Genomic DNA, 57,671 nt, shown 5'->3' with positions numbered 1-57,671 from the left:
TAAGCTGGCACAGCCGCAGCAATTCCTAGCGCAAGATCGTGATATCGTGGAGGAGGCTTTCCCCGGGGATATCATTGGTCTGTTCGACCCAGGTATTTTCCGGATTGGCGATTCCCTGAGTGAAGGGGAAGAGGTCATCTTCGATGAGCTGCCAACCTTCTCGCCGGAGCTGTTCAGCAAGGTTTCCATTAAGAATGCGCTGAAGCAAAAGCAGTTCCTCAAAGGGATTGATCAGTTAACCGAAGAAGGGATGATCCAAGTCTTCACGACGATTGGCTTCGAGGACATGATTCTTGGTGTCGTTGGTCAACTCCAATTTGAAGTACTGGAACATCGGATGAAATCCGAGTATGGGGTAGATATTCTTCTGCAGCGTCAGAATTATCAGTTCGCACGTTGGATCGTTGATGATAAAATTGACCCAGCGAAGTTCCGTATCAACTCACAACTCGTTAAAGATAAGAAAGGGAACTACGTTGGCTTATTCGAGAGTGAATATGCGCTTCGTTCTTCCATTGACAAAAACCCAAGTGCACAGTTCTTAACGAGTGCTCCATAAAAGATAGATAACGAAGAGGCGTTCCTGATCAAGGTCAGGGATAGCCTCTTCTTTGCATGCTGAGTCGCCAATGAATCGTTGCCTTCATACACTAGGATGGGGTAAATATTCGAAACTGGAGGCATCAGATGAAGAAGCGTACAACGAAACCGCTGAACTTAAAGAAGCACATCAGGAAACCGTTAAGCTTGAATAAGGCAAGGTACGTGAGCAGTAAAATTGGGAAAACAAGAGCCATTGAGGCGAAGGACGACCTTCGTAAATATATACCGCTCACCAAAAGACTTACAGCCGCGACCTTAAAGAATATGTTAGAAAAATATAGAATGGTCTATGTGAAACCCAACGTTGGGATGTTTGGAAATGGTGTGATACGTGTCGAGCAAGCTGGAGATGAAGCAGTGAAGCCCTATTCGTTCCAAGAGGGGGTCCGACTCCAACGATTCAAGACATACAAGGATCTATATAAGTCGCTCTCGAAAGTGACCAGCAAACGGCCTTATTTAGTTCAGAAGGGGATACATTTATTGACCTATAAAGGGAACCGATTCGATCTGCGTGTCATGGTACAGCAGACGCCCGGGCACAAATGGGAGACAACCGGCATCATCGGCCGTGTGGCACATCCAAGGAAGATTGTTACGAATTTTCATAATGGGGGCACATTGAAATCTGTTGACACATTGCTGAAGTCATACTTACCTCCAAGCAAGCGAAAAGGGTATGTTGGGCAGCTTCAGACCATGGGTGTTCAGGTGGCTAAGGCGATCAACGCCCGCTATAAAGGGGTTAAAGAGATTGGGGTCGATGTAGCCCTAGATAAAGACCTGAATCCTTGGATTCTAGAGGTGAATACGAGTCCTGATCCGTATATTTTCCGAAGATTAAGCGATAAGCGCATATTTGCAAAAATAAAAAAATACGCGAAAGCCTACGGCCGGTTATGAAATCATAACCGGTCTGTTGTCTTCGCGATGAAAGGTTAATTCAATTTCAGCTGCGGAAATGGGTGGGCTGAGCAAGTAGCCTTGGATTGTGGTACAGGTGGTTTCTTTGAGAATATCGAGCTGCCCGACTTCCTCGACCCCTTCGGCCACAACTTGAATATTAAGGGCATGTCCGAGATGAATGATGGCATTCGTGATGGCCCAATCGTTGGAATTGCTTTGGATATTTTTTACAAAAGAACGGTCAATTTTGAGGCAATGGATCGGGAATTCCTTCAGGTAATTCAAGGATGAATAGCCAATTCCAAAGTCATCAATGGAGATGGAGATACCTTTGGCACATAGCTTATCTAGAACGGCGATTGTTTTCTCCATGTTTTGCATTATCGAACTTTCGGTAATTTCGAATTCGAGGTACGCAGGATTAATGCCCGTTTGCTCAATAATGTGAATCGCTTTATCAGCGAACGCCTCATCCTGAAATTGGCAGGGTGAAATATTAACGGCGACCTGATAATCGAGTTTATTTTCGGCTAACCAGCGTGCTTTCTGGAGACAAGCTTCACGCAGCACCCATTCGCCAAGCGGCAGAATAAGACCGGATTCCTCCGCGAGAGGAATAAAATCGGCAGGAGCAATCATGCCATATGTTGGATGGTTCCAGCGAACTAAGGCTTCTAAGCAAATAATTTGCCCTGTTGATAATTCGAGCCGCGGTTGATAGTACAGGAGAAGTTGATTCTCCATGATCGCTTTCCGAAGATCGGTTTCCATTTGAATTTGACTAGCGAAGAGATGTCTGGTTGGTGTTGGTGTGGGTTGATAGGTGATGAGTTTGTTTTTGCCAGTTTGTTTGGCGACAAGAAGTGCTTGCTCAGCCTGACTTAAGGCTTGTGAGATGGTCTCCGTGGTCAGGGAAAGAGCGCTTAAGCCAAAGCTTGCGCTTAGAAAACATTCTTGACCCTGCCATGAAAAAGGAACGGCAAATACTTGTTGAACACGATGTAGTGTGGCTCCAAGCTCATCTTGTGTGTGTGCACGAAGAAGAAGGGTATATTCATTATCGCCTGAACGGGCAACGAAATCGAGGTCCTCGAGCAGTTGTAATCGGCGACCTATTTCTTGTAATAGAAAATCTCCGCATGCATAGCCCAGTGAGAAATTCACTTGGCGAAAACGATCCACATCGAAGACAAGAAGTGGACGTAGTGGAGATGAGGAAGCATGGAATGATTTGCGAATCACATGCTCTAAGCGTTTTAGCAGCTGCTCACGAGTGTGAACACGAGTGACTTGTGATCTGCTTTTGAAAGCATCGATCGTTGTTAAAGCTGCGAAGTGAAAATGGCGCCAGATTGCTTTCAGTTGCTATCACTCATTTCCATCTCAAAGTTGTCACATTACCTTTTATCATAAATCGCGGAGCGGATTTAAACAAGATTAACAGTTTGCTTTTATGACAAAAAATGGTCATTATTTTCGCGTATATTGATGAAAACTTAATGAAAATGTCGAAAAATGACGAACGATACATTGGGGGAGTTTTTCTGTAATTTGTGTTGACAAAAATGACGTTTGGATGAGAAAATGTACGCGTGTACATTAGTGTCGGAAATGAAGAGAAAGGAGCTAAGTAACATGGTAACGAGAAAAGAGGTTGCTGAGTTAGCCCATGTTTCTGAGGCGACCGTATCTCGTGTGTTTAATGGGTTGGGCCCGATGAAAGCTGCTACCAAGGAACGTGTACTTGAAGCTGCCAAAGTGCTTGGTTATCATCCTAATGCGATTGCACAAAGCTTCGCACGGAGGCGCAGCGGCAACTTGGGTGTGATCCTTCCGTACATGCCGAAGGTGCATTTGTTTTCCGCATTTTATTTCGCAGAGATCTTGAGCGGGATTGGTGAGCAAGTCCGAGAACAAGGCTATGATATGCTGCTGTCCTTGCTGACACCTGACGATGAGTTGGATTATGGCCGGCTATATCGTTCGCAAAAGGTTGATGCCTGTGTCATCTTGGGAGCGCGAGATACCGAATCCCAGCGAAACTCACTGATACAATTACAGGAGCAAGGTCATTCATTTTGTTTGGTCAATCAACGATTTGAGGGGCTTTCCTTCTTAGAAGTTGATGCAGATCATGTGGAGGGCAGCTATCAGGCGGTGCGGCATTTACTGGCCGAAGGGTATCAAAAAATCGCTTTCCTTAATGGATCACCCCAGTATTCCAACTCGTTGGATCGGCTTCATGGCTATGAGAAAGCGATGTTAGAAGCGGGTCTTACGATAGAACCTGAGCTTATGTTTGAGGGGAATTATAGCCGGACGAGCGGCTACGAGGCAGCGGCCAAGCTGTGGGAGATGCGTGATCGGGTTGAGGCGATATTCGCCGCAAATGATCGGATGGCCATCGGTCTGATGCAAGGTCTTCGTGAGCGAGGCTGGGTAGCTGGACGAGATTTCGCAGTTATCGGCTGCGATAATTCGGATGCAGCGAAGCTCAGTGATCCACCGCTTAGCTCCATAGGGGTTCCCTTCTTTGAGATGGGGAAGCAGGCGGCACGCGCTGTGCTTGCTCGTGTTGGGCATGGAGCAGTCGAGCACGAGCTGCAAGTGAAACTGCCTACAGAGCTGATTGTTAGGCAATCTTCGAGGATTGGCAAGGGTGGAGTGTAGAGCGTAAGGCGTAAGGCGTAAAGAGTAAAGCGTAAAGCGTAAAGCGTAAAGCGTAAACTTAACACACTTTGGGGAGGCGTGTATCTGTGAAAAAAACATTTAATATCGGAATGATTGGCTATAAGTTTATGGGTAAAGCGCATAGCCATGCTTATAAAGATTTACCTATGTTTTTCCCGCAGACGGCGATTCCGAAGATGAAGCTCATCTGCGGTCGGGACGAAGACGGCGTGCGTCAGGCAGCCGAACAATTCGGCTGGGACGGGTATGTCACCGATTGGCGCGAGCTGGTCACGCACCCTGATATCGACGTGGTCGATATCAATGCGCCCAGTGATGCGCACAAGGAAATTGCATTGGCGGCGGCGAAGGCCGGCAAGCATTTGTTCTGCGAGAAGCCGCTGGCGCTGACCCTTGCGGATGCAAGGGAGATGCTGGAAGCGGCGGAAGAAGCGGGCGTGAAGCACATGGTTGGCTTCAACTATCGTTTTGCGCCAGCGGTACAGCTGGCGAAGAAGCTCGTGGAGAGCGGCCGTCTCGGCCAAATCTACCACTTCCGTGCTTGGTTCCTGCAGGATTGGATCGTTGATCCGACATTCCCGTTGGTGTGGCGCTTGCAGAAGGAGATCGCAGGTTCAGGCTCGCACGGCGATCTGGGCGCGCATCTGATCGATCTCGCGCACTTCCTTGTGGGTGACATGACCGAGGTCATCGGGATGAGTGAAACGTTTATCAAAGAACGGCCACTGCCGACATCGATGACAGGTCTTAGTGCCAAAGGCAGCAAAGATGCGCCGCATGGTCCTGTTACGGTGGATGATGCGACCTTATTCATGGCGCGCTTCGCGAATGGCGCATTGGGCAGCTTCGAGGCCACGCGTTTTGCACCAGGGCATCGGTGTACGAACTCTTTTGAAATTAACGGCAGTAAGGGCAGTGTGAAATTCGATTTCGAGCGATTAAATGAATTGCAGGTTTATTTTACAAGTGATGATGAGGATGTTCAGGGCTTTAGACGCGTTCTAGCGACAGATGCCTCACACGCCTATATGGATGCTTGGTGGCCGGCAGGACATACGATTGGCTATGAGCATACCTTTGTGCATGAAGTTGTCGAGTTGATGACAGCGCTGTCAGAGGATCGTCAGCCAGTTCCGAATTTCGTTGATGGCGTCAAGTGCCAAGAGGTGTTGGAAGCCGTGGATCAATCTATCGCGCAGCGTCGTTGGGTGAGTATTAGCGAAGTATAGAAGGGCTATGGAGAGAGGGAGAGGTTAACATGAGTCAAAAGCAAGCTTTGATCGTATGGGGTGGCTGGGATGGTCATCAACCCGAGGAGGTTGCGGGGATTTTTGCAGGCCTATTACGGGAAGAAGGCTATGGCGTTGAGGTATCGGATACGCTCGATAGTTTCCGTGATGAGGAACGTTTGGCGCATATCGATCTGGTTGTTCCTGTGTGGACGATGGGGAAAATAGAGAAAGAGCAGCTAACCCCTCTGCTTAATGCAGTCAAAGATGGCGGAACAGGGATTGCTGGGTGTCATGGCGGAATGGGCGATTCGTTTCGAAATGAGGTTGAGTATCAGTACATGGTAGGCGGCCAATGGGTGGCGCATCCGGGGAATGACGGAGTTACATATACGGTGCGGTTGAAAGATCGCGAGCAGCCATTGACTCAAGGCATGGAGGATTTCGTCGTCGTTTCTGAAAAATATTACATGCATGTGGACCCTGCGATTCAGGTACATGCGGTGACTGACTTCGGCGATGTAGAAATGCCGGTTGTTTGGACCAAAACATACGGAGCAGGCAAAGTGTATTATAATTCACTCGGCCATCAAGCCAATATTGTTCGCATGCCAGAAACATTAGAATTGATGCGACGCGGATTGCTTTGGGCAACACGCTAACTATAGGGGGAAATCAGGCGATGAGTAAGATGAAGGTTGGCATCATTGGATGCGGAAATATAAGCGCTGCTTATATGAAAAATATTCCGACTTTTGACCACTTGGAATTGGTCGCGTGTGCTGATATTGATGTGAGTAGGGCACAGGCGCGTGCTGAGGAGTTTGGGATTCCTCATGCGTATACGGTGGAACAATTGCTCGGTGATCCTCAAGTAGATATCGTGATTAATTTGACGATCCCCGCTGTGCATGCGGCGGTGTGCATTCAGATTCTGGAAGCAGGCAAACACGCTTATGTGGAGAAGCCGCTGGCGGTAACACGGGAAGAAGGTTTGCAAATTCTTGAGGTGGCTAAGCGCAAAGGGCTGCTCATCGGAAGTGCGCCGGATACGTTCCTTGGCGGCGGTATTCAAACCTGCTTGAAGCTGATTGAGGATGGCTGGATCGGTACTCCGATTGCGGCTACTGCATTCATGATGAGTAAAGGGCATGAGAACTGGCATCCAGATCCAGAGTTTTACTATGCCAAAGGCGGCGGACCGATGTTCGATATGGGGCCGTACTATTTAACAGCATTGGTGGCATTACTGGGCCCAATTCGCCGCGTAACGGGTTCAACAGCGGTTAGCTTCCCAGAGCGTACGATTTCCAGCGAGAAGAAACGCGGACAAAAGATTACGGTCGATACGCCAACGCATATTGCGGGCGTGTTGGATTTCCACAGCGGGGCGATTGCTACGCTCGTTACGAGTTTCGATATTATGGGCGGCACGCAGTTGCCGAACATTGAAATCTACGGCAGCCATGGCTCGCTGCGTGTGCCTGACCCGAATACATTCGGCGGTCCGGTGTTGATTCGCAAAGGCGGTTCCGATTGGGAACCGATCCCGTTATCCCACGGCTACAAAGACAATTGCCGCGGTCTAGGTGTTGCCGCGATGGCGCAGGCGCTAATCACGGGCGAGAGCTCGGCGCATCGTGCGAATGGCGAGCTAGCGTATCACGTGCTGGAAGCGATGCACGGCTTCCATGATGCGTCGGACAGCGGACAGCATTATGTGATGCGGAGCAGCTGTGAGAAGCCGGCCGCGATGATTCCACATACGGTACTATAGGTGAAAATCCTCCTCGCAATAGGTTGCGAGGGGGATTTTTTTGATTTTTTCGGTGGTGCGAATGCGAACGAGTGACATGCTTCTAGTTGATGCTAATCGTGCGTCAATGCGGTAACGAATAACGATAACGAATAACGAATATCGAATGCTCCCGCCCGCAAAATCGCAAATTTATATAATAGGGTAAACGTGTGGGCTTATTCGACTGAAATGATGGAAGAATGATTGCATAAGCAAGGCTCGAGTGCTTAAATGTTGTGAACTAGCCGGAGTGCGAGGTTATGTAAGGTAATAAGCACTTGCTGTGGTCTTAATTAGTGATGTAACAGGAACACTATTGTCATAAGCAAGCTCAGATTGCTTATTGTACTGGCTTTGATTAAACCGCTATGTTGTTATAGAAGCAATGGGGAAAAATCTAGCCAAGGAATGCCTGAGCAGACCTCAGCTAGCTTGTTGGGAATTATTTTTTAACATGCGAATGGTCCAAGGCCTGATCTTAATCCGTCGATGTTACTCGAGCTGAGCTTTCAGTGTTGCGACGAGGGTATCCTGCGTACTGGCTTCACTATGCTGCCAAATGATTTCAAAAAGCACACCGAGTCCAGGCAGAACCTTCTCTTCTCCACCAATGGAATCTTCAATAATTTCCTTCAGTTCCTCATTTGTTTTGTTATTTACTCGCTGGAGGATGGCCTGTCTTAGGGTGATATTCATTCGTGGACCTCGCTTCCATTTTCATTATCGCTATTAATATGTGCAGATGAAGCAGGGTTCATCCTTCCCACTGTTCCCCAACTTGCCCCTTGTACAGGAGTTAGAATACCCTAATAAGTGTGGTATAATGGGAGTTATTCTTGGAATTTGGAGGAACGTGAGCGGTGAGAAAACAATTCGCGATCATCGGGATGGGCAGATTCGGCTCTGCCATTGCCAAAACGCTATCACAATTAGGGTTCGAGGTTCTAGCCATTGATCAGAATGAAGACACGATACAAGAAGTTTCCACCTATGTAACGCATGCCGTACAGGCTGATTCTACCGATGAAGAAGCTATGCGAGCGTTGGGTATTCGGAATTTTGATGTTGTGGTTGTGGCCATTGGGGAAGATATTCAAGCGAGCATTCTGACTACATTAATTCTTAAGGAATTGGGCATAGCTACGACTGTGGTTAAAGCTGTGAATGATCTTCATGGGAAAGTACTTAAGAAAATTGGTGCTGACAAAGTTGTCTATCCCGAGCGTGATATGGGGCAGCGTGTGGCGCATCATTTGATTTCATCCAACATTATTGATTACATAGAACTTTCGGCTGATTACAGCATTGTAGAAATGAAAGCGTCCAAGCAGATGATTGGCAAAAGCCTGCGTCAACTCGATGTGCGCGCCAAATACGACTGTAATGTGATCGCGATTAAACAGAATGAGAAGATGATTATTCCACCTAGCGCGGAAGAGGCGTTGAAACAGGAAGATATTTTAGTTATTGTGGGTAAAAATTCGAGTCTTCAGACTTTAGAAGTAACTTTTGCGGAGTAGGTACATTCATGACGAGTTCATATATCGAAATTATGTCGGTTCAAAATACGAGAGTGAAAGACTGGGCTCAGCTCCTCGAGCGGCGCGGCCGCGACAAGCAAGGCAAATATATCATTGAAGGTTATCATTTGATTGAAGAGGCTTTGAAGGCCGAGGCGCAGGTGGAAGTCATCCTTTTTCTTGCGGAAAAAGGGTTGCCAACCGAGCTGTCTGCACTTGCAGATGAGACGGTCGAGTGGGTAGGCGTTAGCCAGGCTGTACTTGCCAAATGCTCTGACGCCCAGACCCCGCAGGGGGTTGTGGCCGTAGTGGCGCGGCCGCAGCTGGGCATGGACGAGCTGATCGCAGGCGAGCATGACCTGGTCGTGGTGCTGGACGGCGTCCAGGACCCGGGCAACCTCGGCACGATCATCCGCAGTGCGGATGCCGTCGGGGCTAAAGCGGTTGTGCTCGGCCGCGGCACGGTCGATCTGTACAATCCCAAGACGATCCGCTCGACGATGGGATCGATGTATCATCTGCCGATTGTGGAGGCAGATTTATTGGAGCTGTTGCCGCGCGCGCGTGAGCGCGGCGTCAGGCTCGTGACCACGAGCCTGCAGGCGCAGGGCTCGTGTTATGACACGGACCTACGGCAGCCGACGTGGTTGATCCTCGGCAACGAGGCCAAGGGCGTGTCGCCGGAGGTGGCCGCGCAGTCGGACGTGCAGGTCATTATTCCGATGCGCGGCAAGGCGGAATCGCTGAATGTGGCGATGGCGGCTACGGTTTTGCTTTTTGAAGCGGCTAGGCAGCGGATGCTGTAAGTGGGTCAAATTCCGTTATCAACATCTGTGAGTTGTAATTCACTTTGTCACCGTTTGTAATATTGTTTGTCATCGATTTGGAACGTAGATTTGTCACAACTAAGACTGTCCCGATGTGGCTCAAAGCCTGGATACATCGGGATTTTTTATATTTTTTTAAGTTGGATTTTTACTTATCATTTTAAAAACGCTGAAAAATAACTTTGGAAAATAACCTCGAAATTCTCTGTAATGACTCTTGTCACAATTCGTAACCATTTGGAGGGATTTCATTGAAATTCATCGGAGAAAATGTAAAAAGACTAAGGAAGATACATGATCTAAATCAAATTGAATTTGCTAAGTTAATTGGAGTATCACAGGGGAGTTTGAGTGATATAGAATCAGGGAAATGTAATCCTTCGGTAGAAACTGTGGTTTCTATATATTCTACATTTGAGTGTTCACTTGAGTGGTTATTAAACACTGAGAGTCAAAGAAAATCAGAAAATACAATATCGAATTCGGAACTCAGTAACTTAGAACAAGAGTTAATTAATGCTTTTAGAGAGTTGGACACCAATAATCAAATAGAAGCTTTTGAAATAGTGAAAATTAAAAATAAGCGTCGTAACCAAAATTAATTATTATTTCATGATTCAATGGACAGATAAAGAGCAGGTTCGTTGGAGAGGGTATGGGAGATCATAAGAGATCCTGTTCCGCTAAATCTATGCTTTTTAACATAGAGCAACTTTAAGGACCTCATAGCAGCGATCGCTTCTCGGTATTCTTCCCAGAAGCGGTCGCTTAGTTTTTTTCTGGTATATATTGTAGTTTTAGATCACCCACACCAAAGTCGAAAAAATGCTATTCAATAAGTCCGTTTACTGATAGAGTCCATCGCTTCATTTCTTTATGATGGATGTATAGATGGATCGAAAGGATGATCGACATGGCGGAAATTGAAATCCACACACCGGTGAGGACCAAAGCAGTGAAGAAGAGGGGGAATTTTCTTAAATACTTACCCTTAACAATTATGATTATACCTGGCATGTTATATTTCATTATTAATAACTATATACCCATGTTCGGGCTGGTTATTGCTTTTAAGAAAGTGAATTTGACAAAGGGGATATGGGGTAGCGATTGGACAGGGTTTAGTAATTTTAAGTATTTATTCGCAACTTCAGATGCCTTTACCATCACTAAAAATACGATTTTGTACAATGGAGGATGGATGATACTCAATACAGCAGCAGGCATATTTCTTGCCATACTGCTAAATGAAGTCAGACAAAAGCTCATGATTCGCTTTTACCAGAGCATCCTCTTATTGCCAATGTTGATTTCGTTCGTCATTGTCGCTTACTTGGGCTACGCTGCACTAAACATGCAAACGGGTTTCATTAATCATTCGGTGTTGCCGATGCTTGGCATGGACAAAATCATGTTTTATTTTGAAGAAAAATATTGGCCTTTCATATTAACCGCAGTGCAGTTTTGGAAAATGCTCGGTTTTTCTATCGTCATTTATTTTGCAGCCATTCTGGGGATTGATGAAGAATATTATGAGGCGGCAAGGCTTGATGGCGCTTCGAAATGGCAGCAAATCTTGAAAGTTACGCTTCCCCACGTGGTGCCGATGATCATTATGATGACGCTGATTAATTTAGGGAGAATCTTCTACTCTGACTTCGGGTTGTTCTATCAAGTTCCGATGAACTCCGGCGCGATATACGATACAACGAATGTTATCGATACGTATGTGTTTAGGGGATTACTTGGACTTGGAGATATGGGGATGTCAGCAGCAGCAGGTTTCTATCAATCCATTGTTGGATTCGTTCTAGTTATTACTGCAAATTTTGTTATAAGAAAAGTAAGCAAAGACAACGCAATGTTTTAGGGGGGCGACACTTTGAACAACGAGAATAAGGGTTTGCGTATTTCCGCTCATGTCATTTTTAGTATTTTAATCGTCTGTGTTCTTGCGCCGTTTGTGCTTCTGCTCTCATCATCATTTTCCGACGAAGGGGAAATCTTAAGAAGCGGATATTCGTTCTGGCCCAAGTCATTTAGTTTGGCTGCATACAACTATTTGTTTAGCGGAGGAAGTAATTTCTTACATGCCTATGGTATAACTGTGATTGTTACCATAATTGGTACAGTATCAGGCTTATTAATATCTGCAATGCTAGCCTATCCATTGTCCAGACAGGATTATCCTGCAAATAAGTTGCTGTCGTTCTTAATTTTCTTTACGATTATCTTTAACGGCGGACTCATCCCAACCTATCTTGTTTATACGCAATTATTAGATATAAAAAATACGATTTGGGCGTTGATTATCCCGTCCCTTCTAATGAATGGGTTCAATATCATGCTCATTCGAACCTTTTTTCGGACGTCGATACCACCTGCCATTATTGAATCGGCAAGTATTGACGGTGCAAGCGAGTTTCGTATTTTTTATTCCATCGTTTTGCGTCTTTCAGCACCGGTTCTGGCGACAGTCGGTATTCTGCAGGCAACCTCATATTGGAACGACTGGATGAACGGAAAAATCTATCTGACAAATACCAGCTTGTACGGTATTCAGAGTCTTCTCAATCGAATATTAGAAGACCAACAGTTTCTGGCCAGCAGTAATTTAGGTGCAAATGCAAGCTTACAAGCAATGCCCCTTGAAACGGTCAAGATGGCGGTTGCAGTAATTGGGGTTATTCCTTTAATGATCGCTTATCCATTCTTTCAAAAGTATTTCGTGAAAGGAATTGTGGCTGGTTCAGTTAAAGGGTAGACTGTTAAGAGAGTTCATACTTCCTTTTTGAAGCGCCTCGTCGTTGCCGTAGCAACGATGAGGTCTTTTCCATATTCTATGCAAACTTAATTTGGAACACGGGAGAATGACTAACTAAAGAAATCTAAAGGGTGGTTGACAACATTGCATCGGATAACGAGAAGGCTATCCTTCAATTCGCTTCAAGTGAAACTGTTTGTAGGGGTATTCATTCTCGTGTTGCCCTTAATTGTCGTGCTAATTCTCGGAAGTCAGTACGCAGTGGATGTAGTTCGCAAACAAGTTAGCGATTCGTATGGAAACTCGCTTGCCTTATATATGAATCAGGTCGACGCAGAATTAGATAATGTTGATATGTATCTGAATGGATTGGTCAGCAACAGTAAAGAACTTGTCGCCATCAACCAGGCAGCTAATATGGAAGATTACTCATGGGCGAAGATCTCGATATTTAATCGCTTCAGTGAGGATCTTGTTATCTATCCATCCATTGCTGGTTTCTTTGCATACACTCCTAACCAAAGTGACTTTCTTTCCGTACAATCTTCACAACCGAATTACAATGAAACAGAAGGCATTAATCAATATATTACTCAGATGATTAAATCGTCCCCAGACTTGAAGGGATTTAAATCGAATAATTGGGAAGCTCATGATATTAATGGTCAATACTATGTGATTCATATTCTAAAAGCGAAAAATGTTTATTTTGGTGCTTGGCAAAAGGTCGATGCACTGGCTGTACCGCTGAATTTCATTCGATCCGGATCTCAAGGAGGCTCTTTGTTCGCGACTTCTGACGGAGTGGCTATGACGAATAGCGACTTGGTGGAGGATTCCACTATCAGGCTGGATCCATCTCGGGGTGGCTATTATCTATCAGGACGGAAAACCAAGTTTTTGGTTGTCGGGGAACCTTCCCGCAAGGGGAATTTTAGCTTGTTCGCCCTCGTATCTGACGAACAAATTCTGGGGAATCTGCCTTATTTCCGGTGGTTCGCGTCCTTAGTGCCGCTTGCTAGTATACTCATCATACCGCTTGGCTTGTTCTTCCTCCGTAAATTAGTGTTGATTCCCATCAATCGGTTATTGGTGGCGATGAAAAGAATTCGTGAAGGGAATCTGGATATGCGAATTGACACCATATCTTCTGTATCGGATGAGTTTATGATTGTATTTCAGACGTTCAACAGCATGATGAGGCAGATTCAGGAGTTGACCGTGAATGTGTATGAGGAGAAACTAAGTAAACAGCAAGAGGAGCTACAAAGGCTTCAGTTACAGATTAATCCCCATTTTTTTCTGAATTCACTAAATATTATTTATCATCTGGCTAAACTGAAGGATTTCGCGCTCATCAAGGAGCTTTCCCAATGCCTTATCCATTATTTTCGCTATATGTTCCGCAGCAATATGACATTTGTACAGTTGAAGGATGAACTAAAGCATACGACCAATTATCTCCGGATTCAGGAACTTCGATTTCCCGGACAACTCCATTATGAGTGTAAAATACCCGAATATGTGAAAAGTGAAATGATACCACCATTATTCATTCAGACTTTTGCAGAAAACACGGTTAAGCATGCCGTAACGCTGGATCATCCAGTTTCATTGTTCATTCAAGCTGACATAGTGGAATATTTGAGCAAACCATATTTGAAGATTCAAATTGAGGACACCGGTAAAGGGTTTGATAAAACGGTGTTGACTGAACTGCAGGCCAACAAATCGCTTGCCAATGAGCAAGGCGAGCATATAGGAATTTGGAACGTACAACGACGGCTGAGTCTGTTGTTTGGCGACGCGGCCGTAATTGAATTTGCGAATCGTGATCCTCATGGAGCCGCGGTGATGATGTTGTTGCCGATGCAGCAAGTAGAAAAGGATTTGGAGCGAGTGGAGGAAGCCAATGTATAATCTGCTAATTGTTGATGATGAACTTCCTGTTGTACAAGGATTAATGGCCGACCTGGATACGGAGAAATTGAAAATTTCACACGTGTATACAGCCTACAATATTAGGCAAGCGAAGGAAGTTCTACAAAGTCTGTCGATTGATATTATGCTTTGTGATATCGAGATGCCGCAGGGATCAGGACTAGAGTTGTTGGAGTGGTCAAATGTTCACTACCCAGAATTACAAACCATATTTCTGACCAGCCATGCGGACTTTCGATATGCGAAGAAGGCGATCCAACTTGGGAGCCTCGAATATTTATTGAAGCCGGTTCCGGACGAAGAACTGGAGGATGCTATTGAGAAAGCTAAAGCAAAACTAAGCGATACGCATAAGACGAACAATCTAGAGCGGCTATGGAGTGCTAACCATCCCTCTATTATTGAGCATTTCTGGACCGAATTGATGCAGCAAAGAATAGCTTCCACTCCAGACGCTATTCGAAAGGCGGTGGAGGAGCGAAATGTCCCCTTTTCACCAAACATGCTGTTTTTACCCATTGTTATCAGTATACGGCGCTGGCACAAGATGTTATCCGTACGTGATGAGAAAATCATGGAATATGCCCTTAAAAATTCTGGGTTGGAACTTATATCATCCATGTACCTCTCAGGCCCAATCATTACCATGGATAGGGGATGCCTGCTTCTCATCCTAGCTTTCGAGCAGGAACCTGAGGAGAGTGTTATTAATGAGCAGCTTATTCATAACTGTCAGAAGTACGTTGATAGCTGTCATCAATTCTTCTTTTGTGATTTGTCATGTTATATCGGTAATCTAGTTAAAGTCGAGGAGATGGTGACGGTAGTGTCGCAGCTTCGAGACTTTGAAAGTAACAATGTCGTATACGATAACACCGTATTTTTGCTAACGGGATCGTCGGCCTTGCCGAAAATGGATGTTGCTATGCCTGATATGAGTGTGTGGGCAGTTTTGTTGAAAAATGGAAAGAATGAGCAGGTTCTTAGGGAAATTAGAAGCTATCTTGATGGACAGATCACCCGAACAGAGGTTAATGCTCAGCTGTTACTGCAATTTCATCAAAACTTTGTACAGACCGTCTATTTCGTGCTGCTTTCTAAGGGCATGCTTGCGCATGAGTTGTTCAGCGACTCCGAATCCATGGAATTGTCACATCATGCGACGAAATCTATGGCTGATTTAATGCGATGGGTGGAGCACACGGTTAATAAGTTGCAAAGCAGAGAATCGGCAGGGCAGCATTCAGATAATGTGATTGAAAATGTAAAGAAATTTATCGCGGCACATTTGGATCAAAGCGACTTGTCCAGGGAAGAAATTGCGAAGCATGCTTTCTTGAACCCGGATTATCTGGCGCGATTATTCAAGAAGGAGATAGGATTCTCTATTATGGAGTATTTGCTTCAAGAGCGAATCGAGATGGCAAAGAAGCTTCTTCTAAAGTCAGATCTATCCGTTGCAGATATAGCAAATTCCGTCGGGTATTCTCATTTCTCCCATTTCGCCAGGATGTTTAAGAAACTAACAGGCTTGAACCCAAATGAGTTCAGGCAGCAATCCTGAACAAGAAAGTCTAAAAAGTGTTAACACTTTAGTCGGGATACTGATAGAGGCTCGTTAAGGAATCAGATAATATCTAGTTAGCAACATCATATTCCATAAGGGTGGTCGATAAACATGCAGTCATTTCAGAAAAGCAAGAAATTGAACATTACCGTGGTAACAGCACTAGCGTTAATGCTCTCAGCATGTTCCAACAATAGCGGTAACAATGAGGTGAATTCGAATAGTGCAAGCCCGAGTACCAGTACTGCTTCTTCGACTGCTTCATCAGAACCGTATGAAATTGTGATGGCGATCCCAGGTACTGAGCAGAAGGATCTTGGTCTTGTCCTAGGCGAGGCAAACAAGGTGCTCAAGGAAAAAAAGATCAACGCTACATTGAAAATTCAAATCATCCCTTTTAGTAACTATTTACAACAGTTGAGTCTAAAGGCAAGTTCTGGAGAAAAATTGGATCTCATGGTTACACTCGGTACGTTTGGGTATACCACTCAGGCAGCAAATGGCTGGTTTGCGCCACTGGATGATCTCATAAAGCAATCCGGTCAGGACATCTTGAGTAAAGTGGGCCAAGATTATATGAATGCGACCAAAGTGAAAGGCGTAACTTATGCCATTCCGACTATCCACGATTTGGTGCAAGGACAAAGCTTTGCAATGCGCAAAGATTTGGTGGATAAGTACAAAATAGACGTCGCATCGATTAAAAAATCGAGTGACCTCGAAAAAGCGTTTGAAGTCATCAAAACTAACCAGCCAGCGATCTCGCCAGCTGTGCCGTTGGCAGCCGGCGTCAGTATAGCGGATGGCATGCAAGATTTCGATCCGCTTGGGGATAAAATCGGCGTGATGATGGATTACGATCAATTAAAAGTAACCAACTTATACGAATCAGCCAAATATAAGGAGTTATTGACGTTAATCCATAAGTGGTACAAGGCAGGTTATATCCTTCCTGATGCCGCGACCAACCAGATTGCTTTCTCGGATTTAATCAAATCGGGAAGAGCGTTCGGCAATTTCCGTGTCTCCACTCCTGGGGGGGCGGCCTCGGATAGTCGGAAAACAGGTACCGAAATGATCACGGTTCCGGTCGTGCAACCTGTTGCGACAACCGCTACAGCAACCTCTGTGATGTTATCAATCTCTCATAACTCACAAGACAAAGCAAAAGTAATGCAGTTTTTAAATTTGCTCTATACGGACAAGGCATTTATGAATTTGTTAAGCTGGGGAATTGAAGGGAAACATTACATCAAAAAATCCGAGAATGTGATTACATTCCCAGAAGGCGTTAATGCAACAAACAACGGTTATTATCCGAATTGGAACTATATGATGGGCAATGAGTTCTTAAGCTACACGTTCGAGGGAGATAACCCGGACTTGTGGACAGCGGTGGATCAATATAACAAGAGCGCGATCAAGTCAAAGGCGCTCGGCTTCACTTACGATTCAAGTCCTGTAAGCACGGAAATCACCGCAATAAATAATGTTATCAATCAGTATAAGATGGGACTGGAAACAGGGACGATTGATCCTGAAGGGAAATTGCCTGAATTCCAATCTCGTTTAAAAGCCGCGGGAATCGACAAAGTCATCGCAGAGAAGCAGAAACAACTGGATGAATGGGCAAAGGCAAATAACAAATAGTAACACAGCATTTTCACTATCACCGTTATGATACCTTTTTTCATGTAACTGGATTTTGGTATTGTGGACATCGCAAAGTATACGACAGCCCTTACCATGAATACATGGTGGGGGCTGTTTGATGTTTACAATTAGGCTCATTTTGTTACGCGGCTTGTATTTTGGCAAGTTAGGCTCCCCTAACCTCTCCTTCTTTTATGTTCACACATTTCCGGTTTCTGCTTCCTCGGCATGCCCCCTACGTTTAATAAAGAAGGACAATAGCAAACCTATGATTCCAAGTCAAACAATGACAAGGTACGCATCATTAATTCCCTGAAAGGATGACTCCCATAATGATATGCTCCTGCGTGCCCGAGACGCCAGAAGCGACCATGTCCTGAAGATGTGACTTGGTACTGGTTGTCATTACTGTGACGAGTAGAGCGGTACGGATCCCACCAGCCACCTGCTTGATAGGATTGGTGATGCCGTACCATGAGCGTTCAATCTTGCTGGTAGCTGGTTCAAACCTGCTGTCGTAATTGGCATTAAAAATATAGTCTACAGCATAAGGGTTGACGATCGGCTATATGTTGGTGAACGGGGAGTGTGGACTTCAATGAAAGGCATGAAATACATGACAGAGAAATCACAACGTTTGGATTTACGTATCATTCGCACACGCCAATTAATTGAGAATGCTTTCATCGATTTACTTCAGGAGATAGAACTCGAGAAAATTACCGTGTATAAACTCGCGGAACGCGCGACAATCAATCGTGTTACCTTTTATCTTCACTACCGGGATATTCCTGATATGATCGACAAGATGGCGGAAGAAATGTCCAAAAATATTAAGAACATCTTAAAAGCGGAAATTCCAGAATTCACTCATTCAAGAGGCTATAGACTGGTTAAGTTACTCGAACATCTTGCAGAAAATTCAAAGTTTTATACGGTGTTGCTTGCCTCAAATCAAATACCTGTATTTACCAAGCATTTTATAAATGTAATGCTTGAAGATATCACCGAAAAAATCGGGAATCAAAGTGCAAACCCGATCGATTCGGAGTTTGGGGTTCCAGCAGACATTCTTCTCTGGTATAGCGCATCTGCCTTCATTGGTGCAATTACCTCTTGGCTTCGCAGCGATATGAGCTACACACCGAAATTTCTTGCGAAGAAACTTCTGATATTGGCTCCGTTCGCCTCATACGACGAAGTAAAAACAGAGCCGAAATCATGATTTTGGCTCTCTGTGCTATCGTGAGGCATTTACATAGTAACTCCGAGAGTAATCAGGAATCTCAATCGGTAGGGAGGATTTCATATATGAGCCACAGATACCCCTGCATAATCGCTGGTTGAAATAACATGCATCTTCTGTATCTGGAATCTATCATAGTAACGACTGCTTCTCGGTAATCCCGAAAGTGGTCGTTTTGTTTTTCTGGGGCTACCAAGAAGCTGACAGGGATGAACCCAAACGAGTTCAGGCAGCAATCCTGAATAGGAAAGTCTAAATAGTGTTATTACTTTAGTCGGGATACTGATAGAGGCTCGATAATAAATCAGATAACATTAAGTTAGCAACATCATATTCCATAAGTGACCTCGATAAGGCGTTTGAAGTCATCAAAACGAACGAGCTGGCAATCTCGCCAGTCGTAGGAATTGACAAAGTTATCGCAGAGAAGTAGAAACAACAGGATGATTGGGCAAAGACAAATAGTAAACAGTAAGCAGAAAAGGGTGGAGAGTAATCATGAGAGAGAAAATTAATTTTAATGGAAACTGGTTATTTCACATGGGTGAGCTGGAACATCAAGTCCAAAAAGTTACTGAGAAAACAGGAACATGTGGTGGAGCAAGCAATTTGACGGAAGAAGAAGGGTTCGTTTATAAGTTACCACTTCATGTAGCAAAAGTAATTGGTACAGATAACGGAAATTCATGGTATAACATTGCAAAAAATCTTGAGGGGAAATGGGACAATATCGAGGTTCCACATGATTGGAAGATCAGACAGGATTATGAAGCACCTGGTCAAAAAACTGGATTTATATTTTCTAAGGACTCCTCCAAAGGCTATTTGCCGGATGGGGTAGGTTACTACAGAAAGAAATTTTCACTGCCAAAGGAAGCCTTGGAAAAAAGAATTATTATTGAATTTGAAGGCGTAATGCGAGACTCAATTGTATGGGTTAACGGTTGTTACATTGGTTCCCATTTATCAGGTTATACAGGGTTTGCTTATGATATCAGTGAATACCTGTTCTACGGGGATGAAGGTGAAAATGTGATTCTCGTAAAAACAGATTCAACCTATAAAGAAGGCTGGTGGGCTGAAGGGGCAGGCATATACAGGGATGTATGGATGTATCAACTGGACCCGGTACACGTAAAAAGGCATGGAACATTCGTCTACTGTAAGGACATAACGGAGAGCAAAGCCAATGTAATTATAGAGACGGAAATCGAAAACACACTTACTTCAGATTGCAGTGTAACTGTTAGACAAACTCTTATCTCAAAAGATAATAAGAAGTTACATCAACATGAAAAGGAGTTATCCTTAGTATTTCTAGGTGAAGGCAAAATATCATTTGATATGACTGTTGAAAATCCTATTCTATGGAATCTCGAAAACCCGTATTTATATCGGATGTTAACAGAGATCGTCAAGAACGATGTATTAGTAGACAATTACGAAACATTATTCGGTATTAGAGAGATCCAATATACAAGCCAGGGCTTAGTAGTCAACGGAAAATCGATTGAATTAAAAGGAGTATGTGAACACCAGGATTTTGCAGGTGTAGGTATTGCATTAACACCAGATATTATTGACTATAAATTAACGAGAATAAAAGAAATGGGAGCCAACGCCTATCGCTCCGCACACCATCCGGCAACAGATTACCTATTGCAAGCCTGTGACAGAATGGGAATTCTTGTATTGAATGAAAACCGAAGATTTGAAGTAACCCCACAAGGTTTAAGTGATCTGGAAGATCTAATAAAAGGAAGTCGGAATCATCCTTCTGTATTTATGTGGTCCTTGGAAAATGAAGAACTTATTACAATGCTCCCTCCAGGTAAAAGGATTCTAAAAGCTTTAGTTGTACAAGCGAAAAAATTGGATCCAACAAGGTTATTTACAATCGCAGGACAATTTGCAAAAGGTGATGAGGAGTACGAATCCATTCCCGAGGTAATAGGGATCAACTATGATGATGGTAATGCAAAAGCAAGATTGGAAAAATATCCCGATTCATTGGTTATGGCATCCGAGGACGCATCTTATGTATCTACAAGAGGTATCTATAAGGATAACCGAAAACTAGGGTTATGTGACAGTTATGATAGTGGTAAATATTATGCGAAGTTAGCTCAAAGTGAAGATTCTGAAATATCAACCGGATCTTTAGGCGGAGCTGTTTCCAATAGTAATCTCGTATATTGCTGGAATAATTATAAAAATGAAGTGCCAGCTTTAGGGGGAGTATTTATTTGGACTGCTTTTGACTACCGCGGAGAAACCTTCCCATGGCATTGGCCAACAATTAATTCTCAATATGGTGCTATGGACATGTGTGGGTTTGCTAAAGACGTTTATTATTACTGGCAGAGCGTATGGCAGGATACGCCAATGGTTCATGTGCTGCCCCATTGGAACTGGCAGGGTAAGGAAGGTCAAAATATCTTTGTGAATATTTACAGTAATTGCGAAGAAGTAGAGCTGTTTATCAACAATGAATCCCAAGGCAGACAAAAGCATACCAAGGGATTGATAACGAATTGGGATGCGATTTACACACCAGGAGAAATTAAAGTAATAGCCTATAAAGATGGTAAGGCAGTTGCAGAGGATAGAAGAGTTACAGCAGGAGAACCGCATGCAATAAGGTTAAGTAAAATCTACAACGGAAAGAACGAAGACTTATTCAAGGCTGAAGTCATTGATAAATCAGGTGTTGTTTGCCCGACGGCAGATAATCATATCCAGTTTTCAGTAGAGAATGGAGAAATTATTGGTGTGGGTAACGGAAACCCAGCCAGTCATGAATCAGATATTGCTGATCATAGGAAAGCATTTAATGGTCTGGCATTGGTAATTGTTCGTAAATCGAGCGGTCATATTACCATTTCGGCTGAATCCGAAGATTTAGAGAGCGATAAAATTTGTTATTAGTATACGAATTAGTAATAGGAGAAAATCTGGTCCGTCGGATTTCTCCTATTTTTCTATTCGCTTAGTTGAAAAAGGTAAAGTCGAAAAAGTGTTATCTCATTAGTCCGGATACTGATAGAGGCTCGATAATAAATCAGATAATATCAAGTTAACAACGTCACATTTCAAAAGGGTGAGCAATGAAATATAGATCCCGGAAGAGGAACTGCATCAATTAAATGAGGGGCTTAAAGCCATTCGGTCGATTCATTGATAGTGAAATCATCTAATTTCTTATTTTAAGTAAAATGGTCACTTTTCATATTTTTGATACTGACTACGATAACTAAAAAGGGAGGTAATGGTTTGGAAGATGAATTGACTGACTATACCAATCGCTTCAGCACAACATTTAAGATGGCTCACCGTAAGATTTCACAAAGTGTCTTCGGCGAACTCAATACAGAGTTAACAGCTCCCCAATTGTTCACGTTAGCGATGATTTCCATGGAACAGACACCGAAACAATCTCACCTTGCTGATAAACTGGGCGTTAAACCAAGTGCAATCACAGTTATGATTGATCGACTGGTTCAAAGTGGGCATGTTATCCGTAAACATCATGAGACGGATCGACGAATTGTTCTAGTCGAGAATACAGCTGAAGGAACCGCCGTCCTTGCTCATTACAACGATGTCCAGAAGAAAATTATTTTCCGGGGATTATCACAGCTTCCACCTGAAGAACTGCATATTTTCGTAAATGCGTTCGAGAAATTATTAATATTTATTTCATCTAAGGATCCATTCCTGTAATGAAGTAATTTCGTGGAATCGAGCTCGGCAAGGATTATGATGCAAAGGGGCTAGGGTGTAGGATACATTTTCCACCACTATCACTCAAAGTGTCAATGTTGTATTACTGAGAATAAGCGAGAAAACAAGAGGAAAATAAACTTTATTGTGGGAGTGAAAACAAATGGGGATTTTAGAAGGTAATGTAGCATTAATTACAGGTACTGGAGCAGGAATAGGTAAACAAACAGCTATTCGTTTTGCCGAAGAAGGCGCAAAAATTATTATGTGTGATTACAATGAAGAAAAATTACGTATAACAGAAGAACTCCTAAAAGAAAAAGGTGCAGAAGTTTTATCACTAGTCATTGATATTAACGATACTAAACAGCTGAAAATATTAGTTGAAGAAGGAGTAAAACGCTTCGGTACAATTGATACACTTCTAAACATTGCCGTTGGTGGTGGTACAAACGGTGGTCCTACGCAAGTACCATTTGCAGAAACACCGTTAGAATATTTTGAAAGCTTTAACCATGCCACAGTTGCTTACGCCCATTTGATGCAGTTGTGTTATCCATATTTAAAAGGAAAAGAATCATCGGTTATCAACTTCTCTTCTTTCATGCATTACGGCAGCCAACAAGGAAAGCCTTTATACCTTTCAGCTGGAGCAATTTCAAAAGCGGCCATCGCTGGATTAACTCGTGTTGTAGCAGATGAATGGGGATTAGATGGCATTCGTGTAAACATGATTTATCCATCTGCTGTAACTGATACATTAAAAGGAAATGGCTACGGCTTAGAAAAATTAATCGAAAATATGTCGCTTAATGCATTTAAACGCCCTGGCGATCCTTACAAAGATATTGCAGGTGTTTGTGTATTCCTTGCCAGTCCGGATAGCCGATTCCTTACAGGTCAATCGTTCTTCGCTTCAGGTGGCGCTTCTATGGGAAGAGCTTAATTGAATATAAATGACGAGAGGAATGTGTGAACATGACAAAAGAAACACAAACAAATATGCTTCCCTATCAAAATCCACAGCTAAGTATTGAGGAACGGGTAGAAGATTTAATGAATCGAATGTCTGTTGAAGAGAAGGTTAGACAGATTACTTGTGCCATGATTATGCCTAACATGGATAATGACAAACTGGATCTAAAAAATAGCATGGGTTCCATGACGATTTTTGGAAGTCAAGATCTGATCAAAGATCTTACTAATGCTCAAGAATATGTAATTGCCAACTCCCCTCATGGGATACCTGCGTTGATTCACGGTGAAGCACTCTCCGGTCCTGTTGCGATGCCGGGGGCAAATCTGTTTCCAGCACCGATTGGGCTGGGGGCATCCTTTGAACCTGAACTTGTTTCGAAGATGTCAGAGGGCACTAGGAAGCAGATGTATGCTTACGGTATCAGACACGCATTATCTCCAGTATCTGATCTCGCCCGTGATTTTCGTTGGGGCAGAGCGAACGAGGGATACGGTGGAGATCCAACGCTTACTTCGGTTATGACAGTCGCTTTTGTCAAGGGGCTTCAGGGCGAAGACATAAAAGAGGGGATTGCATGTACCGCTAAACATTTTCTTGGATACTCCCAGAGTGAGAGTGGAATGAACATGCATAAATCTATGGCTTCTGCTAGAGATTTAAGAGAGAATTTTGCAAAACCTTTTGAAGCAGCAATTCGTCTGGCAGATTTAAAATGTGTTATGAACTGCTATTCAGAGGTTGATGGGGAGCCAGTTTGCTCCAACGAGCGAATTTTAACGGATATGTTGCGTGATGAGTTGGACTTTAAAGGGGTTGTAGTTGCTGATTATAACTCCATAAGACACCTCGTAATGGATTTTAATACTGCTGAGAACTTGTTCGAGGCAGGCAAACGTTGCTTAGAGGCAGGGCTGGATGTTGAACTACCTACTAGAATGGGCTATAGCGATGAAATGATCGAGGCAGTCGAGAAGGGTGAGATGGATGTTGCGTTAGTGGACCGTGCATTGAGACGATTCTTGACATTGAAATTCGAGCTCGGGCTCTTTGAAGATCCATATCCACATCCGGAACTTGTCGCGGCTGCGATGGATAATACAGAGAATAATAAAAATTCCCTCGAAGCTGCAATTAAGTCAATGACATTGATGAAAAATGACGGGATTCTCCCTGTTCGTGATAAAAGTAAAAAGATTCTGCTTGTAGGTCCAACGGGTAACAATTTACGCTTAATGTATGGAAATTACACTTATATAGCAATGTTGGAAATGCTTGTGAGTTTTTCTACAATGGGCGCTACGCAACCTGGTGTTGAATTTGAAGAAGATGATGATAAGAAGTCCGCTTTCGACGACTTGGCCAATATGCTCTCTTCAATTAATTTCTCGGACAAATCTATTATCGACGACACAATCCGTAAATTGTATCCTGGTGCAACAACTATTTTGGATGGGCTACGTGAAGTATTCGACTCCGTCGAATTTGTAGAAGGCTGTGACTATAAAGGTGACGATGCTAGCCATATTGCTGAGGCAGTAGAAGCTGCTAAGAAGGCAGATATCGTGTTCATGGCCGTAGGCGCAAAGAATGGCCTTGGAGCAACGGCTTCTTCAGGTGAAGCCGTCGATTGTACAAGCCTCGATTTGATGGGGATGCAGGAAGAACTCATGCGTGAGGTGTTCAAAGCAAATCCTAATATGGTCATTTTACACACTGATGGTCGTCCTCTATGCAGCGAGTGGGCTTACAAAAATGTCCCTGCTATCATTGAGGGTTGGTTACCTTCTACTTATGGCGGAAAAGCTTTTGCAGAAGTCATTAGTGGTAGGGCGAATCCGGCGGGTCGTACACCAGTTGACGTACCTCGAAGTGTAGGCCATCTTCCTGTTTACCATTACCAAAATAATGGTTCTTCTGCAGTATATGACCGTGGTCTCCTTAAAACAGGTTATATTGACAGTGATAGCTCGACGTTAGCTCCTTTTGGCTATGGTTTGAGTTATACGACATTTGAATACGGCAATCTTAGCGTTGAAAAGGACAGCGACGGGAAGCTTAATTTGAGCGTTACAATCAAGAATGTTGGTGACTTGGATGGTGACGAGGTTGTACAGCTTTATGGAAAGGATCTTCTTGCAAGCCTAATTCGTCCACGACAAGAGCTGATTGGCTTCCGACGTGTAGCACTCAAAGCGGGAGAAAGTAAAAAAGTCTGCTTTACCTTCAAACCGGATCAAATGTCATTCCAGAATGTTAAAGGTAAATGGATTCTTGAAAAAGGTGACTTTAAGTTCTTCGTTGGTGGACATAGCGACGATGTTCGAGCAGAAGCCATTTATACACATGAAATAACGGAATATATTGATCACGCAACTAGAAGCTTTTTTGCAGAGACTTGTGAAGAGCTAGTGTAATTCAACTAACATTCGGATTTTGTGGCCTTTTTATAACTTATAACTGATAACAGATGCTGCTGATAATATTTATCATCGGCGTCTGTTTTTTCTTTTTATTCAGTTGAAATGAAAATCATGAACAGGAAAAGTCTAAAAAGTGTTATCGATTTAGTCGGGATACTGATAGAGGCTCTATAATAATTCAGATAAAATCAAGTTAACAACATGATAATACCAAAGGGTGGTCGAATCACATGCAGTTTTCTCAGGAAAGGTCTAGCATAATCCAAGTATCTTTGTCGATAATGGCCGTATTCAAACAAAATTAATAGAAATAGAGGTGGAATTATGCACGCGATTGAACAGAAAAAATATCTGACATTTGGCAACAAAATGGCATATGGCTCAGGTGACTTGGCGAATAACATCATCTTCGGGCTAATTACATCTTTCCTTATGATATATTTGACAGATGCAGTAGGCCTAAACGCAGGTATTATTGGCACATTAATGATGTTTAGCCGCTTTGCAGGCGGAGTTAGCGACGTAGTTGCCGGCACCATAATCGACCGCACCAAACACAAATGGGGCAAAGCACGCCCTTGGGTTTTTTGGACGATCATCCCTGTTGTTGTGTGCGAAGTCTTGATGTTTAGCACTCCAAGCATGAATACAACCTTGCAGTATATTTACTTTTTCATAATCTATACAATACTGAATGATGTCTTCTTTACACTTAACAATGTTGCTTACTCAACCTTATCTGTACTGATTACAGCAAATAAACAAGAACGTGTCCAACTAGGCGTTGTGCGTTTTGTCTTTGCACTTGTTGCAGTTTCAGCGATTTCTGGTGGAACAATGGCTTCCGTTAACGCATTTGGCGGCGGGGTAGTTGGCTGGCGAATGACTGCACTGATTTTTTCTGTAATCGCGGCAGTCTTCTATTATATATGTGCACTATCGATAAAAGAGTTGCCACCCTCAGAGTTGGGTATTCATGAAGATGTAGCTCCAGAGAAAACTGGTGTATTTCAGAATTTAGGTAAGCTGTTACGGAACAAGTATTATGTTATGCAGTTATTCATTAATATCCTGTTCAATGGATTGATGACAATGGTCGGTGCAGTGGGTGTTTATTATATGAAATATGTCATTGGGAATGCTGCAATGTTAGGAGTATTTAGCATTGTTCAAGTTGTACCTATGTTTTTAGGCTTAATTTTCACTCCAATGCTCGTGAAGCGGTGGGGTATATATAAAGTTAATTTGATTGGTTTTACTCTAGCGACCATCGCCTGCATCCCATTCATGATTTTTGGTATGAAGGGTATGACAACACCGATGCTAATATCTCATGGATTCGTATGGCTTTTTCGTGCGCCCATGCTGGGTACTACGTCGGCGCTTACTGCAGAAATTAGCGGATATACGTATCGCCAGACAGGAAAAAGGTTGGATGGTTCTATGTTCAGTTGCATGTCCATGGGAGCAAAGGTGGGTGCTGGTATTGCCACAGCTATGACTGGTTGGTTACTTGCACTATCAAAATATGATGGTAAGTTGGATGTACAGCCACAAAGTTCACATTCTATGATTACGTTTATGTATGTGGCCTTACCACTAATCATTAACGTTATCATGGTAGCGATCCTGATGCTTCAGAAAGTTGAAAAAGCGAATGAAACTTGGGATGCCCACCAAATCACAGCAAAATAAGTGATGAACGATAGTAGTGAACAATGGGGGGGATATTTGTGGTTTATAAAAAATACTTCACAATGAGCTTTGATGATGGGCTGGAGCAAGATAAAAAACTGATTTCTATCATAAACCAGTATGATTTAAAGTCTACGTTTAATCTTAATTCTGGGTTGTTTGGAGAAAAGCAAGCGGTATTACGAATGGGGGAAATTGGATTTGCGACTGTTAAAAACAGACGGAAATTTCCAGCCTCATTATTCAAAGGGGTCGATCATCATAGAATTCCTCGAGATGAGATCGTGCAAGTCTATGAGGGTCATGAAGTTGCAACACATGGGCAGAGGCATAAGTTGCTTATAACCCTATCTGAAGATAATTTAAAGCATGAAATAACAGAAGATATGAATGCATTAACCAAACTGTTAGGTTATGAAGTAACAGGACATGCCTATCCAGGCGGCGGATATAACAAAGCTGTTATTAAGTGTATGCGCGAATCGGGTATTGCGTATGCTCGTACTGCCAAAAGCACGCAATCATTCAGTCTTCCTCAAGATCCCTATAAATTTAATCCTACCTGTTGGAGTCATGATAAGCATATTTTTGAATTAATGGATGAATTTATCAACACGGAGCCCAAAGGCAATGATAGGGTATTTTGCATAGCTGGACATGCTTATGGATTTGACTATGGGACGGAGAGAGGTTCGTGGACGCATTTAGAAAAAATATGTGAAAAAATAGCTGGTCATGATGATATTGTTTACTGCACAAATCAAGAAATATTCAATAGACGTTGAGTAAATTATCATATGAAGAAAAATACAAGAAGCATGCCATTAGACGGCATGCTTCTTGTATTGCTTCGGCGTCACACCAGCATACTTTTTGAACACTTTCGTGAAGTGGCTCTGATCGTGGAAGTTAAGCAAGCTGGCGGCGCTGAACGGCGTAGCATCGGAGAAGGCCAACAGTTTCTTGGCTTCTTCGACTTTCTGCCTTTGAATATATTCAGAGATGGTTATGCCTGTTTCTTGCTTGAACAACTTCGTGAGGTGCGAGGGGTGGACACCTGCAGCTTCTGCAAGTTCGGCCAGTCTGATTGGTTCATAGATTCGATTGAAAATATAGTTCTGACAGACGGCGACTGGCTTAGAACGGCGGGAAAGTCCCTGACGGCTGACACGGTCAGCGAAATCAAATAACACTTCTTGGGCGACTTTGAACACCTCTTCCGCATCATTTAGATCCTCGATATGCTGAATCCAGAGGTCACTGACGGTGAGAGCCGCCTCGGGGTACATACCGCCTTCAATCGCGGCCATCGTGGCGTACGTGACGGTGCAAATAGCTAAATTTTTTTCGCTGCGGATCCGGCTTCTACGGGACAAGACTCCGACAGTCTCCTTTTGAATAAAAGGAAGATACCGGGCGAGCTCCTCTTTACGTCCTTCTTTCACGCATTGCAGCAACATCTTGTCCGTGTCCCAATGATTGTGAGTGTTTAGGTTTAACCGCTTATCCAATAAATCACGTACAACCTCGTCATTTAGCGCGGGAGGCTGACGAAACGAAACGTTTCGGTCAATGACTTCTGTAAGATCGAGCGGGAGGCGGAAGATTAAATAGTATAGCAATGTTCCTGCGAGCAGCATAGATTTTGTGTAGCGCACTGGCAATTGCCGGTAGTAGTCCAGCAACGGTTCAAGGTGAACCCCCGATATGGCGTAGTCGTAAAGAAAGCCTTCGAGCATCTCGGTAGTCACCATTGAGCTTGTGGCCGGGCCGATCACGATGGCCCTTGATTGCCCGGACGTTTCGTCAAAGCGAAGCCAAATATATTGATCAAAAGCATTCCATGTTGCGTAACAAGGGATTTCGAACGGCGACTCGTCTGAGAAAATACCTTCCCTTACCAGGTCGCTGTTTGGATCTAGGGGATGTCGCGGTATGTCATGTCCTGAATTAAATAATATTTCGACTGTTCGATCCGAATTCAACAGATGAACGGGGAGCTGCAGGTTGTCGTGTAACAGCTTGCCAATTAATTGCAATTCTTCATCTTCAATCGTTCTTTTCATTGCAAGCTTTACCTCCTTCTTCCCGTTTATCGGAAATTTACCGAAATACGCTGCGATTAATACCAAAGATGCTTTAATTATACCATGAATTATGTTCTGTAAGCGGTACAATTCTTAGTAGATGATAGTAAAGGAGGACAGGATTTGGATATTACTGAGCATTTGTTGATTGCCTAAATGAATTTGTTAAGAGCGAATGTTGCCATGATTCGATAGCGAAAGCAAGTTATATCAATAATTTCAAATTGAAAGGTAGGATAAATTCATGAAAAACCAAGAAACTTTATTAAACTACGAGCCGGCTATTCAATATATAAAAAATGAAAAAGGGCCTGTGCTGGGATACTCGAGTGTGTCTGGGGTTCCGATCATCGAGAAGGATGGTTTGTATTTCAAAAACTTAAGCAAGGACGGAGTTTTGAAGCCTTACGAGGACTGGAGACTACCGGCCGAAGTACGAGCCAAAGATTTAGCATCCAGGCTATCCGTCGAACAAATCGCGGGGTTGATGCTGTACAGCAGCCATCAGATAGTTCCGACAACTAGCGGGGGGTGGTTCCCCGGCACGTACGCCGGCAAACCTTATGAAGAGAGTGGAGCCAAGCCATGGGATCTGACGGACCAGCAGGTAGCTTTCATTCAGGAGGCTCATCTTCGTCACGTGCTGATCATGATGGTAGACAATGCTGAAACGGCGGCCCGATGGAACAATCGACTGCAAGCAGTTGCTGAGGGGGATGGCTTCGGCGTCCCAGTAAACAACAGCTCTGATCCGCGTCACGGCTTCGACGCAACTTCCGAGTTCAACGCTGGTGCAGGTGCGACTTCTCGAGTGTCGTTTTGGCCGGAACCGCTTGGATTAGCGGCCACTTTCGATCCAGCGGTAACACGTGAATTCGGCGAGATTGCTTCGAAAGAATATCGTGCCCTGGGCATGACGACTGCGCTATCACCGCAAATCGATATCGCTACTGATCCGCGATGGAGTCGCTTTAACGGCACCTTCGGGGAGGACTCTCAACTATCTGCTGATACGGCTCGGGCTTATGTGGATGGATTCCAAACATCCGTTGAGGAAGCTGAACTCGCGGAAGGTTGGGGCTTTGACAGTGTGAATGCGATGGTTAAGCACTGGCCGGGCGGAGGCTCGGGAGAAGCCGGGCGCGATGCACATTTCGCTTGTGGCAAGTATGCCGTTTACCCAGGGGACAATTTTGAAGATCATTTAAAGCCGTTCATCGAAGGGGCTTTTCAACTGGAAGGTAAGACAGGTAGTGCATCTGCTGTGATGCCGTACTATACGATCTCTCATGATCTGGACAAGAAAAATGGAGAAAACGTTGGTAACTCTTATAACCGCTATTTAATTACCGATTTGCTACGGGAACAATATGGTTACGATGGAGTTGTGTGCACCGATTGGGGAATTACGCGGGACGAAAGCGTACGTAAAGGCACCCTTGCAACTGGTAAGTCATGGGGAGTCGAGCATCTTTCTGTAGCGGAGCGTCATTACAAACTGCTCATGGCTGGTGTGGACCAATTTGGCGGTAACAACGATTCGGGGCCTGTAATGGAAGCTTATCAGATGGGCGTCGAAGAGCATGGTGAGGCGTTTATGAGAGCGAGATTCGAGAAATCGGCAGTTCGATTGTTACTGAATATCTTCCGACCTGGCCTTTTCGAAAACCCTTACCTGCAGCACGAGCTGAGCTCAAAGATCGTCGGCTGCTCTGAGTTTATAGACGCAGGTTTTAATGCGCAACTGAAATCGATGGTTCTTCTAAAAAACAAGGGCCACGTACTTCCAATCAAGGAACGCAAAACAGTCTATATTCCGAAACGGTATTTGCCCGCGGGAACAAGCTGGGTGGGCTTGCCTACGCCAGAAAAGCTAGAGTATCCTGTCGATCTTAAAGCTGTGGCAGAATACTTTGACGTCACTGACAATCCTGAAGAGGCGGACTTCGGACTTGTGTTCATAGAACATCCGAACTCGGGCATTGGCTACAGTCAAGATGATCTGGACCAGGGAGGTAATGGCTATTTGCCGATCAGCCTTCAATACCGACCTTATACAGCAGAGTATGCACGCGAACATAGCATAGCGGGAGACCCGCGGGAAAACGACGTGCTAAATCGTACGTATAAGGGCAAATCAGTTACGACACACAACTCAAACGATTTGGATGCCGTTCTCGAAACTAAAGAAAAAATGAAAGGCAAGCCGGTTGTTGTATCTTTATTACAGTCGAATCCTACCATCGTTGCGGAATTCGAAGCGGCGACCGATGTTATTATTGCGAACTTCGGCGTGCAAGTTCAGGCGATTCTTGAAGTCCTGACTGGTGTTTTCGAGCCATCCGGTTTACTGCCGTTTCAAATGCCGGCCAACATGAAGACGGTAGAGGAACAGTTCGAAGACGTTGCACATGATATGGAGTGTTACGTCGATTCGGAAGGAAATGTCTATGATTTCGGATTTGGGCTGAACTGGAATGGTAAAATTGAAGATGCACGTACGAAGAAATATCGGAAAGTAAGAAATTAAAAACCAAAAATGCTGTACTAAAGTAAAGGGTGTTACCGTTAGAGGTAACACCTTTTGTGTAATTACCACGAAGTGAAGGGGAATGACAATGGTTATCGTAATAATAATTATTTTCCTCATGATTACATTTTTGGTCTGGCTGATTGGTTATTGGGGAATAGCCTCTATTCCGTTTGAACGAAAAGCAAGATCGGGGCAGGTGAAGGTTGCCTGCGTGGGGGATAGTCTGACATATGGTTTATACGTTAGAAATTGGTACCGTAATAGTTATCCTAAAGTACTTGGGCGAATGTTAGGAAAAAACTTTCATGTAAGAAACTACGGCCTAAGTAACCGAACCGGAATGGAGACTGGAAATCGACCTTATCAGGCAGAAAAACGTTACCGCCAGAGCCTTTCCTTTGCGCCGGATGTCGTTTTTATAATGTTTGGGACGAATGATTCCAAGCCGAACAACTGGAGAGGGGAGAAAGAATTTATTAGGCAATATAAGAAACTCATTCAGTCGTATAGGGAAGTGCCTTCTTCACCTGCTATTTATCTGTTGACGCCTCCCACCCCTTATTATGTGGAAGGCAAGACAGAAGGCAATATGAAGTTCGAAATACGCAAACCAGAGATCATGGAAATTCGCGATGCTGTCATAGAGATTTCGCAGGAATGGGAACTGAAAGTGATCGATATTAATCGTAAAACAGATAAACACCGTGAATGGTTTACATATGACGGCATTCACACAAATGTGGGTGGGTCTGAAGCAATAGCAAGGACAGTATATGATGAGTTCAAGGAAGAGTTTCAGACAAAAAGGCAATAGCGTCGACGAATGAGTACGGGCTAAAGCGCCGTGTCTCTCAATTTGATAGCACCAAGAATCGTGGGTACAGCTGGGCTAACGAAGCGGTACTTGGACTAGCAGCTCGTGAAGTTATTCAGGGCAGAAGCGATGGGAATTATGTTCCGGAAGGGCAAGTGACTCGAGCTGAATTCGTCCAAATGCTCACAGTTCTTTTCGACCTGAAAGATTCAACAGCAACCACGACTTTTACTGACGTTGAGTCGGGTGCATGGTACGCCAATGCGATCGCTTCCGCACAGAAAGCAGGACTCGTACAAGGCAAAGATGATGGGAGTTTTGGTGTGAACGACCAGATCAGTAGGGAAGATATGGCTGTGCTCATCTACCGAGTCTCGAAGATGCAAGGGTCGGGAACTTTTAAAACTAGTGTTGCAATTGATAAATCTTCCACGTTCTTCGACATCGAACAGTCTTCGGTATATGCCAGAGAAGCCGTCAATGCCTTGCTACAAGCAGGTATAATGAATGGAATGAATAATGGATATTTTGAACCGAAGAGTAGCTCTACGAGAGCTCAAGCGGCAGCTGTCCTGTATAGATTGTATCAGGAGATGTATTGAAACGAATTTAAGTAATATCTAATGAAAAGAGCAATCTACAATTATGTGGATTGCTTCTTTCTATTTCTATGAATTTAGCTTGGTAGATTGAGTATATGTTTTACTAGCTAAGTCAATTCTATTAAGAATAAAACTGGAGGAGGTATGATCATGAGGGGACAATTGACTATTAGAAAGAAAATCATTCAAGGAGAGTCGATTCTTAGTTATATTCACCGCTGCGCAAGTGCAAATGGAATGAATTTCAGCTCCCTTATCAATTTAATTAGAAAACCTAAATATCAACTGCACGCTAGAAATATTCATAGAATTGATCATTATCCAGAGAACATTCTTGATTTTGAAAAAGTGTTCAACTTAACTGGTCTTACAAGAAATGACGTAAATCAAGCAAGCTTAAGCAAAGTATTAAATAAGTTAAAAGGTAATAGCAAAGAAGAAGATAGTATGTTCCTTACAGGAATGATTCGTGATAAGCTGCATTATTGTTCTGAATGTTTGTTGGAAAATAAACACCTTAAACTTATATGGAAAATTAACGGAATTGATACTTGTCTAAAACATAGAGTCGCAATGAATAACTCATGTAGTCACTGCTTTAAAGATATTTTGATTCAAGATATCTATACAATTGGGATATGTCCGTATTGCGATAATGATTTGAGTAAATCAAATAATGAAAAAAAGTTAGCCACATTGGCGAAGATGGAAGAACAAAGATTGTTACAACTCAACTGTTCAATTTTGATTAGCGGTAATGATGATGTTTCTCTAAATGAGGAGGAGATTGCAATTAGAATACTATATATTCTCAATGACCAAAAGGATATTTTTAATAGACAAGCTATTTTAGCTAAAATAACGTCCTCAAAATTAACTTACTATCTGCAGATTGCTCGGAGCACAACTACAATAAAACGCACAATTCATCTCCAGTCTATATTTGATATTCTAAGTTCGTTTCGAATGGACATTAGTAATTTTTTTGCGCTGAAAATCTCGTCGCAATTTATTGATTCCGTAATTAATAATAAATCTTCTAAAACAATACCATCCTGTCAGGCACCTTGGTGTGAGAATTTTGGTGTACCGGATTCGTTACACCAAACTACGTCAAAGAACGTTCGGAAACCTAGTAAATTATTAAGAAGCTATTATATCTGTAATAAATGTGGTTGTGAATATGCTATTGATGATCAGGATCTGTTAATAGAAAGGACGAATTTTATAAATAGCTACAATATTCTATCTAATAGAAGTCTAACTAAATTAACATGGCCTGAGCGAGAAAAAGCTATGGGGATAAAAAGAAATCGTATTAATCGAATTCAGGCATATTTTTATGTTAGAGAAATGTTTGTTAATGAAATAAGCAAGAGTATCTATCAAATAAATCAAAAGAAGCTCTTTGAAGTACTCCAAGCTGTTAAGAGTGGTGAACCAGTATATGATATTCAGCATTGGAAAAGTTGGATAAGGAATGATGAGTATCTTTTGTATCGCTATCACCCTGAAGTGATTAATGAATTACTTAATCAAAAAATGAGTTCTTTTGTTGAGGAAAAAGATAATAGCTCATTTATAAATAAGGTAGAAACAGCTTGTGAGAAATTGATTAAGCGTGGCATGGGAATCACACTACCTACTGTGTCATCTGAGATGAAGATCAGTGCAGTGACGATACAGAATAAGGGAGCTGCATTTATAGTTGCAAGATATAGTAAGGAACAAAAGGGAGAACAAGAAAGGATAACTGAAGAGGCGATTATCGAGGAAATTAATAACTACTTTACTCAGCATGAAGGGCAACTAGTATATGCTCACAAATTATATAAGAGTTTAAGAGTATGCCGGCATACTCTAAAGAGAAATCATCCGGAGTTAATCATTCAAATTAAGCGCATGAGGGAAGAATGGAACAGAAACATAAAAAATATAGCATAGCAGTCGCTCATAACTCTAGAAGTTAAGAACGATTATTTTTTTTGAAATAAAATATCCGTGTATTTATAAAATATAGATATACGGATATACTAGGAGCTATAAAACTATGAAAGAGGTGTTGGAGATGGTAAATATTGAGTTGGCAACAGTAACAGAAAAAGGAATTCTATTAAAATCTAATTATTATTCTTGTCCAGAGGCAGTATCGCAGAGATGGTTTGAACTGGCCCGGACAATGGGGGAATGGCAGGTAGTGACTGTCTACAATCCAGATGAGCTATTTTGTATGCAAGTTTACGCAGGAAACCAAAATTGGTTTCTCTGCAATGTAATACACTTCAATGAAATTTCAAGTTCTAAGCTGAGAAAATATTTTAATAGTATTCAAAAGTTGAAATCGATTAGGGATGGGAATAGAAAAAATAGCAGTCTAGCATGAATTTAAAAGTATTCGATACTAACTTGTATACTGCGAATTTTTGTTGAAAAGTTAAAAAAAATGCAACTTAGTTAGAACCTTTGTCGAATACGAAAATTAAAGAAGGAGATATCAAATTTTAGTAGAAATTGTTGGAAAAAATATCATTGACACCATAGAAAACTCGCGATTTTGACAAGATATAGCAAGGAGCGAGTATTAACTATTTTGGAGGTGTTTAAATGGAATGGCGTCGTAGTAACTGGGATGAAGAAGATCAACTATATCATCCTAAATTAAGAGTAGATAACAAAATCAGCTGGCAGCGCCCTCACATAATAGGTTCCTTTCGAAGCGTAAAGTTACAAAGAGATGTAGAATTCCATTCGCTTAATGAGAGACTTTTCTATTACTTTTTAGAACTTGATACTGAAGTCCAACGTTATTATGTTCAACCTGTTGAAGTCGGAATGCGGTATTTGGATTCAGAAGGACAAAAAAAAGAGTGGCAACACGTTCCAGATGTACTAGTATTTCGCCAAGGCTATAGCCCACTATTGTATCAGATTAAAGAATCACCTGATGATCATACAAAGACATTTGAACGTTGCAATAGGCAGTGTAATACTTATGCAGAAAATAAAGGCTGGAAGTACAGTGTTATTTATCCAAAGACATTACCAGGAATTGTTCAATCCAATATTAATATGTTACATGGGTTTTTAAAAAAGAGGAAAACTTATGAATTCTGGCAAGATCAGATCTTGTTAAAATTAGAGTATCTTCAGGAGTGTACAGTAATTGATTTGGCTAGAAGTTTTTCCTCAAGTGTTGATTTTAGAGTTATATTACCAATAATATATCATCTTATTGCGTCAGGATCCCTAACCTATAATATATCAAAACCACTTAGTGAAAATCTGCTTGTAAAGGTTGGTAACCTCATGTCTCAGCTAAATCCTCACTTTCAGGAAGGAGATGGCCAAGAAAATGAAGCTTCATAAATTGAAAGAGAATTCCGATTTTCATTATGAAGGGCGGAAATATAAAGTAATATCCATAACACCCCCTAATGTTTTTGCCATCAAATCTGGCGGGGATCTAGAAGAAGAATTTAATTATTTTGAACTAATTTCTAATCATTCATTTAAATCGCTAAATACAACTGTTAAACAAGCAATTAAGCAGGCTGACAAGAATAAACACAGTTCAATCCTTGATACCCTGAATAAGAAGCAAAGAGCTGTTGTATCTTCAAGATTTGAAATGATACAGCCAATAATACTACTAGAAAAAGCAAAAAGTGGTAATGTTAGGGCTAGTACAGAATTTAAAGAAAGATACAATTATTATTTTCAAAAAAATGAATTAATCAGTGGCATTACTCAAGAGCAGCTGATTAAGCGTATTTCTTCAGTATTTGGACTTTCAGCAAGAACGATCAAAAGGAGATTAGCTGATTTTAAAAGAGAAGAGTCAGCGTTGCCAAATGAAGGAATAACTGGATTAGTTCCTAAGACATTAAAGCACAATTTTACACGTAAAGATTATAAGATCCTTGAAATATGTCATCCCAAGAAACAGGATCTAGTTTTGGATAGCATAAGAGTACGATTGCCTGAAGATTGCATTCCCGTAATTAAAGGGGTCATTGAAAGAGAATACCTTACATTGAAAAAAGCTTCTGCAAAAGAGATCTTTGATACAATTGAATCCAAATGCCTCCTCCAAGATATTACACCCCCAATATATGACACTATCTACAAAATCCTTTCTCGACTTAACCCTGAGTTAAAAATACGTATGCGCGATGGTAAGACAGGCAATGAAAAGTTTGATGAAGTTCAGCGTGGGTTCTCAAATAAAGAAGCCAAATATCCTCTTCATATTGTTGAAATAGACCATACGCAATTAGATATTGATGTAATTGATGAGAAAACAGGACTCGTTATCGGGCGGCCTTATATTTCTTTAGGCATTGACGTGTATAGTAGAAAGATTTGGTGCATGGAAGTATCATATGAGCCTCCTTCTGCAGATAAAGTAAGAAGAGCACTAATGCATGGCATCTTCTTTAAAAATTCTAAACAGAAGTACGGAACAATTAATGATTGGGACATATACGGTATACCAAGTATTATTTATCTGGATAATGGTCCTGAGTTTAAAAATGCTGAAGTAAAGCGAATGATAAATGAGACACTCCAGTCTCAAATTCAATTTCGTCCTGTAAAAACACCGAGATATGGAGGGACAATTGAAAGGTATTTTGGAACCTTAAATTCAGAACTAATACATCGATTAGACGGAACACGAAAGGGAAGTGTACAAGAAAAAGGAGATTATGATTCTGAAAAAGAGGCTTTATTTACATTGGAGGATATAAGGGAATTACTTTCAGTTTATATCACGGATGTTTATCATCACTCTGTTCATAAAGGATTACCAATTGAATATCCTACTCCAGCTACACGTTATTATGCAGGGCTTCAAATGGTTGGTTTCCCCGAATGGGTTGATAAAGAGGAAGAAGATCATTACAGAATGGAACTTCTACCGGTATTACAGAAACCTTACACTCGAGATGGCGTGCGGTTTGAAAACATTATCTATAAGAGTGCGACCCATAATGGGCTAGTAAGGCCGCGAGAATATAAGTATCGAGTAAAATACGATTCAGATGATGTTTCGAAACTATATTTGCAGCTGCCTGATACTGGGGAGTATGTAGAATTAAAAGCGGATAAATCACTATTGGAAGAGTTAGAAAGTATGAATCGGTTTACGTTTAAGAGAGTCCTTGAGATATTACGGGAAAAAGGCGATTTGAACGCAGGTCATATTCCTGGTTCAAGAGATGTAAAAAAAGGCATGGCTTTGCTAACCAAAAGAATTCAGGAGAGAGTTAAGTCAAGGCGTAAAGCAAGGGAGCAGGCGGTTAGAATGAATCTTGAAATGGGAATATCAGTTTCTCAGCCGCCAAGACAAAGTAAGTCTAATGGCCAAGTAACATTAAGTGATCTATTTAGTGAATTGAAACTGGGGGAATATAAAGATGACAGAGATTAATAATACTCAATGCAGTAGTTTCTCTGAAAGAGTTGCTAATCTTCATATAGATCATCCGCGTGTTAAAAAGATATGGGATACGCTTGATTCAATAAGAATGCACAATCGATTTCAGGGTGGGGCTAACTCACCGCGGCATCGTTTTATCGTTGGTTTATCCGGTGTAGGTAAAACTCAAATGATGTGGAGATATGCAGAGAGTAATATAGGGTATGTATATATCGACGAAAAGGGAACAGAGTATGATATAAAGCCAGTAGTGTATGTAAATCTACCTGATCCATTTACGATTATGGAGTTTTACCAGAGTATAGTTCAAAGTTTAGGAGCTCCACAACTACCAGGGAGGCCAACTATTGGAGAAGTTAAAAGACAAGCATTTACGCTAATGGAAAATCAAAAGGTAGAAATGCTAATTTTAGATGAGATGGACCATATTCTTACATCAAGGTTTGTAACAAATGAAGAAGCTATGGGAGCAATAAAACATGTGGCTAATAACGGAAGGATATCAGTTATTTGTGTTGGCACACCAGCAGTAGAATTATTAAGGAAATTAGATTCTCAGCATTTTAGGAGGTATCCTCCTACTAAGCTGGAGAGATTCAAATTTTGTGATCAAGAGTTTTTAAATCTTTTACATTCCATAGAAGAACAACTTCGCCCCCCAGTACCCATACATTTGTCTAATATGAATACAACTTTCCCAACATTACTTCATAGAATTAGCTACGGCCTTGTTGGATATTTAACACCGATTATTCAGGAAGCATACTCTTTGCTTGGTGTATTTGAATCAAACTTCGATGAATCTAGTGCAAATTTGAATTTAAAATTAGTTTTAGAGCAGGCATATCATAATATTGTAGGAGATGTATCAGAAGAAGAGCGAGTAAAGATGATCGATCAATAATAGATTTCTGGGGGATTAATTAATGACTCGTTTAACAATACGTTCTTTACCAGGTCAAGGAGAATCACTTTCTGGTTACCTTATGAGAACTTCTAATGACAATGGAATTAATTACTCCAAATTATTACAAATGTTCACTGACAAAAGAAAAGTGATGGGAAGTTATGGTTATATTATAGATTTCCTACCGCATCACGTATTTGATCTTGAACTACTTGCTGAATTTATTGGGGTTGACTCAAATAGAATCAATTCGATGACTATGTCTCCAATATTTAATAATATATATGATGAAGAAATTAGGTTTCTAAAGTCTTTTAGAGTTTCTATTTATCAGGAAATGGAAAAGTTCAAAAGAAGATTTTGTGTAAAATGTTTGGAAAATGACGGGTTGTATAAGGTTTTGTGGCAAATAAAAGAAGTGAAAGTATGTACGGTTCATAGAGAACCACTAATCACACAATGCCAAAATTGTGGTATTGAGCAACCCTATACTACTAATGACTTAAGTCAATATATTTGTTTCAAATGTAAGAATACGTTATTGGTGAAAATGCGTGACGACCAAAGTACTATTATGTTGGCTAACCAAAATAAAAACCAATCGGATTGGGAATTTCTCCTATGTTTAAACAATCCACTTATAAAAAATAATGAAAAATTATCCGGAATTAGTAATGAACAATTATTGGCCGCAAAGTTACTTTATGTTGCACAAGGTTGCCCAATGAAATATAAAAGAAGTGAAAGCATGTCGCTAACTAATTCACAAATCAAGGGTATATATGCATTGTATAATAATAGACATAAAACAAAATTAGTTACATTACAAGATATTTTTAATGTTATCAATTCGAGATCTATGAGTGTTAAACAATTTGCTGAGACCGATGTACCACAAAATTATTTGGATTCTATTAATAATAATAATATAGTGATTTCTAAGGGGACTTGCATAGCTCCTTGGTGTTTAAATAACGGTTCAAATACAAAAATGCGATATATAAGTAAAAATGAAAATTATTTGAAAAAGAAATATAAGTATATTTATGTTTGTACCTCTTGTTTTGTAAAATATGGATTTAATGTGCAAACTAATGAATGGGTAGAAATCGGTGAAAAAATTAGCCTTATCCCTAAAGTATTACCTCTTGTTAAACCTGGATTTAAAATTAATACACTAGTAAAAAATTTAAATACTAGTTTTACTAATGCTTACGAAATTGTAGGTTACTTAGTGATCAGGGGGATAGTGTCATTAGACATTATCAATTTTAGTTATCCAATAAAGCTTGAAAAAACTGAAGTAGTGCTTAATTGTTTTTATGAATTAATTGAACCAGCGTGTGATAGACAGAGTATGTGTAGGAAAGCGGTTAGTTTATATAATTGGAATACTTTAGAGTTCTTTATTTATTATGCTTATGAAGAAGTTCAAGAATTTTTAATATTTAGAAATACAGAAGTTAAAACTAAGAAAAGAAAACTTTCAGAAAGTAAAATAGATGAAATAGTAAAAAATAACGTTGGATTTCTATCCAAGAAACAAATAGCAGCTGCGTTAGAGTGTGATGAAAGAACCTTAAACTATAATGGATTTGAAAAAAAGATTGAAAATATTGTAATACAAAATAAATATTATAAAAACAAAGAGGTTGGGTTGGAGATAGTGAACAGAATCGAAAAATACTTTGCGGAAAAAACAAATGAAAATCAGATTAGCATCGAAAAAGTATATAAATATTTAGGGTTTTCTAAAAAATACTTAAAAAAGAACTACCCTGATATTTATTATCAAATTACATGTGAAGTGGAAAAAATTAAAGGTATTATAAAATTAAGAAAAATTAATAACTGGTGTATTTTAGCTCAGGAAGCATGTGAAAAAATTATTAATAATTCTGAGAAACTAATAAATAGAAATATAGCCCTAAAAATGGGGGTATCTATAAGTGTAATTGACAGTCATCCTGAAATAAGGAAAGCAATTAGAGCTATGAGTATTTTTGGGCTTGTTGATAATGCAGCCTCACAAGATACCTAATACCACCTTCAATTACAGAAAATTGATTACCTGGTACAAATAAGTAATAAAATTCAACCATGATGAGTGCATACCACTCTGAATGGTTTTTCAAAGTTATGTGGAACGACATTATTTACTCGTAATATAAAGTATCACCCGATATAAAGGGAAATAGGGTGTTAGAACAAATTATCGATATCGCTTTAAATAGAATTGAATTTTAATTACTAGGCAGTGAACGTTAGAGATCACACGTTCCTGTCTTTTTATTTTACGAAAGCAAGAACCAGAACTTGTCTCTCGAAAATAACCAAGAAAAATATATTAATCTATGATATGGAGGATATATTTGTAAATAATATTGAGAAACATGTATTAATTTGTAGTAAAATGGTATTAAATACCTAGGATATATTTACTATATTCAGAGGCAAACATTTCTTATAGAGGGTGTTATTTTGATAGAAAGAGTTATTATTGATAATTATAAGTCATTCGAGCACTTTGATTTAAAGTTTCGAGATGATGTAAACATTATTGTTGGTGATAATGAAGCAGGGAAATCATCCATTTTAGAAGCCATTAACCTTGCTTTAACCGGGCAGTTGTATGGAAGGAATGTAATGACAGAAATAACGCCATATCTATTTAATATTCAGACAATTAATAAATATATTGATGGTTTGAAATCAGGAGAGAAAACCGAGTTACCGACGATCAGAATAGAGCTATATCTAAATAATGGTGAAGATACGGTTAATCTCTCTGGAACGAACAATTCTAAGCGAGAGAATACAGCTGGAATTAGTTTATTAATTGAATTTAATGAGGAGTATACTGATGAATACAGTAACTACATAAAATCACCTGATGAGATAAGGACTGTACCCGTAGAATATTACACTGTTAAGTGGTATTCGTTTGCCAACAAACTGATAACACCTAGGAGCATTCCATTAAATGTATCTCTAATCGATACATCGATGTTGAGAATGCAAAATGGTACAGATCAATATATATCTAAAATAATTTCTGATGCACTAGAGCTGAAAGAACGCGTCGGTATGGCTTTAGACTACCGAAAACTTAAAGAAGATTTTGCTGAACGTCCAGCCATAAAAAACATAAACGATAAATTAGCTACAAAAAAAGGCGACCTCTCAGAAAAGAATTTCACTGTTTCAATTGATGTTACTCCTAGATCCAACTGGGAATCTAATTTGTCTTCGTATCTAAACGATATACCATTCCAGCATAGTGGAAAGGGAGAACAGAGTGCGGTAAAGATGAAATTGGCTCTTGAATTAAAAGCTCAAAAAGCTCATTTAATTTTAATTGAAGAGCCAGAGAATCATTTGTCTTTTTCAAGTATGAACAAGCTAATTGATCAAATTAGTCGTAAATGTACAGGTAAACAACTAATTATTACTACTCACAGTACATTTGTCTTAAACAAAATGGGATTAGATAAATTAATTTTAATAAAGAACAATATTGCAATGACATTGAGCGATTTGAAAGATGAAACTCAGAAATACTTCATGAAACTACCTGGATATGATACTCTTCGGATGGTATTGGCAAAGAAAGCAATCCTTGTGGAGGGGCCATCTGATGAATTAATTGTTCAAAAGGCTTATCACAAATTCTATGGCAAGTTACCAATTGAAGATGGAGTCGATGTAATCGCAGTGAATGCACTATCATTTAAGCGTTTTTTGGACATTGCCAAGAAATTAGAGCTAGATGTACGCGTTGTAACAGATAACGATGGGGACCTAATTAAGTTTAACTCTAAGTATGATGGTTATTTAACAACGGATCATATCAAGATCTGTTATGACAAGAATATTGAGTATCCTACACTAGAACCCCAGTTATTGAGATGTAATGACTTGACAGTATTTAATCATATTTTCAATACCAAGCACAAAACTGATCAAGAAATGCTCCATTATATGGGCAAAAACAAAACTAATTGTGCAATGTGTTTATTTGAGACCGATGAAAATTTTAATATTCCGGGGTATATTCACGATGCTATCAAATAATATTGTTACAATATCCGCGGCAGGATCTGGAAAAACGACAACGATTGTTGATGAGGCTATGGTTAAGACGGATTCTAAAGTTCTGATTGTTACATATACGAATGAGAATTTAAATGAGATCAAAAGAAAAATAATTAAAAAGTATGGTTTCATTCCATCGCATATAAAAATACAGGGTTGGTATTCTTTTTTGTTGCAAGAATGTGCTCGGCCCTATCAGAATTTCATTTATGATAAGAAAAGAATAGAATCAATTTTACTAGTTGAAGGAAGGTCACCAGCGTATATAAAAAAAGCAGATGTAGAGAAATACTATTTTGCAAAAGGAACCTTAATCTACACCGATAAAATTTCTCAATTTATCTATGAATGCAATAAAAAATCGAATGGTCTGGTTATTAATAGACTAGAAAAGATGTATGACCATATTTATATTGATGAAGTTCAAGATCTTAATGGTTGGGACTTAGACTTAATTCAAATGTTTTTTAAATCTTCAATAAAAATGTCGCTTGTTGGAGATCATCGGCAGACAACATATAAAACAAACAATGCCGCAAGGAACGGAAAATACTCTGGAGTTAAAATCTTAGATTTTTTTCTTGATCTTGAGAAAAGAAAAAAATGTTCTGTTAAATATCGGACAGAGTGCCATAGAAGTAACCAGTTAATTTGTGACTTTGCTGATACTCTCTATCCAATAATGAAGAAAACGATTTCTAAAAATCATGAAGAAACAGGACATGACGGATTATTTACAGTAAATGAATCAGAAGTTACAGATTATATAAATACATATAATCCTGTTGTATTGAGATACGATAAGAGAAGTAAGTTTGATGCAGAGAAAATAATGAATTATGGCATGTCTAAAGGATTAACATTTGATCGAGTGTTAATTATACCGACTGCTCCCATTAAAAAGTATTTAATGAAAAAGGGAGAGTTAGAGGGAGAATCATTATCGAAATTTTATGTTGCAGTTACGAGAGCGAAGTATAGTGTGGCTTTTTTGATGAAAGAGAGTGTCACATTTGAAGGGATACGAGCTTATCAGGTAGCAAATAGTTAGGATATTTATATGGGGGATTATAAGTGATTGCAAAATTAAAATTAAATAACAAAAAAATAGATTTAGCAACTAAAAAAGTTGGACTTGCGCTATCAGGAGGCGGTTATAGGGCAGCCTTTTTCCATCTAGGAGTGTTGGCAAGGCTAGCAGAACTTGATATTTTAAAACACATTAATGTAATTTCTACTGTTTCAGGTGGCTCAATTATCGGTGCACTATATTATTTAAAGTTGAAAGAGAGATTATCTCAAGAACAACCTATGCAGCATAGTGATTATATTAATTTAATTATGAATCTCGAAGGAGATTTTGTTCGAGGTGTTTCAAAAAATATAAGATCGAAAATATTTTTACATCCATTAAATGAGTTATATTCGGTTTTTATCAATCGCGAAAAAATTCTGGGTAATCTATATGCTAAATATTTTCGGTATTCGAACGTCAGTATGGCTCAGTTAAAAGGCACTAGCGGCGCTGAAAATCTACCGAAGTTAATAATCAATGCAACTTTACTTGGTAATGGAGGGCATTACTTCTTTTCAGATGAGAATATGGGGCAGTACATTGACCCTAAAATAGTGAATTCTAAAGGGATCATTCACTATTCTGAGCACAATCAGATCTTTTTAAAAGATGCTGTAGCTGCTTCTTCAGCAGTACCCGGCTTGTTCAATTATGTGAATTTTAAGGTTGGTACAGAAAAACACAAGGTAGTTGATGGTGGAGCTTTTGATAACTTAGGAATATATGCTCTTCAAAAAGAAGTTTGTGATTTGATGATTATTAGTGATGGATCCCGGCAAATATCAGAACAACAACTTATTCCTAGGAAAAGACTTTCAGTCCTAAAGAGGAGTTATGATGCTAGTTTAGAGCTAAATAAGAAATTAATGTTAGAAACATCTGAAAATTTTTTTCACATTCATCTTAGAGAAGGACACCCGCAGGTTGACCCAGAAGTAAGTGATGCTTTATCAAGACTTCGAACGGATTTAAACAATTTTAATAAGTTCGAGAGTTGGTCCCTCAGTAACTATGGGTATTTATTAACTGATGGAATAAGTCAGTATCTCAACACTCCAAATTCAGAAACAGGAGAATTCGTATTTAAAAATACAGATAATACTGTCTTAATGCAATTACCTAATCGTAAGTTTAAAAATAAGCTTTGGAGTGGGGAAAAGATTAATACTGCAGGAAGCAATAGCATTCTACAAACACTCAATCAATTGAAACTTTTCCTAGCAACATTTTTAGTGTTTTTTCTAATACCAATTTATTTTGTTTTCTTCGCAGCAAGTGGAATTATCCCAGGAAATAACCCTGTTGTTAATAGTTATATTATTTTTGTTATGTATCTTATAGGATTTATGTCGATTTATTTAATGATTGTTTCTTCATCTGGTGATTTAGTGCACTATCTTGATTATGGATTGTCAAAGTTATCGCATTTTATTCTCTCAGTAATATATATTTTTTTAATTTTAGCTACTATTCTATTAATATTGTCATTAATTATTGTAGGAGTTGTAAAAATTATTTGATTATTTTGTGAGTTAGATTATTAAACTTCAAAGCGTATAAACTTTTTAAACATATCTTGAAACTGAAATCACTTCGAAAAAAATAACTATTAGTCAGGGGAAATATATGAAACTTAATAATCTTTATAATTTTAAAAATCCAGTTAAACATTTTCTTGATATCGATTCTATTAAATTGCCAGATGATATTTCATCTTTTGATATAAACAAATTATGTTGGGTAGCACCTATTAATTTTAGAGTAAACAAAAATGAAGATAATTATCGGACCCTTAAAATGCCAAACATATTGAATTTTGTCGCTGCATTTGAACATTTTAAGGATCTACCAGATTTTAATACTATTCAAAATCTCGATCCTACACATAAACGCCTGGCAACGAATGTTGCTACTGGTGATTTTGTGATAGGAGAATACGATAGACAGTTAGAGAAAGATTTTGAAAATTTATGCGTATATGATAATTTATTGAGAGTTGATATAAAGGAGTACTATGGAAGAATTTATACTCATTTAATAGAGTTTCACGGGCATGAAGAGAGATACCTATCAAATCAAAATTTAGGGAAAACAAATGGTTTAATAATGGGGAATTACTTGTCATTATATTTTGCCGAAACTACATTAATGGAGATTAGTAAGCTAATTGAGATAGAATTCACGAGGTCGGGGATAAATTGTGAATTCTCTTATTTTTCTGATGATTTTTATTTCTTTTGTAATAGAAGCGATATAGAGAAGGTAGTAAAGATTTTTGATAAAATTTTAGAGAAATATGAACTTGAAAGAAATGATTCTAAGAAAGAAATATGGACGTATGAAGATTTTAATAATTATAATCTAGTTGCGAGATACTGGAAAAAAGTGATAGCTCATTGCAATATTAAATTCAAAGAGGGTAGAGAGGATAACAAGCTATATATAATAAATCAAATTGTTTATAGACTATCTAATTTAGAAGATGGCAAACTTAAGAAAGTCTTTATAAATAACTTATTTAAGACTAAATACTTTAGAGAATTAGACCTTGAGAAATTTAAAGTAAAGAATTATGATTACCATCAACTATGTTTTATCCTGAAATATTCTCCTGAAGCTTTGTTATACGTTGTCGATAAATTAAATGCTATGAGCAGTTTTGATAATAAGAAATTGTTAAAATTTTTCAAGGTAAGATATACAGAAGTACTTCAATCACAATTTAATGAAGAACAATTATATTTTTATTATGCAATTAAAATATTCGGCTTTACAGAAATTTTAAATGATACACAAGAGGTAGTACTCGATTCAAACAATCAACTTTTAATTTCTTATTACTTGAAAGATGGAATATTTAGAAGCGAGCAAACTGAAAAACTAAAAGAAATTGATGATGAGCAACACTGGTTTCAGAATTATCATCTAATTCTTTACTCAACTGATCTGCAGGCTGATTTAGAAGCTAGTATTGAAAAGTATTTAATACCAAAAAAAGTAAAGAATGCTATTAAAGCAAGTGATGTAATTAAAAAACAAGCTTATATGGACTTCTATAAGGAGAATATTAATCTTAAAAATCCAATAATTCGAGATATCTCAGATGTGAATATAGAAATTAAAGAATACTTGGCATTGAGAATAGAAGAAAGCGAAGCAGAATTTGAAGATGAAGAAGTAGAAGATGAAGAAGTAGAAGATGAAGAAGTAGAAGAAGTAGAAGAAGTAGAAGAAGAAGTAGAAGATGAAGTAGAAGATGAAGTAGAAGATGAAGTAGAAGAAGATGATGAAGATGAAGAAACTGATAATGAAGAAGATGAAACTGGGTATGCGGACTAATTTAATACACTGTTAAAGCTATTGGATATACAATTTATGACAATTTTCATTCCAATGAGTGCCAAATGTACGTTACAAAACACCCCTTTTTGGGGTGTTTTCTATGCCAAGTTGAATTACAACTCACAACATCATCAGGAGACTATGGCGATTTGGACATATCGATCCTTCCAGCGTGTCGTCGAAATCCAGGATACGATGAAACAGTATATGCACGTCCATTATGGGGCTGGATACAGCTAGACCTCGGGGAGAGCTTTGATATTAATGATATTAAATTGTGGCATTATATCTCGGCCGGCAGGATCTACCACGATGTAGTCGTCCAAGTATCGAATGATCCTACCTTTACGACAAAGACAACGGTATTCAACAATGATACGGATAATAGTGCCGGGCAAGGTATAGGAACAGACGCAGAGTATACGGAGACGAGCAGCGGTAAGGATATTCCATTTGCTATAACGAATGCAAGGTATGTACGGTTGTGGGTGAACGGCTGTAATCTCAATGCGTTCAGCCATTATGTGGAGCTTGAAGTTTGGGCTCCTCCAGTAACAACGCCATAGCCAACGTCATCGGCAAAATGCTTCACTAATTACACTTCATAAACTAAGAAGCCCATCCGAACTGGAGATGGGCTTCTTGTTTTGAAATCAAAAAAGAACCTGGAAAGTTATCACAGGTTCGTCATATTGCATATAAAAAGGCACGATGCTATAATCAAATTACGAATTTATTGGTATTAATGTACATAATTAATGTATCTTACACTATAAATATACCATGCCGATAACCTCTTGTCAATTTTTTTCTCAAATTAATGATTAGGAGAGATGTTGTATGAGTTCCTTGGTTCTCAGTTTTCAGGAAATGGACAGAACGCAGCTTGTGCTCGTTGGCGGAAAAGGGTTGAATTTAGGGGAATTATCTAAAATTGAAGATATACAAGTACCAGAAGGATTTTGTGTGACAACCGCGGGATATCGCAAAGCCATCGAACATAACGAAGCGTATCAGGCTTTGTTGGAGGAGCTAACCATGCTCAAGGTGGAAGATCGAGATCAGATCGGTGAAATCAGCAGACAGATTCGACAAATCCTTATGGAAGTAGACATTCCTGCCGATGTTGTGGAAGCAGTTACTCACTATCACTCCGAGCTGGGTGATGAACATGCGTATGCAGTGCGTTCTAGTGCGACGGCTGAAGACTTACCTCATGCCTCTTTTGCAGGTCAACAAGATACCTATTTGAACATCATCGGTGTCAAAGCCATCCTGCAGCATATCAGCCTATGTTGGGCTTCCTTATTTACGGATCGCGCGGTAACTTACCGTATCCAAAATGGGTTTGAGCACAGCCAAGTTTATCTAGCTGTTATCGTGCAACGGATGGTTTTCCCGCATGCTTCAGGGATTTTGTTTACGGCAGACCCCATGACTTCCAACAGAAAAGTACTATCTATCGACGCCAGTTATGGTCTTGGAGAAGCGCTGGTCTCTGGCTTAGTCTCTGCCGATAATTATCACGTGCAGGAAGGGAAAATCGTCAATAAGCGGATAGCGACCAAACAATTGGCTGTCTATGCGCGGAAAGAAGGCGGAACAGAGACCAAACAGATCGATCCTGATCAGCAAAAGACGCAGACACTTACGGAGCATCAAATTGTAGCATTGGCACGCATCGGAAGACAGATCGAAGCTTATATTGGCTGCCCCCAAGATATCGAATGGTGCTTGGTTGATGATACCTTTTATATCGTTCAGAGTCGTCCTATCACGACCTTATTTCCCATACCCGAAGCAATGGATCAAGAAAATCGCGTTTATATTTCTGTCGGTCATCAACAAATGATGACAGATGCCATCAAACCATTGGGATTATCTTTTTACTTGTTAACGACGCGTGCCCCTATGCGTAAAGCAGGCGGATGGTTGTTCGTTGATGTTACACAAATGCTGTCTTCGCCTGCCAGCAGAGATAAGGTAATCGATGCTTTAGGAAAATCCGAGCCGCTCATCAAAGTCGCACTGAAGACCATCGTAGCACGAGAGGATTTTATTAAATCATCACCAGATGATAGTAAAATACCGAGTTCCATTCGAAGCAATGAGGGAATGTCGCCATCGCATTTTCAAGCTCAAATCGAATACGATCCAACAATTGTATCTGATTTGATTGAGCGTAATCAAACATCCATAGCAGCATTGAAACAAAATATCCAAACGAAATCAGGGTCCGATGTATGTGATTTTATTCTAGAAGATCTTAAGGAATTAAGGGAGTTATTATTTGACCCGCGAAGTTCAGCGGTATTTATGACAGCTATGAATGCCTCTTCCTGGATCAATGAGAAAATGAACGAGTGGTTAGGTGAAAAAAACGTAGCAGATACACTTACTCAATCTGTGCCTAACAATATTACTTCGCAAATGGGTTTGGCGCTTTTAGATGTTGCTGATGTGATTCGTCCTTATCCGGAAGTCATTGATTATTTACAACAAGTCAAAGATGATAATTTCATGGAAGAACTGGTTAAGTATGAGGGTGGACAGGAAGCCCAAGACGCGATCAATCATTATCTCAGCAAGTACGGAATGCGATGTGCCGGAGAAATCGATATGTCCAAACCGCGTTGGAGTGAAAAACCACTTACACTAGTCCCAATTATTCTAGCGAACATCAAAAACTTCGAGCCTAATGCTGGCCATCGGAAATTTGAGCAGGGGTTGCAGGAAGCTTTAAATAAAGAACAAGAGTTAATAGAACGATTGAACCAATTACCGGATGGTCAATCAAAAGCTGAAGAGACAAAACGAGTGATTAACTTAATCCGGAATTTTATCGGGTATCGTGAATATCCCAAGTACGGCATGATAAGCCGCTATTTCGTGTACAAGCAAGCTTTATTGAGGGAAGCCGAACGACTCGTAGAAACAGGTGTTATTCATGAAAAAGAAGATATCTACTATCTCAGTTTTGGAGAACTTCACGATGTCGTACGTACAAATAAACTGGATGATGGGATCATCAGTAAACGAAAAGAAGATTACAAATTTTTCTCCAAATTAACTCCGCCGCGCGTCATCACATCGGATGGTGAAATCATTGCAGGTGCGTACGAACGAGAACATCTGCCGGCTAACGCGCTTGTAGGACTAGCCGTTTCTTCGGGCGTTATAGAAGGACGAGCGCGCGTCATTTTAAACATGGAGGAAGCGAATCTTGAAGAGGGGGATATCTTAGTCACCTCCTTTACCGACCCTGGCTGGACGCCCTTGTTCGTATCCATTAAAGGACTAGTCACCGAAGTTGGTGGTCTGATGACCCATGGAGCCGTTATCGCCCGCGAATATGGTTTGCCAGCAGTTGTAGGTGTAGAACATGCTACTAAACTCATTAAAGATGGGCAACGCATTCGCGTGAATGGAACAGAAGGGTATATTGAAATATTGTAATATAGCCAATTTCCTCACCAGATTTCCGCAAAATTTGCTAAAGTTCAACTTTATATTTAGAATACAGTTAAAGTGCTAATTAAAAATACGGAGGTTTTCATACATGAGTGTTGGATTCAAATCATGGTTGCAAAATACCAAACAAGGATTGACTGATCAGGTCAAGAAATTCAAGAACAAAGATTTTATGGAAGCCGTAGTGGCTGGATGTGCTATTGTAGCTGCAGCTGATGGATCTATTGATGCAAATGAAAAGCAAAAAATGGCCGGTTACATGAGCCGTAGTGAAGAACTTAAAGTTTTTGAAATGGGCGATGTGATTACACGGTTTAATCATTACGCTGGCAACTTTGAATTTGATGCGATGATAGGGAAACAAGAAGCCCTGAAGTCAATTGCCAAATTCCGCAGCAAGCCTGAGATTGGGCGAGTAATCGTTGGTGTTTGTAGTGCAATTGGATCTGCAGATGGTGATTTTGACGATAAAGAGAAAGCTGTCGTTCGTGACATTTGTAATACGCTTGGTCTAAATCCTAGCGAATTCAGTTTATAAGAATGAAAAAAGAAGAAAGAGCTCTTAGGCGATCCTAAGAGCTCTTTTTTTGTTTACATGAAGAATTTGTTAAATATATGTATTTTTTGAAACTACTAGTCTTATTATGTCGTATGTAAGGTGCAAGGAAAAAATAATATAAAGCGAGGTAATCATTCTATGGCTATTAATCTTTCTAAAGGTCAAAAAATCGATCTTACAAAATCAAATCCTGGTCTAACAAAAATCTTTGTAGGTCTTGGATGGGATACGAACAAATATGATGGCGGTAAGGATTTCGATCTCGATGTTTCCGTATTTTGCACCAACGGCGCAGGTAAAGTAGATAACGAGAAAAATTTTGTTTACTTTAATAACAAGGAAAATGAGAACGGTTCTGTTATCCATTCCGGAGATAATCTTACTGGTGCCGGTGCAGGTGATGATGAGCAAATTAAAGTTGACCTTTCAACGATTCCTGCAAGCATTGAGAAAGTAGCTTTCACAATTACGATTTATGACGCTGTCGCTCGTAATCAAAACTTTGGACAAGTTTCGAATGCATACGCGCGCATTGTGAATGAAGCAGATGGCCAAGAATTAATCCGTTTTGACTTGGGTGAAGATTTCTCCATTGAGACTGGCGTTGTAGTAGGCGAGTTATATCGTCATTCCGGTGAGTGGAAATTCTCTGCGGTAGGCAATGGTTACAAAGACGGTCTTGATGGTTTAACCAGAGATTACGGTTTAGTTTAATTATCATTTTTGAAATATGTTGCAAATTCTATCGCCAGGGTAGTTAACAGAAATGTTACTACCCTAAGATCTACTAACTTTCAATTAAAGGGTGAAGAAGATGACCGTTTCCGTTGTTAAAGGACAAAAAGCAGACTTAACGAAAGCGCACGCAGGACTTTCCAATCTGACTGTATTCATTGGTTGGCAAGCGCCGAATCAAATGGAGTTAGACACATCGGCTTTTTTGCTTTCCCTGAACGGAAAGGTAAAAGGTGACGAGGATTTAATATTTTACGGCAACCCAACGAATACCTTTATTACTTATACAGAGAAGCAGGCAAATGAAAGAGAAATAGAAGTAAGGCTTCATCAAGTTGTAGCTGCGGTTGAGAAAATGGCTTTCACATTAACCATCTATGATGGTGAACAACGGAACCAAAATTTCAGCCAGGTGAGTCAAGTATACATACGATTTGTAGATAAATCTTCTGGGAAAGAAATTCTTCGTTACGACCTTGGAAATGATTTCTCCGTAGAATCAGCAATTGTCATAGGAGAATTATATAGATATAACAGCGACTGGAAATTTAACGCAATTGGAGCGGGTTATTCAGGTGGGCTCAAGGCGCTTTGTGAGAGTTATGGCATTGTTGTAAATAACGAGCCTGATCCTGCACCTGAGAAGATGCCGAAATTGAACCTTTCCAAGATCGAACTGAAGAAGAAAGGGGACAAGATTAATCTAGAGAAAAAATCAGGCGGGCTCGGGGAGATTCTAATTAACCTTAATTGGAATCAACAAACGGGTAAAGGCGGTATTTGGAAAAAGAAATCAGGTGGCGTTGATCTAGATCTTGCTTGCCTGTATGAGCTGCAGGACGGTGAAATAGGTGTCGTTCAGGCTCTGGGTGATTCCTTTGGTTCCTTAACAAGAGAGCCATATATTGCTCTGGATGGTGATGATCGGACCGGTTCTGTTACAGCCGGTGAAAACATTCGAATAAATGGCAGCAAGCTTTCCGAATTCCGAAGAATATTGGTGTTTACTTTCATTTATGAGGGAGTTACGAAATGGTCAGAGGCTGACGGTGTAGTGACTATTACCCAAAATGGCGGGCCTGATATCGTTGTAAATCTAGATGAACATGATAACAGCCTCCCTACGTGTGCTATTGCTTTGATACAAAATGTTAATAATGAAACCTTCAGCATAGAAAGAGTCGTTCGCCATTTTAAAGGTCATGCTGATTTGGACAAGGCTTTTAATTGGGGCCTACGATGGAGAGCAGGAAGTAAATAGAGGCTACAATGAAGAATGAAACAACCCCCTCCTAACCTCGGAGGGGGTTGTTAGCATGTAGATTAAACTTTTCGATACCACGGAAGTCTGGATAAAGGTGCTTGAACCTCTTCCGATACAGGTCCTTGAACGATAGAACCATCATCGCCAATCCAAGTACCCGTTGGGAAGTGGATTTGTCGAGATGTTTGCCCTTTTACAAGGACAGGCGCTACAAGAATATGATCACCAAGCATAAATTGATCGTTAACAAGCTCATACCCCGCATTGGGAAATACATAATCCAAGTGCCGCATGATAGGGGCTCCAGTAGCTGCGGATTGCTCAGCCAACTCAAGTATCTCTGGTCCCAATAGTTCCCTTAACTTAACGATGTCTAAGCAATAATTGAGATGTTCATCCTGAAGTACCCGCCAAGGCGCTAACGAAAATTGCATGATGGGGAATAGAGCGGAACATTGTGCAAACCTGACGAACAATTCACTATCAAATTGGAAGTCAGATGAATTAAAGTCTCCATCTAATCCGCCTCCTATCATATCAGGACAATTGTAGGAATAACCCATTAAGCCTTGTACGATTCCATTGGGAATGAGGTCAGCCAATCCGCCGCGATCCCACTTATGGGCTTTATCCCGCTGCCGTTGAATAAGTGATTGTCCGCCGTTCTTCCAAGACATCCGGTATTCGCTGAGCGGATACTTGATCCCTAGCTTTGCGAAAGCATTGCAATCAGCGTTGAGTGGAAGCGTGTTATGCCATAAAACGGATCTGCTAAAATGGTCAGCATCCGGAATAATGGGCTCGCCTGCGTCAAATTTAAAACCGTCGATGGCATAGCTCGTAACGAGATGATCCAATTGTTCGAGGAACCAATCGACTGCGGCTTCCATGGAATAATCAATCATTGCGCTGTAGCCATTCCACCATTGTCGTAAGGCAGGGGTTTCATCTTTAGATTTAAGCAGATAACCCTTGTTTTGCAGCATTCGAAAAACAGCACTATCGGGACTGACATAGGGACATACCCAAAGCATGATTTTAAATCCTAATTGATGCAGGGTACTAACCATTTGCTTAGGATCAGGGAATCGTTCCCTATTGAATTTCCAGTTGCCATAATCGATCATCCAATTGTCATCTATGATTAATATCCCTGGAGGTAACCCATGGTCTAGAATAGATTGCGCATATTGAATGATTTTAGCTTGCGTCGGTTCGTAAAACATTTCAACCCATGTATTATATTGCGGTGATAAAAAGGCTAAAGAATCAGGGAGCTTTCCCGAAGATGGAAAATAAGTGCGTGATACATGGGTATAAACTTCAGGAAGATTATGATGTTCTTGGCCGATGATAATCGGGCTGTTCGCATGGTTAATCAAAAGTTCATCTTCATGAAAAGAAAAAGCGAAAGGTTCATCACTCCAAACATATCGCCCCTTGTTCGATAAAAGCAACGGTGTTGCTTGATTATCGTCTAAGTTGCGCAAATTGCGCGAGTAGTCGGCATTACCAAATGGCATCAGAGCACCGTCGTTGATTACCCCGCCCCACCAATATTCGCCTGACATTAGTTTTATCGATTGACAGGTATCCATATGAACTATCCCCTTGTAGTAAAATTTTTGCGCAAAAGTTTTATAACCCAATTTTATTCCTAATCGCTGTGACTGTCAATAATTAGATGAGCATTCCTATAGTGGAGGGGGATCAAGACGAAAAGTGATTGACGGCAAGGGAGATAGGCGGTACACTTACCTTGTTAAAACTTGCGCAAATTTTTAACAACCATTTTTAAAAGAAGTGAGGTCTTTATTTGTTTCAAATGTAAGCGCAATCAAATAAAGGAGGTAAATTGTATGAAAAAGATCCATATCTTTTCTGCTATTTTGATTTTCTCAATTTTGTGCTTCCAGCTGAACTCATCTATTTTCCAAAGCAAGGCCGTTGCAGCAACAGGTAATATTACCGTCAATCTTTCTGAATCAAATGAAGCTTTCAAGAACCCTATTATGGGATTTAGACCTTCCAGATATATCAATGACACCTCGTTTGCAGACCGGGAGTATGCTGATATTTACAAACAATATATTAAATACACGGATTTGGAGTACTATGCTACGGATACGGTCCAGAAGATCAAAGACTGGAGCAATGCTTCCTGGGCTGGGATCGAAAGTAAAAATATTAAAGTTATTCCGCGTGTTGTCATCGTCTATCCCGGTACGGGGGAGTATTGGCCAGATGGCGTAGATCATAGCGATCCAGTGAACGAGTGGCTTTCGGATACATTGAAATCGCGCTTAGTAGCTTTTATTGGCAAGTTAGGAGAAGCATGGGACAACGATCCGCGTGTAGCTGCTATCGAACTTGGTTTGTATGGAAACTGGGGAGAAAATCATATTTATCCGCTTAAATTTGCTGACGGCACAGACCGTATTCCATTAAGTTTCCAAACGGCACTAGGGAATGCTTATACGGCGGCTTTTCATAACAAAAAAGTGATGGTTCGCTATCCGGAAACGTTTACGAATTATAACTTTGGCATTCAGTGGGATTCCTTCGCTCTGCCAGATGACGCGGCTGGCGGTAACGGCGAAATTGCCAGAGATACGTGGAGAACGCAAATTAACAGTGGAGAAGTTGCTTATGATTGGGGCAATCAATCTAATCTTGGCGGCAGTCCGGATGGGACATTGGGCAGTACCTCCAATACCAATTATGTGATTGACTCCATTATGAACACGCATACATCCAGCTTGGGATGGATATCTGACTATAATGCGGGCAACACGGCAGTTGAGGCTGGAGCTACAGCCATGCAGAAAGTACTTGGTTATCGCTTTGTCATCAATCAAGCTACATTCTCGGGTAACGTTTCACCTGGCTCTGCCATGAATGTTTCGTTTAACGTTGTAAACAAAGGTTCATCGCCTATGTATTACAATTGGCCAGTTGAAGCAAGTCTTCTAAAAGCCGATCATTCTGTTGCTTGGACGGGTACTTTCAATACTAATGTCACCTCGTGGTTGCCAGGCACCGGTTGGAACAGTTCGACCAGAGCGTATAATAATGCTCCTGCTGTCAATACTGTTGCTGGTACGTTCACGATTCCATCCAGTCTGCCAGTCGGTACGTATACGCTCGCGTTGTCTGTACTTGATCCTGCGGGGAATAAGCCGAGT

44 protein-coding genes and 1 pseudogene (2 of these 45 only partly in view) are annotated in these 57,671 nt (G+C 40.6%); 41 read left to right on the top strand and 4 right to left on the bottom strand.

Features of this window, described 5'->3' with window-relative positions:
• Both A8709_RS03570 and A8709_RS03565 read left to right on the top strand, forming a co-directional pair.
• Window positions 1–559, top strand: partial view of a peptide chain release factor 3 gene (locus A8709_RS03570; protein ID WP_065850817.1) — the 3' end only. The gene continues 1,025 nt to the left of window position 1, outside the view; the window shows 559 of its 1,584 coding nt (coding positions 1,026–1,584); its start codon lies beyond the left edge, outside the window; the stop codon is at window positions 557–559.
• A 128-nt stretch (window positions 560–687) separates the two neighbouring features.
• Window positions 688–1,506, top strand: a complete 819-nt coding sequence (locus A8709_RS03565) for a YheC/YheD family protein (protein ID WP_084224640.1) — start codon at window positions 688–690, stop codon at window positions 1,504–1,506.
• On the opposite strand, the gene A8709_RS03560 is transcribed toward A8709_RS03565, so the two are convergent.
• Window positions 1,501–2,826, bottom strand: coding sequence for a putative bifunctional diguanylate cyclase/phosphodiesterase (locus A8709_RS03560; protein WP_279615843.1), 1,326 nt, complete (start codon window positions 2,824–2,826; stop codon window positions 1,501–1,503). The two genes, A8709_RS03565 and A8709_RS03560, sit on opposite strands and share 6 nt — an antisense overlap.
• Window positions 2,827–3,144: 318 nt before the next feature.
• Between A8709_RS03560 and A8709_RS03555 the strand changes: the two genes are divergently transcribed.
• The 4 genes from A8709_RS03555 to A8709_RS03540 all read left to right on the top strand — a co-directional run bounded on the left by A8709_RS03555 (window position 3,145) and on the right by A8709_RS03540 (window position 7,206).
• The gene (locus A8709_RS03555; protein ID WP_065850815.1) at window positions 3,145–4,179 is read left to right on the top strand and encodes a LacI family DNA-binding transcriptional regulator; all 1,035 of its coding nucleotides are present in this window, start codon (window positions 3,145–3,147) and stop codon (window positions 4,177–4,179) included.
• A 110-nt stretch (window positions 4,180–4,289) separates the two neighbouring features.
• The gene (locus tag A8709_RS03550; protein ID WP_065850881.1) at window positions 4,290–5,429 is read left to right on the top strand and encodes a Gfo/Idh/MocA family protein; all 1,140 of its coding nucleotides are present in this window, start codon (window positions 4,290–4,292) and stop codon (window positions 5,427–5,429) included.
• Between the two features lie 29 nt (window positions 5,430–5,458).
• Window positions 5,459–6,091: a ThuA domain-containing protein gene (locus tag A8709_RS03545; RefSeq protein WP_065850814.1), complete on the top strand. Its 633-nt coding sequence runs from the start codon at window positions 5,459–5,461 to the stop codon at window positions 6,089–6,091.
• Between the two features lie 20 nt (window positions 6,092–6,111).
• Window positions 6,112–7,206, top strand: coding sequence for a Gfo/Idh/MocA family protein (locus A8709_RS03540; RefSeq protein ID WP_065850813.1), 1,095 nt, complete (start codon window positions 6,112–6,114; stop codon window positions 7,204–7,206).
• A 513-nt stretch (window positions 7,207–7,719) separates the two neighbouring features.
• Here the strand turns inward: A8709_RS03540 and sspI are convergent.
• Window positions 7,720–7,923, bottom strand: a complete 204-nt coding sequence (gene sspI, locus A8709_RS03535; RefSeq protein WP_065850812.1) for a small acid-soluble spore protein SspI — start codon at window positions 7,921–7,923, stop codon at window positions 7,720–7,722.
• Between the two features lie 164 nt (window positions 7,924–8,087).
• Here sspI and A8709_RS03530 point away from each other — a divergent pair, with 164 nt between their 5' ends.
• The 15 genes from A8709_RS03530 to A8709_RS03460 all read left to right on the top strand — a co-directional run bounded on the left by A8709_RS03530 (window position 8,088) and on the right by A8709_RS03460 (window position 28,347).
• Window positions 8,088–8,747, top strand: coding sequence for a potassium channel family protein (locus A8709_RS03530; protein WP_065850811.1), 660 nt, complete (start codon window positions 8,088–8,090; stop codon window positions 8,745–8,747).
• An 8-nt stretch (window positions 8,748–8,755) separates the two neighbouring features.
• Window positions 8,756–9,553 carry a TrmH family RNA methyltransferase gene (locus tag A8709_RS03525; RefSeq protein WP_065850810.1) on the top strand — a complete coding sequence of 266 codons (798 nt, stop codon included), beginning with the start codon at window positions 8,756–8,758 and terminating at the stop codon, window positions 9,551–9,553.
• A 272-nt stretch (window positions 9,554–9,825) separates the two neighbouring features.
• A complete protein-coding gene (locus tag A8709_RS03520) occupies window positions 9,826–10,176 on the top strand; it encodes a helix-turn-helix domain-containing protein (RefSeq protein ID WP_065850809.1) in 351 nt (116 codons plus the stop codon).
• 311 nt (window positions 10,177–10,487) lie between these two features.
• Complete coding sequence (locus A8709_RS03515) at window positions 10,488–11,444, top strand: ABC transporter permease (RefSeq protein WP_084224638.1); 957 nt, start codon at window positions 10,488–10,490, stop codon at window positions 11,442–11,444.
• A 12-nt stretch (window positions 11,445–11,456) separates the two neighbouring features.
• On the top strand, window positions 11,457–12,338 hold the full coding sequence (locus A8709_RS03510) for a carbohydrate ABC transporter permease (RefSeq protein ID WP_065850808.1): 882 nt from the start codon (window positions 11,457–11,459) through the stop codon (window positions 12,336–12,338).
• Window positions 12,339–12,482: 144 nt separating this feature from the next.
• Window positions 12,483–14,258, top strand: coding sequence for a sensor histidine kinase (locus A8709_RS03505; RefSeq protein ID WP_065850807.1), 1,776 nt, complete (start codon window positions 12,483–12,485; stop codon window positions 14,256–14,258).
• A complete protein-coding gene (locus tag A8709_RS03500) occupies window positions 14,251–15,843 on the top strand; it encodes a helix-turn-helix domain-containing protein (RefSeq protein WP_065850806.1) in 1,593 nt (530 codons plus the stop codon). Before A8709_RS03505 ends, A8709_RS03500 begins: the two co-directional genes overlap by 8 nt.
• A gap of 114 nt (window positions 15,844–15,957) precedes the next feature.
• Window positions 15,958–17,496: an ABC transporter substrate-binding protein gene (locus A8709_RS03495; RefSeq protein ID WP_065850805.1), complete on the top strand. Its 1,539-nt coding sequence runs from the start codon at window positions 15,958–15,960 to the stop codon at window positions 17,494–17,496.
• 601 nt (window positions 17,497–18,097) lie between these two features.
• Window positions 18,098–18,724 carry a TetR/AcrR family transcriptional regulator gene (locus A8709_RS03490; protein WP_244163083.1) on the top strand — a complete coding sequence of 209 codons (627 nt, stop codon included), beginning with the start codon at window positions 18,098–18,100 and terminating at the stop codon, window positions 18,722–18,724.
• 519 nt (window positions 18,725–19,243) lie between these two features.
• Window positions 19,244–21,673, top strand: a complete 2,430-nt coding sequence (locus tag A8709_RS03485; protein WP_065850804.1) for a glycoside hydrolase family 2 TIM barrel-domain containing protein — start codon at window positions 19,244–19,246, stop codon at window positions 21,671–21,673.
• Window positions 21,674–22,018: 345 nt separating this feature from the next.
• Window positions 22,019–22,468 carry a MarR family winged helix-turn-helix transcriptional regulator gene (locus tag A8709_RS03480; RefSeq protein ID WP_084224637.1) on the top strand — a complete coding sequence of 150 codons (450 nt, stop codon included), beginning with the start codon at window positions 22,019–22,021 and terminating at the stop codon, window positions 22,466–22,468.
• A 163-nt stretch (window positions 22,469–22,631) separates the two neighbouring features.
• Entirely contained in the window at window positions 22,632–23,414 is a 783-nt protein-coding gene (locus tag A8709_RS03475) for an SDR family NAD(P)-dependent oxidoreductase (RefSeq protein WP_065850803.1), read from the top strand.
• Between the two features lie 32 nt (window positions 23,415–23,446).
• A complete protein-coding gene (locus A8709_RS03470; RefSeq protein WP_084224636.1) occupies window positions 23,447–25,861 on the top strand; it encodes a glycoside hydrolase family 3 N-terminal domain-containing protein in 2,415 nt (804 codons plus the stop codon).
• 330 nt (window positions 25,862–26,191) lie between these two features.
• Entirely contained in the window at window positions 26,192–27,562 is a 1,371-nt protein-coding gene (locus A8709_RS03465) for an MFS transporter (RefSeq protein WP_084224635.1), read from the top strand.
• Between the two features lie 38 nt (window positions 27,563–27,600).
• Complete coding sequence (locus A8709_RS03460; protein WP_065850802.1) at window positions 27,601–28,347, top strand: polysaccharide deacetylase family protein; 747 nt, start codon at window positions 27,601–27,603, stop codon at window positions 28,345–28,347.
• 39 nt (window positions 28,348–28,386) lie between these two features.
• On the opposite strand, the gene A8709_RS03455 is transcribed toward A8709_RS03460, so the two are convergent.
• Complete coding sequence (locus A8709_RS03455; protein ID WP_065850801.1) at window positions 28,387–29,628, bottom strand: helix-turn-helix domain-containing protein; 1,242 nt, start codon at window positions 29,626–29,628, stop codon at window positions 28,387–28,389.
• Window positions 29,629–29,893: 265 nt separating this feature from the next.
• Between A8709_RS03455 and A8709_RS03450 the strand changes: the two genes are divergently transcribed.
• The 19 genes and pseudogenes from A8709_RS03450 (at window position 29,894) to A8709_RS03365 (ending at window position 54,483) form a co-directional block, all read left to right on the top strand.
• Window positions 29,894–32,179: a glycoside hydrolase family 3 protein gene (locus tag A8709_RS03450; protein ID WP_065850800.1), complete on the top strand. Its 2,286-nt coding sequence runs from the start codon at window positions 29,894–29,896 to the stop codon at window positions 32,177–32,179.
• An 88-nt stretch (window positions 32,180–32,267) separates the two neighbouring features.
• Window positions 32,268–32,996 carry a GDSL-type esterase/lipase family protein gene (locus A8709_RS03445; RefSeq protein WP_065850799.1) on the top strand — a complete coding sequence of 243 codons (729 nt, stop codon included), beginning with the start codon at window positions 32,268–32,270 and terminating at the stop codon, window positions 32,994–32,996.
• A pseudogene (locus A8709_RS35630) lies at window positions 32,993–33,157 on the top strand (S-layer homology domain-containing protein); the annotation flags it as partial. The gene A8709_RS03445 and the pseudogene A8709_RS35630, both read left to right, overlap by 4 nt.
• A gap of 18 nt (window positions 33,158–33,175) precedes the next feature.
• Complete coding sequence (locus tag A8709_RS03440) at window positions 33,176–33,598, top strand: S-layer homology domain-containing protein (RefSeq protein WP_141692407.1); 423 nt, start codon at window positions 33,176–33,178, stop codon at window positions 33,596–33,598.
• Between the two features lie 150 nt (window positions 33,599–33,748).
• Window positions 33,749–35,542 (top strand): TniQ family protein, encoded by a 1,794-nt coding sequence (locus A8709_RS03435; RefSeq protein WP_065850797.1) that lies wholly within the window; start codon window positions 33,749–33,751, stop codon window positions 35,540–35,542.
• 106 nt (window positions 35,543–35,648) lie between these two features.
• Entirely contained in the window at window positions 35,649–35,981 is a 333-nt protein-coding gene (locus A8709_RS03430; protein ID WP_065850796.1) for a Mu transposase C-terminal domain-containing protein, read from the top strand.
• Between the two features lie 221 nt (window positions 35,982–36,202).
• A complete protein-coding gene (locus A8709_RS03425) occupies window positions 36,203–36,964 on the top strand; it encodes a PDDEXK family nuclease (RefSeq protein ID WP_065850795.1) in 762 nt (253 codons plus the stop codon).
• Window positions 36,951–39,029: a DDE-type integrase/transposase/recombinase gene (locus A8709_RS03420; RefSeq protein ID WP_065850794.1), complete on the top strand. Its 2,079-nt coding sequence runs from the start codon at window positions 36,951–36,953 to the stop codon at window positions 39,027–39,029. Before A8709_RS03425 ends, A8709_RS03420 begins: the two co-directional genes overlap by 14 nt.
• Window positions 39,016–39,942, top strand: a complete 927-nt coding sequence (locus tag A8709_RS03415; RefSeq protein WP_065850793.1) for a TniB family NTP-binding protein — start codon at window positions 39,016–39,018, stop codon at window positions 39,940–39,942. Before A8709_RS03420 ends, A8709_RS03415 begins: the two co-directional genes overlap by 14 nt.
• Window positions 39,943–39,964: 22 nt before the next feature.
• A complete protein-coding gene (locus A8709_RS03410) occupies window positions 39,965–41,986 on the top strand; it encodes a TniQ family protein (RefSeq protein ID WP_065850792.1) in 2,022 nt (673 codons plus the stop codon).
• 440 nt (window positions 41,987–42,426) lie between these two features.
• Window positions 42,427–44,019, top strand: coding sequence for an ATP-dependent nuclease (locus A8709_RS03405; protein WP_084224630.1), 1,593 nt, complete (start codon window positions 42,427–42,429; stop codon window positions 44,017–44,019).
• Window positions 44,006–45,091 carry a UvrD-helicase domain-containing protein gene (locus A8709_RS03400; RefSeq protein WP_167356989.1) on the top strand — a complete coding sequence of 362 codons (1,086 nt, stop codon included), beginning with the start codon at window positions 44,006–44,008 and terminating at the stop codon, window positions 45,089–45,091. Before A8709_RS03405 ends, A8709_RS03400 begins: the two co-directional genes overlap by 14 nt.
• Window positions 45,092–45,114: 23 nt before the next feature.
• A complete protein-coding gene (locus A8709_RS03395; RefSeq protein ID WP_065850790.1) occupies window positions 45,115–46,635 on the top strand; it encodes a patatin-like phospholipase family protein in 1,521 nt (506 codons plus the stop codon).
• Between the two features lie 106 nt (window positions 46,636–46,741).
• Window positions 46,742–48,454 (top strand): RNA-dependent RNA polymerase family protein, encoded by a 1,713-nt coding sequence (locus tag A8709_RS03390; RefSeq protein WP_065850789.1) that lies wholly within the window; start codon window positions 46,742–46,744, stop codon window positions 48,452–48,454.
• Window positions 48,455–48,606: 152 nt separating this feature from the next.
• Window positions 48,607–49,023, top strand: a complete 417-nt coding sequence (locus A8709_RS03385; RefSeq protein WP_065850788.1) for a galactose-binding domain-containing protein — start codon at window positions 48,607–48,609, stop codon at window positions 49,021–49,023.
• Between the two features lie 274 nt (window positions 49,024–49,297).
• Window positions 49,298–51,913 (top strand): phosphoenolpyruvate synthase, encoded by a 2,616-nt coding sequence (gene ppsA, locus A8709_RS03380; RefSeq protein ID WP_065850787.1) that lies wholly within the window; start codon window positions 49,298–49,300, stop codon window positions 51,911–51,913.
• 103 nt (window positions 51,914–52,016) lie between these two features.
• Entirely contained in the window at window positions 52,017–52,466 is a 450-nt protein-coding gene (locus A8709_RS03375) for a tellurite resistance TerB family protein (protein WP_065850786.1), read from the top strand.
• 159 nt (window positions 52,467–52,625) lie between these two features.
• Window positions 52,626–53,201 (top strand): TerD family protein, encoded by a 576-nt coding sequence (locus tag A8709_RS03370; protein WP_065850785.1) that lies wholly within the window; start codon window positions 52,626–52,628, stop codon window positions 53,199–53,201.
• Window positions 53,202–53,301: 100 nt separating this feature from the next.
• Window positions 53,302–54,483, top strand: a complete 1,182-nt coding sequence (locus A8709_RS03365; RefSeq protein ID WP_065850784.1) for a TerD family protein — start codon at window positions 53,302–53,304, stop codon at window positions 54,481–54,483.
• 62 nt (window positions 54,484–54,545) lie between these two features.
• On the opposite strand, the gene A8709_RS03360 is transcribed toward A8709_RS03365, so the two are convergent.
• Window positions 54,546–56,084, bottom strand: a complete 1,539-nt coding sequence (locus tag A8709_RS03360; RefSeq protein ID WP_065850783.1) for a glycoside hydrolase family 31 protein — start codon at window positions 56,082–56,084, stop codon at window positions 54,546–54,548.
• 261 nt (window positions 56,085–56,345) lie between these two features.
• On the opposite strand from A8709_RS03360, the gene A8709_RS03355 reads away from it, so the two are divergent.
• Window positions 56,346–57,671, top strand: the 5' portion of a protein-coding gene (locus A8709_RS03355) for a DUF4832 domain-containing protein (RefSeq protein ID WP_065850782.1). The gene runs 1,134 nt beyond the window's last position; 1,326 of the gene's 2,460 nt are visible here — the first part of the coding sequence; it begins with the start codon at window positions 56,346–56,348; its stop codon lies beyond the right edge, outside the window.

The organism is Paenibacillus pectinilyticus (assembly GCF_001700435.1).
GTDB lineage: Bacteria > Bacillota > Bacilli > Paenibacillales > NBRC-103111 > Paenibacillus_E > Paenibacillus_E pectinilyticus.
Note: the sequence above shows the minus strand (reverse complement) of the source record. Positions and strands in the feature narration are given on the sequence as shown.

Bases quoted from the DNA above. Each gene is read 5' to 3' on its own strand.
- A8709_RS03565 (WP_084224640.1), top strand. From the start codon at position 688: ATGAAGAAGCGTACAACGAAACCGCTGAACTTAAAGAAGCACATCAGG.
- A8709_RS03425 (WP_065850795.1), top strand. From the start codon at position 36,203: ATGGAATGGCGTCGTAGTAACTGGGATGAAGAAGATCAACTATATCAT.
- A8709_RS03410 (WP_065850792.1), top strand. From the start codon at position 39,965: ATGACTCGTTTAACAATACGTTCTTTACCAGGTCAAGGAGAATCACTT.
- A8709_RS03430 (WP_065850796.1), top strand. From the start codon at position 35,649: ATGAAAGAGGTGTTGGAGATGGTAAATATTGAGTTGGCAACAGTAACA.
- A8709_RS03545 (WP_065850814.1), top strand. From the start codon at position 5,459: ATGAGTCAAAAGCAAGCTTTGATCGTATGGGGTGGCTGGGATGGTCAT.
- A8709_RS03465 (WP_084224635.1), top strand. From the start codon at position 26,192: ATGCACGCGATTGAACAGAAAAAATATCTGACATTTGGCAACAAAATG.
- A8709_RS03435 (WP_065850797.1), top strand. From the start codon at position 33,749: ATGAGGGGACAATTGACTATTAGAAAGAAAATCATTCAAGGAGAGTCG.
- A8709_RS03525 (WP_065850810.1), top strand. From the start codon at position 8,756: ATGACGAGTTCATATATCGAAATTATGTCGGTTCAAAATACGAGAGTG.
- A8709_RS03450 (WP_065850800.1), top strand. From the start codon at position 29,894: ATGAAAAACCAAGAAACTTTATTAAACTACGAGCCGGCTATTCAATAT.
- A8709_RS03360 (WP_065850783.1), bottom strand. From the start codon at position 56,084: ATGGATACCTGTCAATCGATAAAACTAATGTCAGGCGAATATTGGTGG.
- A8709_RS03400 (WP_167356989.1), top strand. From the start codon at position 44,006: ATGCTATCAAATAATATTGTTACAATATCCGCGGCAGGATCTGGAAAA.
- A8709_RS03555 (WP_065850815.1), top strand. From the start codon at position 3,145: ATGGTAACGAGAAAAGAGGTTGCTGAGTTAGCCCATGTTTCTGAGGCG.
- A8709_RS03540 (WP_065850813.1), top strand. From the start codon at position 6,112: ATGAGTAAGATGAAGGTTGGCATCATTGGATGCGGAAATATAAGCGCT.
- A8709_RS03365 (WP_065850784.1), top strand. From the start codon at position 53,302: ATGACCGTTTCCGTTGTTAAAGGACAAAAAGCAGACTTAACGAAAGCG.
- A8709_RS03390 (WP_065850789.1), top strand. From the start codon at position 46,742: ATGAAACTTAATAATCTTTATAATTTTAAAAATCCAGTTAAACATTTT.
- A8709_RS03500 (WP_065850806.1), top strand. From the start codon at position 14,251: ATGTATAATCTGCTAATTGTTGATGATGAACTTCCTGTTGTACAAGGA.
- A8709_RS03420 (WP_065850794.1), top strand. From the start codon at position 36,951: ATGAAGCTTCATAAATTGAAAGAGAATTCCGATTTTCATTATGAAGGG.
- ppsA (WP_065850787.1), top strand. From the start codon at position 49,298: ATGAGTTCCTTGGTTCTCAGTTTTCAGGAAATGGACAGAACGCAGCTT.
- A8709_RS03455 (WP_065850801.1), bottom strand. From the start codon at position 29,628: ATGAAAAGAACGATTGAAGATGAAGAATTGCAATTAATTGGCAAGCTG.
- sspI (WP_065850812.1), bottom strand. From the start codon at position 7,923: ATGAATATCACCCTAAGACAGGCCATCCTCCAGCGAGTAAATAACAAA.
- A8709_RS03445 (WP_065850799.1), top strand. From the start codon at position 32,268: ATGGTTATCGTAATAATAATTATTTTCCTCATGATTACATTTTTGGTC.
- A8709_RS03515 (WP_084224638.1), top strand. From the start codon at position 10,488: ATGGCGGAAATTGAAATCCACACACCGGTGAGGACCAAAGCAGTGAAG.
- A8709_RS03375 (WP_065850786.1), top strand. From the start codon at position 52,017: ATGAGTGTTGGATTCAAATCATGGTTGCAAAATACCAAACAAGGATTG.
- A8709_RS03415 (WP_065850793.1), top strand. From the start codon at position 39,016: ATGACAGAGATTAATAATACTCAATGCAGTAGTTTCTCTGAAAGAGTT.
- A8709_RS03495 (WP_065850805.1), top strand. From the start codon at position 15,958: ATGCAGTCATTTCAGAAAAGCAAGAAATTGAACATTACCGTGGTAACA.
- A8709_RS03440 (WP_141692407.1), top strand. From the start codon at position 33,176: ATGCTCACAGTTCTTTTCGACCTGAAAGATTCAACAGCAACCACGACT.
- A8709_RS03470 (WP_084224636.1), top strand. From the start codon at position 23,447: ATGACAAAAGAAACACAAACAAATATGCTTCCCTATCAAAATCCACAG.
- A8709_RS03370 (WP_065850785.1), top strand. From the start codon at position 52,626: ATGGCTATTAATCTTTCTAAAGGTCAAAAAATCGATCTTACAAAATCA.
- A8709_RS03485 (WP_065850804.1), top strand. From the start codon at position 19,244: ATGAGAGAGAAAATTAATTTTAATGGAAACTGGTTATTTCACATGGGT.
- A8709_RS03475 (WP_065850803.1), top strand. From the start codon at position 22,632: ATGGGGATTTTAGAAGGTAATGTAGCATTAATTACAGGTACTGGAGCA.
- A8709_RS03550 (WP_065850881.1), top strand. From the start codon at position 4,290: ATGATTGGCTATAAGTTTATGGGTAAAGCGCATAGCCATGCTTATAAA.
- A8709_RS03490 (WP_244163083.1), top strand. From the start codon at position 18,098: ATGAAAGGCATGAAATACATGACAGAGAAATCACAACGTTTGGATTTA.